This window comes from Nocardia amikacinitolerans NBRC 108937 (assembly GCF_001612615.1).
GTDB lineage: Bacteria > Actinomycetota > Actinomycetes > Mycobacteriales > Mycobacteriaceae > Nocardia > Nocardia amikacinitolerans.
Genome location: NZ_BDAU01000036.1, coordinates 1 through 56,557, shown reverse-complemented (window position 1 = coordinate 56,557; position 56,557 = coordinate 1). Strand labels below are relative to the sequence as shown.

Annotated in this window: 53 protein-coding genes, 1 tRNA gene and 1 riboswitch (1 of these 55 cut by a window edge); of the genes, 17 read left to right on the top strand and 37 right to left on the bottom strand. The window is 69.5% G+C overall.

Features of this window, described 5'->3' with window-relative positions; all coding sequences use genetic code 11:
• From lysS to ftsH, 14 genes are all read right to left on the bottom strand, one after another.
• Positions 1 to 1,115 carry the 5' portion of a lysine--tRNA ligase gene (gene lysS / locus NAM01S_RS26135; protein ID WP_067790102.1) on the bottom strand. It extends 391 nt beyond the left edge of the window, so the window shows 1,115 of its 1,506 coding nt (coding positions 1–1,115); it begins with the start codon at positions 1,113 to 1,115; the stop codon falls past the left edge of the window.
• Between the two features lie 296 nt (positions 1,116 to 1,411).
• Positions 1,412 to 1,834, bottom strand: a complete 423-nt coding sequence (locus NAM01S_RS26130; protein WP_067790101.1) for a rhodanese-like domain-containing protein — start codon at positions 1,832 to 1,834, stop codon at positions 1,412 to 1,414.
• Positions 1,835 to 1,842: 8 nt separating this feature from the next.
• Complete coding sequence (locus NAM01S_RS26125; protein WP_097247747.1) at positions 1,843 to 2,439, bottom strand: cysteine dioxygenase; 597 nt, start codon at positions 2,437 to 2,439, stop codon at positions 1,843 to 1,845.
• A gap of 189 nt (positions 2,440 to 2,628) precedes the next feature.
• Positions 2,629 to 3,423 (bottom strand): type III pantothenate kinase, encoded by a 795-nt coding sequence (locus tag NAM01S_RS26120; protein WP_067790002.1) that lies wholly within the window; start codon positions 3,421 to 3,423, stop codon positions 2,629 to 2,631.
• 29 nt (positions 3,424 to 3,452) lie between these two features.
• Positions 3,453 to 3,914 carry an aspartate 1-decarboxylase gene (gene panD, locus NAM01S_RS26115; RefSeq protein ID WP_067790000.1) on the bottom strand — a complete coding sequence of 154 codons (462 nt, stop codon included), beginning with the start codon at positions 3,912 to 3,914 and terminating at the stop codon, positions 3,453 to 3,455.
• 16 nt (positions 3,915 to 3,930) lie between these two features.
• Positions 3,931 to 4,857 carry a pantoate--beta-alanine ligase gene (panC, locus tag NAM01S_RS26110; protein ID WP_067789997.1) on the bottom strand — a complete coding sequence of 309 codons (927 nt, stop codon included), beginning with the start codon at positions 4,855 to 4,857 and terminating at the stop codon, positions 3,931 to 3,933.
• The gene (locus tag NAM01S_RS26105) at positions 4,857 to 5,789 is read right to left on the bottom strand and encodes a Rossmann-like and DUF2520 domain-containing protein (protein WP_097247744.1); all 933 of its coding nucleotides are present in this window, start codon (positions 5,787 to 5,789) and stop codon (positions 4,857 to 4,859) included. Before NAM01S_RS26105 ends, panC begins: the two co-directional genes overlap by 1 nt.
• A gap of 378 nt (positions 5,790 to 6,167) precedes the next feature.
• Entirely contained in the window at positions 6,168 to 7,211 is a 1,044-nt protein-coding gene (locus NAM01S_RS26100; protein ID WP_067789994.1) for a DUF6779 domain-containing protein, read from the bottom strand.
• A 70-nt stretch (positions 7,212 to 7,281) separates the two neighbouring features.
• A complete protein-coding gene (locus NAM01S_RS26095) occupies positions 7,282 to 7,758 on the bottom strand; it encodes a DUF3180 domain-containing protein (RefSeq protein ID WP_067789991.1) in 477 nt (158 codons plus the stop codon).
• Positions 7,755 to 8,303: a 2-amino-4-hydroxy-6-hydroxymethyldihydropteridine diphosphokinase gene (folK, locus tag NAM01S_RS26090; protein ID WP_067789988.1), complete on the bottom strand. Its 549-nt coding sequence runs from the start codon at positions 8,301 to 8,303 to the stop codon at positions 7,755 to 7,757. The genes NAM01S_RS26095 and folK overlap by 4 nt, the downstream gene beginning before the upstream one ends.
• A complete protein-coding gene (gene folB, locus NAM01S_RS26085; RefSeq protein ID WP_067789985.1) occupies positions 8,300 to 8,737 on the bottom strand; it encodes a dihydroneopterin aldolase in 438 nt (145 codons plus the stop codon). The genes folK and folB overlap by 4 nt, the downstream gene beginning before the upstream one ends.
• A complete protein-coding gene (folP, locus tag NAM01S_RS26080; protein ID WP_067790093.1) occupies positions 8,734 to 9,561 on the bottom strand; it encodes a dihydropteroate synthase in 828 nt (275 codons plus the stop codon). The genes folB and folP overlap by 4 nt, the downstream gene beginning before the upstream one ends.
• A 62-nt stretch (positions 9,562 to 9,623) precedes the next feature.
• Positions 9,624 to 10,238 (bottom strand): GTP cyclohydrolase I FolE, encoded by a 615-nt coding sequence (folE, locus tag NAM01S_RS26075; protein WP_097247890.1) that lies wholly within the window; start codon positions 10,236 to 10,238, stop codon positions 9,624 to 9,626.
• A gap of 143 nt (positions 10,239 to 10,381) precedes the next feature.
• Entirely contained in the window at positions 10,382 to 12,790 is a 2,409-nt protein-coding gene (gene ftsH, locus NAM01S_RS26070; protein ID WP_067789980.1) for an ATP-dependent zinc metalloprotease FtsH, read from the bottom strand.
• A 521-nt stretch (positions 12,791 to 13,311) separates the two neighbouring features.
• Between ftsH and NAM01S_RS26065 the strand changes: the two genes are divergently transcribed.
• Positions 13,312 to 14,265, top strand: a complete 954-nt coding sequence (locus NAM01S_RS26065) for a hypothetical protein (RefSeq protein ID WP_067789977.1) — start codon at positions 13,312 to 13,314, stop codon at positions 14,263 to 14,265.
• A 726-nt stretch (positions 14,266 to 14,991) separates the two neighbouring features.
• Here the strand turns inward: NAM01S_RS26065 and NAM01S_RS26060 are convergent.
• Positions 14,992 to 15,828 carry a DUF1266 domain-containing protein gene (locus NAM01S_RS26060; RefSeq protein WP_067789974.1) on the bottom strand — a complete coding sequence of 279 codons (837 nt, stop codon included), beginning with the start codon at positions 15,826 to 15,828 and terminating at the stop codon, positions 14,992 to 14,994.
• 132 nt (positions 15,829 to 15,960) lie between these two features.
• Here NAM01S_RS26060 and NAM01S_RS26055 point away from each other — a divergent pair, with 132 nt between their 5' ends.
• Positions 15,961 to 16,209: a DUF2277 domain-containing protein gene (locus NAM01S_RS26055; protein ID WP_067789971.1), complete on the top strand. Its 249-nt coding sequence runs from the start codon at positions 15,961 to 15,963 to the stop codon at positions 16,207 to 16,209.
• Positions 16,210 to 16,215: 6 nt separating this feature from the next.
• Here NAM01S_RS26055 and NAM01S_RS26050 read toward each other — a convergent pair whose 3' ends face one another.
• A complete protein-coding gene (locus NAM01S_RS26050; RefSeq protein WP_253799293.1) occupies positions 16,216 to 17,514 on the bottom strand; it encodes a PucR family transcriptional regulator in 1,299 nt (432 codons plus the stop codon).
• A 145-nt stretch (positions 17,515 to 17,659) separates the two neighbouring features.
• On the opposite strand from NAM01S_RS26050, the gene NAM01S_RS26045 reads away from it, so the two are divergent.
• The 3 genes from NAM01S_RS26045 (at position 17,660) to NAM01S_RS26035 (ending at position 21,452) form a co-directional block, all read left to right on the top strand.
• Positions 17,660 to 19,267, top strand: a complete 1,608-nt coding sequence (locus NAM01S_RS26045; protein ID WP_067789968.1) for an aldehyde dehydrogenase family protein — start codon at positions 17,660 to 17,662, stop codon at positions 19,265 to 19,267.
• The gene (locus tag NAM01S_RS26040; protein ID WP_067789965.1) at positions 19,264 to 20,097 is read left to right on the top strand and encodes an SDR family oxidoreductase; all 834 of its coding nucleotides are present in this window, start codon (positions 19,264 to 19,266) and stop codon (positions 20,095 to 20,097) included. The genes NAM01S_RS26045 and NAM01S_RS26040 overlap by 4 nt, the downstream gene beginning before the upstream one ends.
• Positions 20,098 to 20,567: 470 nt before the next feature.
• The gene (locus tag NAM01S_RS26035; RefSeq protein ID WP_067789962.1) at positions 20,568 to 21,452 is read left to right on the top strand and encodes a LysR family transcriptional regulator; all 885 of its coding nucleotides are present in this window, start codon (positions 20,568 to 20,570) and stop codon (positions 21,450 to 21,452) included.
• 18 nt (positions 21,453 to 21,470) lie between these two features.
• On the opposite strand, the gene NAM01S_RS26030 is transcribed toward NAM01S_RS26035, so the two are convergent.
• On the bottom strand, positions 21,471 to 22,856 hold the full coding sequence (locus NAM01S_RS26030) for an amidase (RefSeq protein WP_067790090.1): 1,386 nt from the start codon (positions 22,854 to 22,856) through the stop codon (positions 21,471 to 21,473).
• Between the two features lie 271 nt (positions 22,857 to 23,127).
• On the opposite strand from NAM01S_RS26030, the gene NAM01S_RS26025 reads away from it, so the two are divergent.
• From NAM01S_RS26025 to NAM01S_RS26015, 3 genes are read left to right on the top strand one after another with little or no spacing between them, the layout of a single operon-like run.
• Positions 23,128 to 25,827, top strand: coding sequence for a serine/threonine-protein kinase (locus NAM01S_RS26025; protein ID WP_084483311.1), 2,700 nt, complete (start codon positions 23,128 to 23,130; stop codon positions 25,825 to 25,827).
• On the top strand, positions 25,824 to 27,989 hold the full coding sequence (locus NAM01S_RS26020; RefSeq protein ID WP_067789959.1) for a serine/threonine protein kinase: 2,166 nt from the start codon (positions 25,824 to 25,826) through the stop codon (positions 27,987 to 27,989). The genes NAM01S_RS26025 and NAM01S_RS26020 overlap by 4 nt, the downstream gene beginning before the upstream one ends.
• Positions 27,990 to 28,008: 19 nt before the next feature.
• Complete coding sequence (locus tag NAM01S_RS26015; protein WP_067789956.1) at positions 28,009 to 28,719, top strand: cyclase family protein; 711 nt, start codon at positions 28,009 to 28,011, stop codon at positions 28,717 to 28,719.
• 46 nt (positions 28,720 to 28,765) lie between these two features.
• Here NAM01S_RS26015 and hpt read toward each other — a convergent pair whose 3' ends face one another.
• From hpt to NAM01S_RS25995, 5 genes are all read right to left on the bottom strand, one after another.
• Positions 28,766 to 29,320, bottom strand: coding sequence for a hypoxanthine phosphoribosyltransferase (gene hpt / locus NAM01S_RS26010; RefSeq protein ID WP_040773205.1), 555 nt, complete (start codon positions 29,318 to 29,320; stop codon positions 28,766 to 28,768).
• A 54-nt stretch (positions 29,321 to 29,374) separates the two neighbouring features.
• A complete protein-coding gene (tilS, locus tag NAM01S_RS26005) occupies positions 29,375 to 30,427 on the bottom strand; it encodes a tRNA lysidine(34) synthetase TilS (protein ID WP_067789951.1) in 1,053 nt (350 codons plus the stop codon).
• 241 nt (positions 30,428 to 30,668) lie between these two features.
• Positions 30,669 to 31,064, bottom strand: a complete 396-nt coding sequence (locus NAM01S_RS36230) for a hypothetical protein (RefSeq protein WP_218018468.1) — start codon at positions 31,062 to 31,064, stop codon at positions 30,669 to 30,671.
• A gap of 267 nt (positions 31,065 to 31,331) precedes the next feature.
• Positions 31,332 to 32,447: an Rv3626c family coenzyme F420 biosynthesis-associated protein gene (locus tag NAM01S_RS26000; RefSeq protein ID WP_084483319.1), complete on the bottom strand. Its 1,116-nt coding sequence runs from the start codon at positions 32,445 to 32,447 to the stop codon at positions 31,332 to 31,334.
• Between the two features lie 13 nt (positions 32,448 to 32,460).
• A complete protein-coding gene (locus tag NAM01S_RS25995; protein ID WP_084483310.1) occupies positions 32,461 to 33,867 on the bottom strand; it encodes a D-alanyl-D-alanine carboxypeptidase/D-alanyl-D-alanine-endopeptidase in 1,407 nt (468 codons plus the stop codon).
• A gap of 230 nt (positions 33,868 to 34,097) precedes the next feature.
• Here NAM01S_RS25995 and NAM01S_RS25990 point away from each other — a divergent pair, with 230 nt between their 5' ends.
• Positions 34,098 to 34,589 carry an inorganic diphosphatase gene (locus NAM01S_RS25990; protein WP_067789948.1) on the top strand — a complete coding sequence of 164 codons (492 nt, stop codon included), beginning with the start codon at positions 34,098 to 34,100 and terminating at the stop codon, positions 34,587 to 34,589.
• 155 nt (positions 34,590 to 34,744) lie between these two features.
• Here NAM01S_RS25990 and NAM01S_RS25985 read toward each other — a convergent pair whose 3' ends face one another.
• The 4 genes from NAM01S_RS25985 to NAM01S_RS25970 form a co-directional block, all read right to left on the bottom strand.
• Positions 34,745 to 34,987 carry a hypothetical protein gene (locus NAM01S_RS25985; protein ID WP_067789945.1) on the bottom strand — a complete coding sequence of 81 codons (243 nt, stop codon included), beginning with the start codon at positions 34,985 to 34,987 and terminating at the stop codon, positions 34,745 to 34,747.
• A gap of 294 nt (positions 34,988 to 35,281) precedes the next feature.
• Positions 35,282 to 37,066: an MDR family MFS transporter gene (locus NAM01S_RS25980; protein ID WP_067789942.1), complete on the bottom strand. Its 1,785-nt coding sequence runs from the start codon at positions 37,064 to 37,066 to the stop codon at positions 35,282 to 35,284.
• Positions 37,063 to 37,560, bottom strand: coding sequence for a MarR family winged helix-turn-helix transcriptional regulator (locus tag NAM01S_RS25975; protein WP_067789939.1), 498 nt, complete (start codon positions 37,558 to 37,560; stop codon positions 37,063 to 37,065). Before NAM01S_RS25975 ends, NAM01S_RS25980 begins: the two co-directional genes overlap by 4 nt.
• Positions 37,561 to 37,639: 79 nt before the next feature.
• Entirely contained in the window at positions 37,640 to 38,461 is an 822-nt protein-coding gene (locus NAM01S_RS25970; RefSeq protein ID WP_067789936.1) for a crotonase/enoyl-CoA hydratase family protein, read from the bottom strand.
• A gap of 98 nt (positions 38,462 to 38,559) precedes the next feature.
• On the opposite strand from NAM01S_RS25970, the gene NAM01S_RS25965 reads away from it, so the two are divergent.
• Positions 38,560 to 39,036: a YbaK/EbsC family protein gene (locus NAM01S_RS25965; RefSeq protein ID WP_067790083.1), complete on the top strand. Its 477-nt coding sequence runs from the start codon at positions 38,560 to 38,562 to the stop codon at positions 39,034 to 39,036.
• Between the two features lie 99 nt (positions 39,037 to 39,135).
• On the top strand, positions 39,136 to 39,687 hold the full coding sequence (locus NAM01S_RS25960) for a flavin reductase family protein (RefSeq protein WP_067789933.1): 552 nt from the start codon (positions 39,136 to 39,138) through the stop codon (positions 39,685 to 39,687).
• Positions 39,688 to 39,693: 6 nt separating this feature from the next.
• Here NAM01S_RS25960 and NAM01S_RS25955 read toward each other — a convergent pair whose 3' ends face one another.
• Both NAM01S_RS25955 and NAM01S_RS25950 read right to left on the bottom strand, forming a co-directional pair.
• Positions 39,694 to 40,293 (bottom strand): Uma2 family endonuclease, encoded by a 600-nt coding sequence (locus tag NAM01S_RS25955; RefSeq protein ID WP_067789931.1) that lies wholly within the window; start codon positions 40,291 to 40,293, stop codon positions 39,694 to 39,696.
• Between the two features lie 85 nt (positions 40,294 to 40,378).
• Positions 40,379 to 41,698 (bottom strand): aminotransferase class V-fold PLP-dependent enzyme, encoded by a 1,320-nt coding sequence (locus tag NAM01S_RS25950; protein WP_067789928.1) that lies wholly within the window; start codon positions 41,696 to 41,698, stop codon positions 40,379 to 40,381.
• Between the two features lie 46 nt (positions 41,699 to 41,744).
• Positions 41,745 to 41,858: riboswitch (SAM riboswitch) on the bottom strand.
• 88 nt (positions 41,859 to 41,946) lie between these two features.
• Between NAM01S_RS25950 and NAM01S_RS25945 the strand changes: the two genes are divergently transcribed.
• The 3 genes from NAM01S_RS25945 to NAM01S_RS25935 all read left to right on the top strand — a co-directional run bounded on the left by NAM01S_RS25945 (position 41,947) and on the right by NAM01S_RS25935 (position 48,304).
• Entirely contained in the window at positions 41,947 to 42,579 is a 633-nt protein-coding gene (locus NAM01S_RS25945) for a LysE family translocator (RefSeq protein WP_067789924.1), read from the top strand.
• Between the two features lie 194 nt (positions 42,580 to 42,773).
• Positions 42,774 to 46,955, top strand: a complete 4,182-nt coding sequence (locus NAM01S_RS25940) for a Pls/PosA family non-ribosomal peptide synthetase (RefSeq protein WP_169810904.1) — start codon at positions 42,774 to 42,776, stop codon at positions 46,953 to 46,955.
• Positions 46,955 to 48,304, top strand: a complete 1,350-nt coding sequence (locus NAM01S_RS25935) for a M1 family metallopeptidase (RefSeq protein ID WP_067789922.1) — start codon at positions 46,955 to 46,957, stop codon at positions 48,302 to 48,304. Before NAM01S_RS25940 ends, NAM01S_RS25935 begins: the two co-directional genes overlap by 1 nt.
• 13 nt (positions 48,305 to 48,317) lie before the next feature.
• Here NAM01S_RS25935 and NAM01S_RS25930 read toward each other — a convergent pair whose 3' ends face one another.
• From NAM01S_RS25930 to NAM01S_RS25920, 3 genes are all read right to left on the bottom strand, one after another.
• On the bottom strand, positions 48,318 to 48,503 hold the full coding sequence (locus NAM01S_RS25930; protein WP_067789919.1) for a hypothetical protein: 186 nt from the start codon (positions 48,501 to 48,503) through the stop codon (positions 48,318 to 48,320).
• A 223-nt stretch (positions 48,504 to 48,726) separates the two neighbouring features.
• Positions 48,727 to 49,188, bottom strand: a complete 462-nt coding sequence (locus tag NAM01S_RS25925; RefSeq protein ID WP_084483308.1) for a DUF2752 domain-containing protein — start codon at positions 49,186 to 49,188, stop codon at positions 48,727 to 48,729.
• Positions 49,189 to 49,298: 110 nt separating this feature from the next.
• A complete protein-coding gene (locus NAM01S_RS25920) occupies positions 49,299 to 49,676 on the bottom strand; it encodes a glyoxalase superfamily protein (RefSeq protein ID WP_067789916.1) in 378 nt (125 codons plus the stop codon).
• 404 nt (positions 49,677 to 50,080) lie between these two features.
• Between NAM01S_RS25920 and NAM01S_RS25915 the strand changes: the two genes are divergently transcribed.
• Positions 50,081 to 51,136: an alpha/beta fold hydrolase gene (locus NAM01S_RS25915; protein WP_067789914.1), complete on the top strand. Its 1,056-nt coding sequence runs from the start codon at positions 50,081 to 50,083 to the stop codon at positions 51,134 to 51,136.
• Between the two features lie 51 nt (positions 51,137 to 51,187).
• On the opposite strand, the gene NAM01S_RS25910 is transcribed toward NAM01S_RS25915, so the two are convergent.
• Complete coding sequence (locus NAM01S_RS25910) at positions 51,188 to 52,081, bottom strand: LysR family transcriptional regulator (RefSeq protein ID WP_067789911.1); 894 nt, start codon at positions 52,079 to 52,081, stop codon at positions 51,188 to 51,190.
• Between the two features lie 91 nt (positions 52,082 to 52,172).
• Between NAM01S_RS25910 and NAM01S_RS25905 the strand changes: the two genes are divergently transcribed.
• Complete coding sequence (locus NAM01S_RS25905; protein ID WP_067789908.1) at positions 52,173 to 52,526, top strand: DoxX family protein; 354 nt, start codon at positions 52,173 to 52,175, stop codon at positions 52,524 to 52,526.
• Between the two features lie 87 nt (positions 52,527 to 52,613).
• On the opposite strand, the gene NAM01S_RS25900 is transcribed toward NAM01S_RS25905, so the two are convergent.
• From NAM01S_RS25900 to NAM01S_RS25885, 4 genes are all read right to left on the bottom strand, one after another.
• Entirely contained in the window at positions 52,614 to 52,805 is a 192-nt protein-coding gene (locus tag NAM01S_RS25900) for a hypothetical protein (RefSeq protein WP_157107912.1), read from the bottom strand.
• A gap of 26 nt (positions 52,806 to 52,831) precedes the next feature.
• Positions 52,832 to 53,176 (bottom strand): hypothetical protein, encoded by a 345-nt coding sequence (locus tag NAM01S_RS25895; protein WP_067789904.1) that lies wholly within the window; start codon positions 53,174 to 53,176, stop codon positions 52,832 to 52,834.
• A gap of 765 nt (positions 53,177 to 53,941) precedes the next feature.
• A tRNA-Thr gene (locus NAM01S_RS25890) sits at positions 53,942 to 54,017 on the bottom strand.
• A 72-nt stretch (positions 54,018 to 54,089) separates the two neighbouring features.
• Positions 54,090 to 55,295: a DNA polymerase III subunit delta' gene (locus NAM01S_RS25885; RefSeq protein WP_067789901.1), complete on the bottom strand. Its 1,206-nt coding sequence runs from the start codon at positions 55,293 to 55,295 to the stop codon at positions 54,090 to 54,092.
• Positions 55,296 to 55,466: 171 nt separating this feature from the next.
• Here NAM01S_RS25885 and NAM01S_RS25880 point away from each other — a divergent pair, with 171 nt between their 5' ends.
• Positions 55,467 to 56,012, top strand: a complete 546-nt coding sequence (locus tag NAM01S_RS25880; protein ID WP_067789898.1) for a DJ-1/PfpI family protein — start codon at positions 55,467 to 55,469, stop codon at positions 56,010 to 56,012.
• Between the two features lie 38 nt (positions 56,013 to 56,050).
• Here the strand turns inward: NAM01S_RS25880 and NAM01S_RS25875 are convergent, their stop codons facing one another.
• Positions 56,051 to 56,554, bottom strand: coding sequence for a mycothiol transferase (locus NAM01S_RS25875; protein WP_067790077.1), 504 nt, complete (start codon positions 56,552 to 56,554; stop codon positions 56,051 to 56,053).
• Between the last annotated feature and the right edge of the window lie 3 nt (positions 56,555 to 56,557).

Here is a 56,557-nt window from a genome sequence, read left to right as displayed (position 1 = left end):
AATGTCGGCGCATAGAGCTTGTCACCGTACTCGTGCTCCCATAGTTCTTCGACCAGTTTGCCGTGGCCGTAGCCCTTGCCCTCCGGAATTTCCAGTCCGACCCGATCGGCGAGTGCCAGCAATTCCTCGACCGATGTTTCCGGGGTGACTCGGACACCCAGCGCATCGGACAGCGAAGGGTACATCTCGACGGTCGCCCACTCGCCCCGAAGATCGTATTCGGTACCGTCCGCGAGGGTCACCACCTGGGTGCCGAAAGCCTCTTGCGCGACTTCCTGTACCAATTCCCGGATCATCTTCGCCGAGTCGTCGTACGTGCCATAGGCCTCATACGTTTCCAACATTGCGAACTCGGGCGAATGGGTCGAGTCGGCACCTTCGTTGCGGAAGTTCCTGTTGATCTCGAAGACCTTCTCCAAACCGCCGACCACGCACCGCTTGAGGAACAGTTCCGGCGCGATGCGCAGGTAGAGGTCCATATCGAGGGCATTGGAACGGGTGACGAACGGCCGGGCCGCCGCGCCGCCGTGCAGCGTCTGCAGCATCGGCGTCTCCACCTCGAGGAAACCGCGGCGCTCCAGCGCGGCACGCAGCGCGCGCACCACCGCGACCCTCGTGCGCGCCATTTCCCTGGCCTCGGGACGCACGATCAGGTCGACATAGCGCTGCCGGACCCTCGACTCCTCGTTCATCTCCTTGTGCGCCACCGGCAGCGGCCGCAGCGCCTTGGCGGACATGGACCAGGAATCGGCCATGACGCTCAATTCCCCCGTGCGCGAGGCGATGACCTCACCGTGCACGAAAACGAAGTCACCGAGGTCCACATCGGCCTTCCAGGCCGCCAGCGCGTCTGCTCCGACGCCGTTGAGGCTGATCATGGCCTGCAGCTTGGTGCCGTCGCCCTCCTGGAGCGTGGCGAAACACAGCTTGCCGGTATTGCGCAGGAAAATGACGCGGCCGACGACGCCTGCCAGTTGCCCGGTCTGGGTATCGGCGGGCAGATCGGGAAAGGCGGCCCGAATTTCGGCCAGCGAGTGCGTGCGCGGCACCACAACGGGATACGCCTCGGCGCCCTGCGCGAGCAGCCGCTCACGCTTCTCCCTGCGAATCCGCATCTGCTCCGGGACGTCGTCGACTTCCGGGGCGGGTCGGCGGGATTGCGCCGCAGGAACCGAACCCGCGGAGCGACCGGACGAGGGCGTGTTCGGGGTGCTCACATCGGACAACCCTAGCGTGCACCGGAAATCCTTTTGCGGCCGCCCGGGCTCCGCCCGATAGTAACGAATCGGCATCGATTTCCGGTGCCGACCCCGGGCGCCTTTCCGAGGGCCACCTTCGGAACGAAAGCCGAAGGAATACCGAAACCGATTGCGCTACCTACTATTTCGAGATAGAAGCAACTCGCGCCGAATTACAGCGAGGCGAGCGCGGTGACCTCGCGGGCGAAGTGCGGCGCCCGGCTCGCGATGGTGAGCAGGCCCGCCGCCTTGAGCGCCTGGTAACCGCCGATCAGATCGGTGGCCCGGTGCAGCCCGAGTTGTTGCAGCGAGGCGGCGGCCAGGCTGGAGGTGTAGCCCTCGGAGCAGACGACGATCCATTCCACGTCGTGATCGGCGGCCAGCGCCAAACGCGCCGAACTTGTCGGGTCGAGCCGCCATTCGAGCACATTCCGCTCGATCACCAGGGCGCCGGGCAGCGTGCCCTCCCGCTCGCGCTGCGCCTGCGGGCGGATGTCCACCAGAATGGCGCCCCTGGCGAGCGCGGCGGGCAATTCGAACGCGTAGATCCGGTCGATCTGCTCGCGCGCGTTGTCGAGCATCTGATCGATGGTCAAGGGGGCCATCACATATCACCTTCGGGCTGGTCGGTGAGAACGGTTCGGGTACGCCGCAGGGTGCCGTGGCCGGTCACCTCGTAGTAGGACATCGCGGTCAGCGGCGGGGAATAGGCGTGCACGCTCAACGTCGGATCGAGCGGGCCCGCGGATTCGGCGGCGGCCGGTGCGCGCATCACGTCGTGCACCCAGCCGATGGGAAAGGAAGCCTGATCGCCCGCGGTCAGCGTGCGCCTGCGCAATTCCGTGCCGTTCCAACGGAATTCCGAGAGCGCGCCGCTGAGCACGGTGAGCGCGCCGAGCGATCCGGCGTGGTCGTGCAGCTCGGTGGACTTGCCCGGCGTCCAGCTGATCAGCCAGACGTCGACCTCGTCGTCGGAGAGCAACCGGGCCGCCCAGCGTTCTTCGACGGGCCAGACGCCGCCCGCCGGAAGCAGGTGGTCGTAGCGGCCCGCGAGCACGTCCTCGGCGCCCTCGTCGGTCAGCCGCAGCAGATCGGCGGGACGCAGCCGGGTCGGGAGCGCTGGGGCGACGGCACGGTCGACCGGCGGACGGGCCGACAGGCCGTCACGTGCGGACGAAAGGGAAAGAACAGAGGAACGCATGAGCGAAACTCCAGGAGGTGGGGATCGGTCGAGGGACTCGTGGTCGGCCTCGATCGGTCGAGGCCGGAATCAGCCTCGACAACACTCCTGGGTGCTCACGCGGAAAGACACGTCGGCGAGTCTAGCAGCGCTCTTCGCGGGAGCAACAGACCCACCCGGGGTGATACACGCCCCACCCCGGGCGCGCGGTCAGGATTTGCGGCGCTGCTGGTTGCGTTCGTAGACCAGGCGAAGCCCGGTCAGGGTCAGGTGCGGCTCGTGATGGTCGATGGTCTCCGACTCCGGCACGATCAGCGGCGCGCTGATGCCGGTGGCGACCACCGCGACGTCGTCGCCCGCGAACGCGTCGAACTCGTCGCGGATGCGGTCGATCAGACCGTCGACCAGCCCGGCGAAACCGAACACCGCGCCGGACTGGATCGCCTCGACGGTGTTCTTGCCGACCACCGAACGCGGGCGCGCCAACTCGACGCGGCGCAGCGCCGCTCGCTCGATGAGCGCCTCACTGGAGATGGCGACGCCGGGCGCGATGACGCCGCCGAGGAACTCGCCCTTGGACGAGACGAGGTCCACGGTGGTCGCCGTCCCGAAATCGACGACGATCGCGGCCGAGCCGAAGCGCTGCTGGGCGGCGAGCGCGTTCACGATCCGGTCGGCGCCGATCTCCTTCGGATTGTCGACCAGCAACGGAATGCCGGTCCGCACACCGGGTTCCACCACCACGTGCGGCACGTGCGACCAGTACCGCTCCAGCATGGCGCGCAGCTCGTGCAGCACCGGCGGCACCGTGGACAGGGCCGCGACGCCCATCACCTCGTCCAGCTGGGCCCCGACGAGACCGCGCACCTGCATGGCGAACTCGTCGGCGGTCAGCAGCGGATTGGTGTGCATCCGCCAGTGCCGCACCAGCTTTGCGTGCGAGCCGCTGCCGGAGAACAGGCCGAGCTCGATGCTGGTGTTGCGGACGTCGATGGTCAGCAGCATTGCTCACCCGACTTTCGAAGTTCTGGCCGTCAGGCGAAGACAACGGGGACGGCAGCCGGCGGAGCCGGCGGGGTGGGTGAACGCAGCGAGCGCGGGGAGGTGAGGCCGGAGCCCTCGGGGGCGTGCGCCGGATCGGAGCCGAGCTCGACGGGGCGGTTGCGCTCGTCGACGAAGACGACCTTCGGGTCGTACTCGGCGATCTCCTGCTCGTTCATCATCCCGTAGGCGATCAGGATGACCAGGTCGCCGGGATGCACCAGGTGCGCGGCGGCGCCGTTGATACCGATGACGCCGGAACCGCGTTCACCCGCGATCACGTAGGTCTCCAGGCGGGCGCCGTTGTCGATGTCGACGATGCAGACCTGCTCGCCCTCGAGCAGATCGGCCGCGTCCAGCAGATCCTGGTCCACCGTCACCGACCCGACGTAGTGCAGGTCGGCGTGGGTCACGGTGGCGCGGTGGATCTTGGACTTCATCATGGTGCGCAACATCTTCGTCGTCGCCTTTCTAGAAAGCTGCCGGTGCCGGCTGGGATACGAGGTTCGGGTGGCCGTCGATCGGAGCGCCGAGGGTGACGGCGATGTTGTCGATGAGCCGGGTGGCGCCGACCTTCGCGGCGACAAGCAACCGGGCGTTGCCGGAGGCCGGGGCCGGGCCGAGGGTCGAGGAGCGCAGTTCGAGGTAGTCGACGTCGACGCCGGTCGCGGCATCGAGAACGGCGCGGGCGGCGGCGAGCACGCCGTCGGCGCCGAGGCCGCCCGCGTGCCTGCCCGCCGACAGCGCCGCGGAAAGGGCCAGCGCGGCTTCGCGCTGCGCCGGATCGAGGTAGCGGTTGCGCGAGGAGAGCGCGAGGCCGTCCTGCTCGCGCACGGTCGGGACCGCGACGATCTTCACGTCGAAGTTCAGGTCGCGCACCATCTGCCGGATCAGCGTGAGCTGCTGGTAGTCCTTCTCGCCGAAGAACGCCTCGCTCGGACGGGCGATCTGGAGCAGCTTGGCCACCACCGTGAGCATGCCCGCGAAATGCGTCGGACGGCTCGCGCCCTCCAGCTCCGCGCCGATCGGGCCGGGATGCACCGTGGTGCGCGGGCCGTCGGGGTACATATCGGACACGCTCGGGGCGAACACCAGGTCGACGCCCTCGGCGCGCAGCAGTTCGACGTCGGCGTCCAAGGTGCGCGGGTACTTGTCCAGATCCTCGTTCGCGCCGAATTGCAGCGGGTTGACGAAGATCGAGACGATCACCACCTGATTGGTCCGCTTCGCGCGGCGCACGATCTCGAGGTGACCCTCGTGCAGCGCGCCCATGGTCGGCACCAAACCGATGCTGCGGCCGACGCCGCGCAAGGCCTTCGCCACGGCGGCGACCATGGCGGGATCGTGGTGCACGGTAAGTTCGCCCGGCTTGTAGGCGCCGCGCAATTTCGGATCCATCAACGGCGTCCTTCCAGGAGCTCGATCAGGGCGGGGTTGGTCTTGGCGCGCTCGGCGGTGCGCAGCGACATGGCGCGGTAGCCTGCGGCGAGCCGCTCGTCGGTGGCCTCGAGCGCCGCGAGATGCGTCGCGACGGCGTCCGCGTCACCGCGGGCGACGGGGCCGGTCAGCGCGGACTGACCGCGGCGCAGCGCGTTGTCCAGCGCGGCCGACGCGAGCGGGGCGAGCAGACGCTCGGCGAGTCCGTTGGGCTGGTCGTCCACGATCTGCTGACCTAGCAGACCCGGACCGGCCAGCGCCTCGCGCAACGCTTCCACCGCGTCCAGCACCACGGTTACCAGATGGTTGCTCCCGTGCGCGAGCGCCGCGTGGTACAGCGCGCGGTTCTCCTCGGAGACCCGCACCGGCTCGCCGCCCATCTCGATGACAAGCGACTGCGCGATCGCGTAGCCGATGTCGTCGGCGGCGGTGATGCCGAAGCAGGCGTTGCCCAACCTGGTGACGTCCTCGTCGTGGCCGGTGAAGGTCATCGCGGGGTGGATGGCCAACGGCAGCGCGCCGATCTCGGCCAGCGGCGCGAGCACACCGACGCCGTTGGCGCCCGACGTGTGCGCCACGATGGTGCCCGGCCGGACCACACCCGAGCTCGCCAATCCGCGCACCAGCCCGGGCAGCTCGGTATCGGGCACCGCGAGCAGCAACAATTCGCTGCGCGCCGCCACCTCTTCGATCGGCAGGATCTCGGATTCGGGCAGCCGCAGCCGAGCCCGGTGCTTGGAGGCGTCGGAAATGGCGGAGACGCCGAACACCACGTGCCCGGCTCGCTCGAGCGCTGCGCCGAGTGCGGAACCCACGCGTCCCGCCGAGACGATTCCCACCGTCAGGCGTGCGGGCGCAGGGTCGAAGCCCGAAGCCGCGTTGTCAGAAGTCACGCTTCTCGAGGTCAACACTGTCCTCTCGATGTCGTTCCAGTCCCGCACCGCGGGTACCAGACGTTACGAGGTCGAGGATATCGGCCCGAAGTTTGCCGATGCCATGGCCCCCGGACGTGATTTGAAAGACAGTGCTTGTTGGCGCGCTGGCGCGCGCGTGTTCGCGGCCTTTATGTCTCGCTGCCCAGCGGTCGAGACTCGCGACTTCGTCGCATGCGCTTCGACCGCTGGGCAGCGAGACGGCCGCGAACGGTCGCTCGTCGGGCTCGCTCCGGGGCTGGTCGGCAGAGTGCGGATGGTGCGTCGGGGATCGTTGCGGGCCGAGTTCATGCATGCGCTTCGACCTGCTGGGCAGCGAGACGGCCGGCAGGGGCAGGGTTAGCCGCTGCCTTTTTGTTCGGATTGCAGGTTCGCCATGATTTCCGCGACCGAGAGGCGGCGGGAGGCGTTGCCCGAGTCGGCGTCCGGGTCGACGCGGCGGCGTCGGCGGGAGCTGGCGGTGCCGACCGTCGGGGTGGGGTGCGGGGTGGCCAGGGGCGGGATGGTCGGGTGCGGGGCGGCGTCCTCGTCCAGTGGTGGAAGGCGGAGCGGGGCGGACGGCTCGGCTTGCGGTTCCTCGCGTTCGGCCTGCGCTTCTTCCCGCTCGACCGGGGTGAAGGCGTCGGACCAGGCCGTGGGTCTGCCGAGCGGGCCCGTCGTGTGGACGAGGTCGGCCGCGTCTTCCGAGTACCCGGCGGCGTAGTCGTCGTAGCCCTCGTCCGGGTAGTCGTCGGGCGAGACGACCGCGGTCTCCGCGGTGACCGGCTCGTCGAACGGGCTCGCGAAGACCGGCGGCTCCGGATGATCCGGGACGAAGACCGGCGTGACCGCGCTGCGCGGTTGCTGTCCCAGCGGGCCGACCCACCCGTCGGCATTCGCGGAGCTATCGTTCGCCGGATCGCCGTACGCGCTCGGCAACTCCTGGATTCGGGTGGCGTCGGCGCGCAGCGCGGGCCGGTCCATCGGCAGATCGCCGTCGAAGAGGCGTTGCAGACTCTGCCGCAACACCGTCAGCTCGGCACGCAGCGCGGCCAGTTCCGCGGCGTCCGCGCCGACCTCCTCGCGCACCCTCGCCTCGACGCCGAGCTCGTATTCGCGGCGCGCGGTGATCTCCCGCTCGAGCTGAAGTTCGTAGACCGTCTGCAGGTCACGCACCTTCGCCTTGTCCACATCGGCGTCTTTGCGGTACTTGGTCGCGGCGAGCGCGCCGATCGCGGCGGCCCACAGTGCGGCGATCAGACCGATCCTGATGAACTGCAGGCTGTTGCTGAAGACCAGGAAAACACTGGCAATCAGACCGAGCAGAATCAAAGCGCCGACGAACAATTTTCCCGCCTGATCCCGCTGTGGACGGGAAGTGCTGCTACGGGAGGGTGAAACCATGCACGCCAGGGTAGCGGGGTTGGCGCGGCACGCCCAGAAACTGGTCTTTCGCTTCCGATCAGAAGAATTGCTACGTAGTTGCTGATTCGTCCGGCGGCTCGTCAGGAGCCCGGCAGCAATACTCGAGCCACAGCGCGGCGGCGACCAGCGCCACCCCCGCGAACATGCCGACGACCGCGCCCGGCGAATCGGCGGCAGCCGCCCGGAGGGTGCCGCGCTGCGGAAAGACCCAGCACAGGAAGCCGAGCCAGACACCGGCGGCGATCGAACCGACTTGCAGCGAGGCCTTCGCCAACGCGACGGCGCGCGCGGCGGTGATCGGATGCAACTGGTCCCTGCCGTCCCCGATCTGGTGGTCGCTGACCCTGGCGCGGATGACGAAGGCGAGCACGACCTCGATGGCGGCCACCGGATACAGCGAGGCCCCCGCGTAGATCGAGATCGGCGGGAAATTCGCGTAGGCGACCCTGGTGGCGATCCACGCGACGATCGCCGCGATCAGCACGTTGGCGCCCAGGTCGAGCACCCTGGTCGGTTTGAGCTTCACGATGCGGCTCCCCCCGCGGTCCGGTGCAGCGACAGCTCGGTCCGGTGCACACCGGCCCGCTCGTCGGCGTCGAGCGCGGCGAGCCATTCCCGGACCGGCCGGTCGACCCCAGCGACGGACAGCCGCGCCTCGGGTTCCACGTCCAGCCACGGGATCAGCACGAAGGCCCGGTTGTGCGCCTGCGGGTGCGGCAGGGTCAGCTCCGGATCGGCGCTGACGCACGGCACCGGCCCCGACGGACCGGATTCGGCGCACCACACCACGTCCACGTCGAGAGTTCGCGCGCCCCAGCGCACTTCGCGGACCCGGTGCGCGGCCCGCTCGAATTCCTGGCCCCTGCGCAACCAGCCGAGGCAATCCAGCTCCGGATCGTCCACCAGCACAACGGCATTGAGGAAATCGTCCTGATCCACACCGCCCCACGGCGCGGTCGAGTACACCGCCGACACCGCGACGACCCGCTGCGCGAGCCCATCCACAACGCTGCGCAGGTGCGCTAAGCGGTCCCCCATGTTCGAGCCGATCGACAGGACGGCGCGACTCATTCGGCGCCCTCGCGCACGCGGGAGGTCACCACGCGGACATCGGCGAAGGTGTGCGGAATCGGGGCGGACGGCTTGTGCACCACCACTTCGACGGCGCGAATGCGCGGGTCGGTCATCACGTCGTCGGCGATCTCGGAGACCACCGTCTCGATCAGATTGCGCGGCGGGCCCTGCACGATCCGCACCGCGCGTTCGGCCAGCGCGCCGTAGTCCACCGTGGCGGCCAAGTCGTCGGAGGCGGCGGCCGCCGCGAAATCCACCCACACGGTCAGGTCGACGACGAACTCCTGTCCGTCGCGGCGCTCGTGCTCGAAGACCCCGTGGTTACCGAAGGCGCGCAGCCCGCGCAGTTCGATCCGGTCGGGACCGGACGGCAGGCCGCCGCGCTCCCCCGGTCGGCCCTCGTGGGTCACCGGTGCCGTGGACGAGTTCATTCCTGCGCTCCTCGCGGAATCGGCCGGGCGGCGCGCTGCCAGGCGTCGGTGACGGCGATCGCGTCCAGGGAGGCTCGCACGTCGTGCACGCGGACTCCCCAGGCGCCGTGCATGGCGGCCAGCGCGGAGACCGTCGCGGTGGCGACCTCCCTGCCGTCCGGCGGCCGCGGACCGTCGGCGTCGGCGAGCAGGGCGCCGAGGAAGCGTTTGCGCGAGGCGCCGATCAGCACCGGAAGGCCGTCGGCGACGAAGTCGGGCAGCGCGCCGAGCAGCGCCCAGTTGTGGTCGGCGTTCTTGGCGAAGCCGAGGCCGGGATCCAGGATCAGCCGGGACGGGTCGACGCCCGCGGCGACGGCGAGCTCGACCTGCGCGTTCAACTCGGCGCGCACCTCGGCGACGACATCGTCGTAGTGATCGGCCGGACCGGTGTGCCGATAGTCGGCACCCGCCCGCCAGTGCATGAGAATCCACGGAACTTCCGCAGCGGCAACGACTTTCACCATCTCGGGATCGGCGCGCCCGCCGGAGACGTCGTTGATCACCGACACACCGGCGCCGAGCGCCGCCTCGGCGACGCTCGCCCGCATGGTGTCCACGCTGGTCGGCACGCCCGCCGCGACCAGCCCGCGGATGACCGGCGCGACCCTGGCCGCCTCGGTTTCCGGATCGACGCGGTCCGCGCCGGGCCTGGTCGATTCGCCGCCGACGTCGATGATGTCGGCGCCTGCCCGGTACAGCTCGACGCCGTGCGCGATGGCGAGTTCGGGATCGAGGTAGCGGCCGCCGTCGGAGAACGAATCGCTGGTGACGTTCACGACGCCCATCACCACGCAGCGGCGGCCGCCGCGCGCGACGACGTTCGTGCGACCGGGCACCGTGTCCTCCCTCACCGGCGCAGGATCAGTTCGAGTGCCTCGGCGCGCGAGGCGGCGTTGGTCTGCAACAGGCCGCGCACGGCCGAGGTGGTGGTGCTCGCGCCCGGCTTGCGGATGCCGCGCATCGCCATGCACAGGTGCTCGGCCTCCACCACGACGATCGCGCCGCGCGGCTCCAGCTTGCGCATGATGGCGTCGACGATCTGGCTGGTCAGTCGCTCCTGCACCTGCGGGCGCTTGGCGTAGAGGTCGACCAGCCTCGCGAGCTTGGACAACCCGGTGACCCGGCCGTGTTCGCCCGGGATGTAGCCGACGTGGGCGACGCCGTGGAAGGACACCAGATGGTGTTCGCAGGTGGAGTACATCGGGATGTCGCGCACCAGCACGAGTTCCTGGTGGCCTTCGTCGAACGTGGTATTCAGCACCGCGTCCGGCTCCTGGTAGAGCCCGGCGAAGGTTTCCCGGTAGGCGCGGGCCACCCGGGCGGGCGTCTCGATCAGGCCGGGGCGGTCCGGGTCCTCGCCGATCGCGATCAGCAACTCCCGAACCGCGGCTTCGGCCCGGTCCTGGTCGAACGGCCGCCCGGTCTCCAGTGCGACCAGTTCAGGCAGGGTCGACGCGGGCATGGCACCGTTGCGCTCGACCTCGTCGCGACCGTTGAGCGCCGAGCCGACGGCATGATGATTGGCCGACAATCGAGGACACCTCCAAAATCTCAGGCGCCGGCAATCACTCGGCACCCCGATGGTCGAGCGTAATCGGCGCCCGCTCAGCGCCGTCCGTTCGGTCCATCCCACTCGTGGTTCTCGCCCTCGGCGCGCTGGCTCGGACGACCCGGCTCCTCGTAGCCGTCGTTGTCGTAGCCGCCGTGCTCCTGGCCGGAACCACCCTGCTGCGGATTGCTCCACGGCTGGTAGCCGTGCCTGGCCTCGCCTTGGCCGCCCCAGCCGCCGCCGTAACCCGGCTGCCCGGCCGGCTGCTGCGGTTCCTCCCTCGGCGGCCAGCCCGGCGCCGACCAACCGGCCGGAGCGCCGTAGTCCGGACGGGAGCCGTGCGTGCCGCCCTGGCGCGGGTACGCCTGGGTCGGCGCGTGCGGACTCGGGTAGCCACCGGTCGCGGGCTGGCTCGGGTAGCCGTACTGCGGCTCCGGCTGACGGTCACCCTGTTGCGGATAACCGTTGGCGGGCACGGCTTCTCGCTTGGCGGCGGCCAGCGACGGCTGCACCGGCTCCGGCGGCCAGGACTCGCCGCGCTCGGCGGCCAGCTCACCCGGCGTCTTCACCGGCGGCTTGTCCGAGGGGACGCGCTCGCCGAAGTCGTTGAACGCGGTGATCCTCGGGCGCTTCTCCACCGCGGCAAGCAGTTCCTCGAGATCCTTGCGGTGCAGGGTCTCGCGCTCCAGCAGCGCGGTGGCCAGTACGTCGAGCACGTCGCGGTACTCGTTCAGAATCGCCCACGCCTCGGTGTGCGCGGCCTCGATGAGGTTGCGCACCTCCTCATCGATCTCGCGGGCGACCTCGTGCGAATAGTCCGAGCCCATGCCCATGGACCGGCCGAGGAACGGGTCGCCCTGCTCCTGGCCGTAGCGGACTGCGCCGAGGCGCGCGCTCATGCCGTACTCGGTGACCATCGCGCGAGCGATCTTGGTGGCCTGGTCGATATCGGAGGACGCGCCGGTGGTCGGCTCATGGAACACCAGCTCCTCGGCCGCGCGACCGCCCATCGCCATGACGAGGCGGGCGATCATCTCCGAGCGGGTCATCAGGCCCTTGTCGTCCTCGGGCACCGTCATGGCATGGCCGCCGGTGCGACCGCGCGCCAGGATGGTGACCTTGTAGACCGGCTCGATGTCGGGCATCGCCCATGCCGCGAGGGTGTGGCCGCCCTCGTGGTAGGCAGTGATCTTCTTCTCGTGCTCGCTGATGATGCGGCTCTTGCGGCGCGGGCCGCCGATCACGCGATCGACCGACTCCTCCAGCGCCTCGCCGGTGATGACCGCGCCGTTCTCCCGCGCGGTGAGCAGCGCGGCCTCGTTGATGACGTTCGCCAGATCCGCGCCGGACATGCCGACGGTCCGCTTGGCGAGACCGTCCAGGTCGGCCTCGGTGGAGATCGGCTTGCCCTGCGAGTGCACCCGCAGGATCGCGCGACGGCCGGCCAGGTCGGGGTTGCCGACCGGGATCTGCCGGTCGAAGCGGCCGGGGCGCAGCAGCGCGGGATCGAGGATGTCGGGGCGGTTGGTCGCGGCGATCAGGATGATGCCGGTGCGGTCGCCGAAGCCGTCCATCTCGACGAGCAGCTGGTTCAGCGTCTGCTCGCGCTCGTCGTGACCGCCGCCGAGGCCCGCGCCGCGCTGGCGGCCGACCGCGTCGATCTCGTCGACGAAGATGATGCACGGGCTGTTCTGCTTGGCCTGCTCGAACAGGTCGCGCACGCGGGAGGCGCCGACGCCGACGAACATCTCGACGAAGTCCGAGCCGGAAATGGTGAAGAAGGGCACGCCCGCCTCACCCGCGACGGCACGCGCGAGCAGCGTCTTACCGGTGCCGGGCGGACCGTAGAGCAGAACGCCCTTGGGGATCTTCGCGCCCAGCGTCTGGTACCGCACCGGGTTCTGCAGGAAGTCCTTGATCTCGTAGAGCTCTTCGACGGCCTCGTCGGCGCCCGCGACGTCCGCGAACGTGGTCTTGGGCATGTCCTTGGACAGCTGCTTGGCCTTCGATTTACCGAAGCCCATCATGCCGCCGCGGCCACCGCCCTGCATCCGGGCCATCACGAAGATGAACAGGCCGAGCAGGATCACCATCGGCAGCACGAACAGCAGGATCTGGGTGAACCAGCTCTCCTGCTTGACCACGGTGTTGTACGGAGCGCCCGACTTCTGCACGGCGTCGAAGATCTGCGCCGAGGTCTCGCTGCCGCCCGGGAACTTGGCGATGATCTTGTTCTGGCCGTCGGTCGCGTCGTTACCGTTGTTCAGCTCGATCCGCAGCTGCTGCTCGCGGTCGTCGATCTGGACGTTCTTGACGTTGCCCTTGTCGTTCAGCTGGCTCAACGCCACCGAGGTGTCGACGCTCTTCCAGCCGCGCGTGTCATTGCCGAAATAGCTGAACGCATAGATCACGAGCAGGATGCCCGAGACTATGGCCAGGGTGCGGAACACTGTCTTGCGGTTCATAGAGCGTAGGCCGGGCGGCCAGTCCTTTCCGGTGTCTCCGGTTCTGCCTAGCGAAACGTCGGGCGCGTCGTGATGCATTCCGCCCGGTCCTACCCGATTCCGGGAGGGTTCGGATGCGGACAAGCCACGTTACCGCGTACGGTCTACTCGATACATCGCGCAGTTCGGCAGTTGGTGCAGTTCGACAAGTAAACGGTCGGAGGACGACGGTGGTTCCCGATTCCTCGCTCCGGTTTACCTCGAGTGGTCACAATCATGGCATGTTCGGCCTATCGTGAGCGACGACACAACATCCGGCGTGAGCGGGCGGCCGCGGAGGCGAGCCCTCGGGAGCACTGGACAACTGAACAAGACAACGCGAGCCGACAGGCAACGAGGCAGTGGCTCGCGTCACCATGAGACGAAAGCGGCGCGCGAGCTCACGGCACGGAGGTGACGGCTCGCCGAACCAAGAAAGACCCTGGGAAAGCCGCACATCGAACCCCGCGGGGAACCCGCGAATCGGACAGAGCGCAGGGGGTATGGACATAGTCGAGCTACGGACACCCACAGCGATTGTGCGCCACGGTCGCGGACGGCTGATCGTCCTGCGGCCGGGCAGCGAGGGCGAGCGCGTCCTCGACGTGCCGGTCACCGATCTGCTCAAAGTCCGGCTGAGCAGGCGCGCGGACGACGCCGTCGTCATCGAGATCTACCTGCGCTACCCCACCCCGGTGCTCACCGGCGTGCCCGCCGACCGCACCCCGCTTCCGGTGCTGATCGCCGAGCACGACGTACCCGCGGCGAGCGAGATCGTGGAGCGGATCAACGACCAGATCATGGCGGCCCAGCGCATCGATGTCGCGGCGCCCGATCTGACCCCACCCGCGCCGACCTGGACGAAAACCGGCCCGACGCGCGCGGACGTGGATCGCGCGGTGCGCAGGATGGCGCCGCGCCGCGAGGCCAGGCCCGCGATAGCCGCCCTGCATCGTTACGTGACGGCTGACGAGTACGTCCTGGAGACCGCGGTCGCCGTGGCGCACCCGCCCGCGGGCACCGGGCCCGGCCTGCTCGCCGTCACCACCGGGCGGCTGCTGTTCATCTCGATCGGTCCCGGTGAGCGGTACGCGCACGAGCTGCCGATCCCCGCGGTGCTGTGGGCCAGGTCCACCGAGGGCGCGCCGTCCGCGCCCGGTGAGATCGGCGCGCGCGGCGAGACCGGCGTGGAGGTGCACGACGGCAACATCACCCTGCGTTTCACCGGCACCGACCGCGCCGACACCGAGCGGGTCGCCTGCGCGGTGAACTTCGCGGTCCGCCGCGATTCCGCGGACGGCGCCGCCGGACCCGCGGATCCCGGTGTGGCGCAGCTGTATTCGGAATGGGAGTTGCTCGTCGAGCGGCATTCGCTCGGCATGGTCGACGACGGCCAGTTCCAGCGCTACGGACGCGGAATCCTGCGCTCGCTGCCGGATTCCGTCGCGACCCCTTAGCCTCGCGCAGCGGCACAGCAGCGGCCTCGGGCGCGGAGGCTGGATGTCCTGTGCACAGGATGTCCTCTGCACAGCGACCGGATGCATGTGCGCAGCGACCGGATGCATGTGCGCAACGTCGAGCGGCACGCGCGGCCGAGGCCAGACGATATGTGCGCAGCGGCCGGGAAGCACATGCGCCGCGACCAGGAAGCCTCACGCCACGACCAGGGAGGCTCGCGGCCGGAGCCACGCGCGCGGCCACAAAGCACACGCACCACGACCAGGAAGCCACGCGGCCGGAGCCACGCGCGCGGCCACAAAGCACACTCGCCGCGCCAGGAAGCCTCGCGCTGCGGCCAGGAAGCACACGCGCAGCGGCCGGATGCCCCGTGCACGACGACCGGATGCCCGCGCCCAGCGGCGAGCGGCACGCGCGGCCGAGGCCAGGCGATATGTGCGCGGCGGCAGGGAGGCACACCCGCGGCGACCAGGAAGCCACCCGCCGCGACCAGGAAGCCACGCGGCCGGGAGCCGGCCACTTGCGTGGCGGCCGCGAAGCACCGGCGCCGCGACCAGCGAGCCACGCGCACCGACCAGGAAGCCACGGCCGACCAGGAACCCTCGCGCGCCGCGACCAGGAAGTCTCGCGCTTCGGCAGTCTCGCGCGCTGGCTCGGATGCTCGTGGCCGGCGGAATTGGGCGCGCCGCGCATGTGGGCTCCGTGCTGCGCGCACGCCAGAGGCGTCAGCTCTGATCCGGGCTCTTGTCGTTCAGCGCGATGCGGCGCCACGGGCTGGTGGGGCGGGTCCAGAGGCGGAGCAGTTCCATGCGACGGTCGACGCCGCCGTTCTTGAGTTCGGCGAGGTCTTCGCACGCCTGCCAGTAGGTCCAGCCGGTGAGGTAGGCGTCGCCGAACTGGCGCCAGTTGCGGTATTTGCGCTGGGCCAGTGGCAGCGCCCGCATCAGATAACCCCAGGCCACGTCGGCTTCCAAATAACCGGCCGTGAACGCCATCCTGGCGACCGCGACGACGCGGGCCAGATCCCAGGCGTGGATGTCGCTGGGCAGCGGGCGCGCCAGATGGTCGGTGAAGCCGATCTTGATGGCCTGCGACCAGATGTCGTAGTCGCGGACGAGCGCCTCCGGGTTGTCCATGCCGCGGAACGCGCCGACCTGGCGCAGGAACGCGCGGTGCCGGTCGGCGCGCTCGCCGAAGCGGTCGCGCTCGCTGGCGTTGATCGAGGCCATCACGAGCGGATGCACCATCGCGTAAAGGGGGGCGTGCATGCCGTCCAGCAACTGCTCCATCGAGGCCTGCGCCTCGGTGCCGTCGGTGATGCCCCACGCGCCGGTCAGTGTGTCGATGGCCAGCTCCCTGCGGTCGCCGAGCGGATGCTCCCGCTCTGGTCCGAGCAGCAGGGCGTCGTGGAAAGCGTCCCAGCGGGCCGAGTAGAAGCCGCCGAGCGCGAGGGCGCGCAGCTCGTCGTCGGATATCGCGGTCCCTGACCAGTGGTCCTCTTCCCGCTTGTCGAGCTCTTCGTAGGGGAAGGTCGTCAACGTTGGTATACCGCGGGCTGGCATGTTTCCGATTGTTCCCCATGGAGCGACTCGCGGCCGTGCTTATCGCCGACGCGTCCACGACTTCACGGGCGATTTTCAGATCCCTCGTTTCTTGGCCTGCCGCATCGGCGGGTGGAGAGCTAATGTGCACGCATGTGTAAGAGCATCACCGTCCTGCGTGGCCTGGAGCCTGCCGCTACCGAGCAGGAAATCTATGCTGCCGCACTGCAGTACGTGCGCAAGGTCGGTGGCGTGTCCGGCCTCAGCAGCACGACCAAAGCGGCCGTCGACAAGGCCGTGGCGACCATCGCGGCGGCGACGACAACCCTGCTCGACGAGCTGCCGGACACCACGATCGCGCCGTCCACCGAACCGCCGGTGCGGCGAGCCGAGGTGGACTGAGCGGATTCAGACCCCGTAGGCGTCGACGCAGGCGAGCGCCACCTCCAGCGGCAGACTGCGCTGCTCGATCGGATGGCCGAGCAGTTCCTCGATCCGCTGGATCCGGTAGCGGACGGTGTTCTTGTGCACGCCGAGCAGCTTCGCCGTGGCCTCCGGGCTGCGGTGACTGGCCAGGTAGGCGTGCAAAGTCCGGCGTAATCGGACGGCGTTGGCGTCGGAGCCTGCCAGCTCGCGCAGTTCGCGGCGGATCAGGCCGCGCATGGCCGCCTCGTCGGTTCCGGCGAGATAGGCGATCTCGACATCGCGATAGACGGTGACGCGCGAACCGTCGCCGGGTGCGAGCTCCGCTACGTGCCGGGCCGCGACCGCCTCGCGGTGGCTCGCGCGGAAGCCGCCAGCCCGCGCCGCTGGCACCCCGAAAGCGACCCGCACCGGCGCGTCGACGCGCCCGGCGAGCAGTCGCGCGAGCCTGCCCGGCGCGGCGAGGTCGGCGGCGTGCGCCGCGTCCTCGAGGCCGATCCAGGCCCACATCCCGCTGGCACCGGACGGCACGGTGAGCAGCTTGGCGCTGCCGAGTTCGCCTGCCACCCGCGCGGCCGCACGGTCGAGCAGTCCGGTCGACTCGCCGTCGCCGCCGGGTTCGGACGCGTCGGTCCACAGCACGAAGGCGAGGTGCTGCTGCGCGAGCCGGTAGCCGAGCCGGATCGAGGCCTGGTCGCCGTCCATCTCCTCACCGGACAGCAGCGCGTGCACCGTCTCGGTGCGGCGGTTCAATGCCGCGCGCAGCACCCGCTCGCGCTCCTCCATATAGGTCTCGGTGAGGAGTTCGACCGACATGCTGACCCACTTCGTCGACCGATCGAACAGCCGGAGCATGACGGCGCGCTCGATCTCCTGCGGCACGTCGCGCTGCTCGACGGCGTCGGTCATGTAGTCGAGCACCGCCTCCATGCCCACGTGGTAGGTGCGCAGCAGCAGGCGCAGGTCGAAGCCGCGGCGCGCGATGGTACGCGCGAAAGCGTGCGCCTCCTCGGGGATCGCCAATTCGAAGGTGTCGCTGGTCAATCCGCTCAGCATGGTCCTGGCGTGGGCGCGGGTGCTGGCGGCGAGATCGCGGCTCATGTCGCGATCGGCCAACTCGGGGACGCGCGCGACGATGGCGCTGTCGAGGCGGTCCACCACCTGCTCCAGCGTCTCGGTGCGCATCGTCTCGTAGACGTAGTCGGCCAGCCAGTCGCGCACCACCGCGCTGTTCGGCCCGATGCGGCCCGCCGATACGCCCGCACTGCTTTGTACTTTCGACACAATCAGGCCCGATCCGGTTGACAAAATGAGCCAAGAAACTCCCCGGTCATTGTGTCACGATCATAGTTCAGTGAGCTGATTCACAGCGTCGGAGCGGCTCGACACCGAGCACCGCGGCGCACACAACGTCAGTGGGAGAACAGCAGTGACCAACACCGAGTCCGCGCCGAGCGCGGCGAAGAAGGCGTCCACGCGTAAACCGGCCGCCAAGAAGGACGCGCCTGCCGTCATCGAGGTGCGCAATCCCGGCACCGGCCAGATCGTCGGCACGGTGCCGACGCAGAGCGCCGACGAGGTCGCGGCCACGGTGCGCGAGCTGCGGCTCTACCAGCCGGAGTGGGAGGCCATCGGCCCCGACGGCCGCAAGGAATGGCTGCTGAAGCTGCAGGACTGGCTGATCGACAACACCGAGCACCTCGCCGACGTGCTCCAGTCGGAGACCTCGAAGCCGCGCGCCGACGCCCTCATCGACCCGGCCTTCGGCGCCGACCTGATCGGTTACTACGCCCGTCGCGCCGCGAAGTTCCTCGCCGACGATCACCCGTCGCCGCACAGCCCGCTGGCCAGGGTCAAGAAGCTCACCACCGCCTACCGCCCGTACCCGGTGGTCGGCGTGATCACCCCGTGGAACTTCCCGCTGGCCATGCCGGTGATGGACGTGATCCCGGCGCTGGCCGCGGGCGCGGCGGTGGTGCTCAAGCCGTCCGAGGTGACCCCGCTGTCCGCGCTCGAATTGGCAAGGGGCTGGCGGGAAATCGGCGCGCCGCCGGTGTTCGAGGTGGTGACCGGCGCTGGCGAGACCGGCGCTGCGGTGGTCGGCAATGTCGATTACCTCCAGTTCACCGGGTCGACCGCCACCGGCCGCAAGATCGCGGCGGCCTGCGTGGAGCGGATGATTCCGTACAGCCTCGAGCTCGGCGGCAAGGATCCGGCCATCGTGCTCGCCGACGCCGACCTCGATCGCGCGGCGCACGGCATCGCCTTCGGCGGCATGTTCAACGCGGGCCAGGTCTGCATCTCGGTGGAGCGCGTGTACGTCGAGGCGCCGGTCTACGACGAGTTCGTCGCCAAGCTCACCGCCAACGTCAAGGCGCTGCGCCAGGGCATCGACGGTCGCGAGCTGAAGCACGACGTGGGCGCGCTGGCCAACGAGAACCAGGTGAACATCGTGCAGCGCCACGTCGAGGAGGCGGTCGCGGCGGGCGCCAAGGTGCTCACCGGCGGCAAGCGCACCGGCCAGGGCACGTTCTTCGAGCCGACGGTGCTCGTCGACGTGGACCACAGCATGTCGTGCGTGGCCGAGGAGACCTTCGGGCCGACGCTGCCGGTGATGAAAGTGGCCGACGAGGCCGAGGCGATCCGGCTGGCCAACGACTCCGTCTACGGCCTGTCGGCCTCGGTGTGGACCGGCGACAAGGACCGCGGCGAGCGCATCGCCCGCCAGCTGAACGCGGGCGCGGTCAATATCAACGACGTCTTCGCCAACCTGTTCAGCTACGCGCTGCCGATGGGCGGCTGGGGCCTCTCCGGCGTCGGCGCGCGCTGGGGCGGTGCGAACGGCGTGCGCAAGTACTGCCGCCAGCAGGCGATCACCAAGCCGATCCTGCCGACCCAGCAGAAGGAACTGTTCTGGTACCCGTACCAGGTCCCCAAGCTGCTCACCGCGCTCGGCGCCATGCGCGCCGCGGGCGCGCGCGGACTGCGCCGCATCGACATTCCCGCACTGCTGAAACTCAAGGGAGACAACAAGTGACCGACCCGGCGAAGATCCGAGGCAAAGTCGTCGTCATCACCGGCGGCGCCCGCGGCATCGGCCTGGCCACCGCCACCGCGTTGCATGCGCTCGGCGCCAAGATCGCGATCGGCGACGTCGACGAGACCACCGTCAAGGAGTCCGGATCCGCGCGCGACTTCGAGCTGTACGGCAAGCTCGACGTCACCGACGCGACCTCGTTCGGGTCCTTCCTCGACGAGGTCGAGCGCACCATCGGTCCGATCGACGTGCTGATCAACAACGCCGGCATCATGCCGACCGGCAGGCTGGTCGACGAGCCGGATCAGATCACCCGCCGGATCCTCGACATCAACGTCTACGGCGTGATCCTGGGCTCCAAGCTGGCACTGGCAAGGATGCTGCCGCGCCGCAGCGGGCACGTCATCAACATCGCCTCGCTCGCCGGCGAGACGCACATCCCCGGTCTGGCCACCTACAACGCGAGCAAGCACGCGGTCCTCGGCTTCACCGACACGCTGCGCGAGGAGTACCGCGAGTCCGGCGTGCGCTTCTCCTCGGTGCTGCCGACGCTGACCAACACCGAGCTCGGCTCCGGCGTGACCGCGCCGAAGCTGCTGCGTCCCGCCGAGCCGGAGGAGATCGCCGACGCGATCGTCGGGCTTATCGAGTCGCCGCGGTCGAAGGTCAGGGTCACCGCGGTGGCCGGGATCGTCTCCCAGGTCGTCGGCCTGCTTCCGCAGGCGGTCGGCGACGGCATCGCGCGGGCGCTCGGCGCGAGCCACGCGTTCCTCGACGACGTCGACGCGGAGAAGCGCAAGGCCTACGAGGAGCGCGCCAGGAGCGTGTAAGGAGTACCCCGGGCGGGTCAGAGGCGCTGTGATCGCGGTTTGCCGCCGATCACAGCGCCTCCGTCGTATGTGCCGGATGTCGCATCCCGGCGGACACCTGGTGGCGGATGCCGTCACTCGGCCTGCACCGCTATCCAATCAATTTGTGACTAATATCACTCTTTTCCGTCGTAACAAGCTCCCGCCGCTCAGCGAAGGGTTTCTGTTCGGTCACTGCGTTTGCGAATCAACCCGGCGAACCCGACCGCAGATCACGGGCAGGTAACATAAGCGCTGGTCAAGCGACCAAGGAATGCGGCCAGCGGCAAAGCCGCGGCGGGTGCCGGAAATTCGCCGAGCCGATGATGCAGATGACCATGCCAAGCAATATGCTGTCCCTAACAAACCTGCCGACTGTTTCGGTGCCCGTATCCAAACTTTTCGGCCTGATAAGGCTGGAAATTGAGGACTGATTCTGATAGCAAGGGGCTATGGACCCGCATTTGCGCGACCTGCGGTATTTCGTCGCCGTCGCTGAGGAACTGCATTTCACCAACGCCGCTCAGCGGCTGCACATCGCACAACCCACCCTGTCGCGTCAGATCCGTCAGCTGGAACGCCAGCTCGACGTGGTCCTGTTCGACCGCAACCAGCGCAGCGTCGCGCTGACCGTCGCGGGCAAGGAGCTGCTCGAAGGCGCCCGCAAGATCCTGGAGCTCTGGGAGGTCACCAACGTCTCCCTGCAGGAGGCGGGCGAGGTGCTGCGCGTCGGCATTCAGTCCGCGCTCGGCCGCGGACTGCTCAACGATCTGGAGAGCGCGAGCGGCCATCGCTTGGCACTGCACGCCGCTTCGTGGACCGACCCGTCAAGCGGTCTCGCGGGCAGGCAGGCCGATCTGGCCCTGGTCTGGCTGCCGCTACCCGACCCGAACCGGTACCGCTGGGAGGTCCTGCGCACCGAGCCGCGCTGGGTGCTGCTTCCGGAGAACCATCCGCTCGCCGATCAGGACAGCATCGACTTCGCCGACCTGCTCGACGAGCCGTTCATCGCGCTGCCCTCGGAAGCGGGCGCGGTGCGCGACTTCTGGCTCGGCAACGACGCGCGCAACGGCCGTCAGCCCAAGATCGGCGCGGAGGCGGCGACGCCCGAGGACAAGCTCGAGGCCGTGAGCCTCGGCCTCGGTGTCTGCCTGCTCGCCGAGAACAACGTGCCGATGTACCGCTGGCCGGGTCTCACCGCGCGGCCGCTGACCGGACTCGCGCCGTGCGAGCTCGCCGTCGCGTGGCGGGCCGACGACACCCGCCCGACCATCCTGGAGTTCGCGGCACGCGCCGTCGAGGGTGGCTTCTCCACCCAGCAGCCGCTGGCCAGCTGAGCGGTTCCCGGCGCACCGTCAGCGAACGGTGCGCCGCCAGGGGTGCAGCTGTTCGAGTTGCGCGGAAAGCCGGAGCACGGTGGTTTCGCTGCCGGGCGGACCGGCCAGCTGGGCGGCGACGGGGGTGTCCGAGTAGGGATGCGTGCCCATCGGCACGGAGGCGGCGGGCCAGCCGACCAGATTCCAGATCGGCGTGAACGGCGAGAAGCGGAAGCCGGTGAGCACATTGGCGAGCCAGCCTTTGCGATGCCAGGCCCGCGCTCGCGGCGGCGCGGTGGCCAACGTGGGAGTGATCACCACGTCGTAGTCTTCGAAGAATTCGAGCAACCGGGCTTCGATCCGGTCGACCTGCGCGGCACGTACCAGTCCGAGCCGCTGGACGAAGCGGCCGATCGCCAGGTGACGGCGGGTGCGCGGTTGCAAACGTTCGGGATGAGCGAGGGTGGCGGCTTCGGGCAACGCCACCGTCAACCAGCGGAGCAGCAACGCGAGCACGGCGTTGCCGTACGGCAGCGCTGTCGTCTCCACCTGGTGTCCCGCGGCGGCGGCGACGGCCGCGGCCTTGTGCGCTGCGGCGGCCCAGTGCGGGTCGACGCGGGCGAAACGGGAGGGTGGGGTGACGACAAGCGCGATGCGTAGTCGGCCCGGTGGATCCAGCTCGGCTAGGTCCGGACGGGCGGCCATCACCGAGAGCGCGAGCGCGGCGTCACCGACGGTCGTCGCGAGCACGCCGTTCTCCACCATGCCGCCCCAGGAGTCCACCCCGACATCCGACGGCACGGTGTGCCTGCCCGGTTTGATGCCGTAGACACCGCAGGCGGCCGCCGGAATGCGTATCGAGCCGAGTCCGTCGTTGCCGTGCGCCACCGGAACCAACCCGGCCGCGACGGCAGCGGCCGCGCCGCCAGAGGAGCCGCCCACGCCGCGCTTGACGTTCCACGGGTTCCTTGTGACGCGGTGCTGGTCGTCGGTCATCGCCCAGAGGGCCAGCTCGGGCACGGTGGTGAGCCCGACGACGACCGCGCCCGCGGCGCGCAGCCTGCGCACCACCGGGTGGTCGGCCGTGGCCGGGCCGGTGTCGGTCGCCGCCGACCCGCACAGCACGGTCTCGCCGGTCACCGGGATGTTGTGTTTGACGGCCACCGGAACGCCCGCCATCGGCAGCACGTCCAGATCCGCCCGCTGTTCCAGCGCGATGGCCTCGCCGACGGCGCGCTTGGCGCGCACCACGCTGAACGCGTTGGTCGTTCCGTCCTCGGCGGCGATGAGTTCGATGGTCGCGTCGACGACCTCGGTCGGCGTCAGCGAGCCCTCGTGCACGCCGGCGACGATGGTCACCGCGGGACCGCGCGGCGCCTCAGCTTGCCCGTCGGCGTACGGCCCCCCTCGCTCACTCTCGCCCATGGGCGCCTCCCGGGCGGACAATGGTTCGGTGCTCGTGGTTTCGGTGATCGCGGCCAAGCCTTCCGCCACCGCCGTAGCCTTGTTGTGCATGTGCTGATTCGCCCCCGTCGCATCGTTGTCGAAATCGGGTGATCCGCTGTTGTGGCGCAAGTTATCATTCCCGATACTGCTCGGGGGACGATGACGTCGGGTGTGGCGGATTTTATCCGGTGCAGCCACCGACCGACCAGTGCGGATTTCCCGAACTCCGCCACAGCTAGTAGGTCCGAGAATGAGTGCCGACTCCGATAGAAATACCCGCCCGGACGCGGGTTCCGACTCCGAGTCCGGCGGCCAGTCGCTCAGATCCGAGCTCGTCGCGGTGGAGGCCTTCGCCGCGGCGTGGGCCGCCGCGATCAACATCGCCCCAGATGAGGGCCCCGGACCGCTACCGGAGATCACCGCGTTCCTGCCCGACGCGCGCACCCTGCGCCGTGAGGCGCTGATCGAACTGATCCGGGTGGATATGCGGCACCGATGGCTGCGCAGGCCCGCGCTCGGAGCGCGCCGCCAGGAAACGCCTCCGCCCACCCTTCGGCGCAAACGATTGACCGAATACTGCGCCGAATTCCCCGAGCTCGAACGCGAGAACATACCGGCCAGTTTGGTGTACGAGGAATTCGTCGTCCGGCGCCAGAGCGGCGAGCGCGTCGACCCGCGGGAATGCCTGCGCGAATATCCGAACCAAGCGGCCGAGTTACGCGGTCTGCTGAATGCCGACGACGTCGATCAGAGCACCCGACGAACCCCGCCCGAGGCCCCCGACGACTCCACCCGGCCCTCGATCGACGGGACGAACACGGCCGCGATCGACGAGACGCGCGAGTCCGCGACCGATGACTCCACCCGCGCCGCGTTCGACGGAACCATGCCCGCGACCGGCACCGACCAGACCTCCGCGCTGAACCGAACCACCGCACCCGTTCGTGGTACCGAGGTGAACCACACGGCGGAGGCTACGAGGGCCGCCGATCTGGGCGGAACCGAAACCGCGATCGGCACCACGATGGATACCGGACCGGGTCGTCTCGACCCGCTGGACCGCATCGAGATCGGTCAGCGCGTCGACGACTTCGACCTGCTGACCGGTCTGGGCAGCGGCGCCTTCGCCAGGGTCTTCCTGGCCAGGCAGCGATCCATGCAGCGGCTGGTCGCGGTGAAGATCTCCGCCGACCACGGCACCGAGCCGCAGACCCTGGCCCAGCTGGATCACGACTACATCGTGCGAGTCTTCGATCAGCGCCTGCTCGACGCGGGCGAGGCGGACGGAACCGCGCGTCGGTTGCGCCTGCTCTACATGCAGTTCCTGCCCGGCGGCACGCTGCTCGGCGTGCTGCGCTGGGTGCGCGCCACCCCGCCGGAGGAACGCAGCGGCCAGCTGCTGCTCGACGCGGTGGACGCGGCGATGGAGGAGAAGGGCGAGATCCGGCCGACCGATTCCAGCGTGCGCGCCGAGATCGCCGCGCTGAGCTGGCCGGAGACCGTTGCGTGGCTGGGCCGCAGGCTGGCCGAGGCGCTGGACTACGCCTCAGCGCACGGCGTGCTGCACCGCGACGTGAAACCGGCCAACGTGCTGCTCACCGCCGAGGCCGTGCCGAAGCTGGCCGATTTCAACATCAGCTTCAGCCGCAATGTGGAGGGAACGAGCCCGGTCGCCTACTTCGGCGGCTCGCTTGCCTACATGTCGCCAGAACAGCTGGAGGCCTGCCACCCCGGCCGCGCCCGGTCCGCCGCCGATCTGGACACCCGCTCGGACATCTTCTCGCTCGGCGTGGTGCTGTGGGAGTTGCTCACCGGCGCGAAGCCCTACGACGACAGCACCGCGGGCGCGGGCCAGCGCGGCGACGACACCACGCTGGAAGCCATGCTGGAGCGGCGCTGCGTCGGCGTCGACGCCGCGGCGCTGGCCCGGATACCGAAGGACTGTCCCGCCGCGCTGCGCCGCGTGCTGCTGACCTGCCTGCAACCGGAGCGAAGCGAGCGCTGGTCCAACGGCGCGACGCTGGCCAAACAGCTCGACCTCTGCCTCGACGAACGAGCGCGCGGCCTCGTCGACCCGAAACCGGGCAGCTGGCGAGAGCGGCTACAGCCCTACATCCTGCCGGTGATGGTCGTCGCCATCGCCGTGCCGAACATGCTCGCCTCGCTCTACAACATCCAGCACAACCAGAACCTCATCGTCGAACGAATGCCGGAGGACGCGCAGCGCACCTTCCTGATCATCACCGGATTGGTGAACGCGGTGTTCTTCCCGATCGGGTTCATCACCATCATCTACTCGATGCGCTACATGCTCCGGGTGACCAAGGGGCTGCGCCACGGCAAACGCTACGACCCGGACACGCTGCGCCGCGCCAGAACCGACACGCTGCTGCTCGGCGAACGGGCGGTGGCCATCCCGTTCCTGCTGTGGGTGCTCGCGGCGCTCACCTTCCCCGTCGCGATGGAGCTCTCCACGGGCGACGTCACAGGGCGCGACGTCGTGCACTTCATGGCCTCGCTGGTGGTCTGCGGCGCCATCGCGGCGTCGTATCCATTCTTCCTCGCGACCTTCTACCTGATCCGCTGCATCTATCCGATCTTCCTGCGGCACGGGAACATCAGTCCGGAGGACGCGGGCAGATTGCGCGCGCTCGACCGCCGCTGCAACCTGTACCTCGCGATCGCGGCCTCGGTGCCGCTGCTCGCGGTGGCCGGGGTGACCTTCCTGCCGCCAGAGGACATCCCCATGGTGATCGTCGCGGTGCGCGTGCTCTGCGCGGGCGCCATCATCGCGTTCATCGGGTCGTACCTGCTGTTCCGCGCGCTCGAGGCCGACCTGCGCGCGCTGGAGCGGGTAGTCGCGCCGAGCGGGGAGCCCGGCGCACCCGCAGCGCAGAGCGGCTCGGCCCGATACGACGACCGGCCGCGCGCGGCCGCGGAGCGTCCATGACCGTCACGCACGTCGATCCGGTCGCCCGCTTCACCGCCGCTTGGCGACACTGCCTGCACGCCGCACGGGAAAGCCCGCCGCACCTCGCCGACTACGTGCCCGACGGCACCGAGGTCCGCACCGCCGTGCTCGCCGACCTGGTCCGCATCGACCTGCGGCACCGATGGAGCGGACGCGGACCGATCAAGCGGATCGCGGAGTATCGGGCGGAGTTTCCGGAGGTCGACGCCAGCCCGGAGCTGGCCGATCTGGTCTGCGAGGAGTTCGCCGCCCGGCGCGGACGCGGCCCGCTGCCGCTGGAGGACTTCCTCGCGGAGTATCCCGAAGTGGCAGACGCGGTGCGTGCCCGGCTCACCGGCGAGCAGGGCCACGCCGGGGTGGTGCGGGTCGACCGCGATCCCGCCGACCTAGTACCCGGTCAGCGGATCGACGATTTCGACCTGCGGACCGAACTCGGCAACGGCCGTGCCGGGCGGGTCTTCCTGGCCAAGCAGCTGTCCATGCAGCGGGTGGTCGCGGTCCGGATCGCGGCGGCGGGCGGCGTGGACCCGCAACCCATGGTGCAGCTCGATCACCCGAACATCGTCCGCGTCTTCGATCAGCGGATGCTCGCCTTCGACGGCGAGATCGGCAGGCTTGTCTACATGCAGTACCTGCCGGGCGGCACCGCGGCGGAGGTGCTGGCTCGGCGCCGCGTCGTGGACGAGGGTATGGGCGGCGCGCTCTTGCTCGGCGCGCTGGACGCCGCGATCGAGGCGAAGGGCGAGATCCGGCCCGCGGACTCCCCGGTGCGCGCCGAGCTCGCCGAGCTGAGCTGGCCGGAGACGGTGGCGTGGATCGGTCGCCGCCTCGCCGACGCACTCGGGTACGCGGATCGCCACGGCATCGCCCACCACGCCATCGCCCCCGCCAACGTGTTGTTCACCAGCGAGGGCACACCCAAGCTGGCCGACTTCGCGCCCGGCGACGGCACCGCCACGCCACCCGATTCACCTGCGGCGCTTCGTGATTGGCTCGCCTACCGCTCCCCCGAACAGCTCGCCGCCGCACTCGACCCCGATGCCCCGGCGCCGGACGGCCGCAGCGATCTGTACGCGCTCGGCGTCCTGCTGTGGGAATTGCTGACCGGGACACGGCCTTTCGCCGACGACCCACCCACCGTCGAGGCGGCGCTGCGGGCCCGCCGAGCCGGCATGCCCGCGGCAGCGCTCGCGACGCTGCCCGCCGACTGTCCGCCCGCGCTGCGCCGGGTCCTGTTGACCTGCCTCGAGCCCGACCCGCGGCGGCGCTGGCGCAACGGCGCGGTGCTCGCCGAGCAGTTGGACCTGTGCCTGGACGCGCGCGCCCGCGACTTGGTCGACCCGCCCGAGCACAGCTGGCGGGTGCGGCTGCGCCCGTGGCGGGTGGTGCTGATCGCCCTTGCCATCGGCGTGCCCAACATCCTGGCCTCGATCTACAACATCGACCACAACAACATGCTGATGCACCACAGGCAGTCCGCGCAGACCCAGCGGCAGTTCGAGATCTACTCGGTGATCGTCAACGGCTTCGGCTTCGCGATCGGAACGGTGCTGCTGGTCTACCTGGCCAGATACCTGATCACGGTGCCGCACGGTTTGGCAGCGGGCGTCCGCTACGACGAAGCCGTGCTGCACAAGGCGCGCGCCTCGGCCGTGCGGCTCGGCGACTGGGCCGCGCTGATCATCTTCACCATGTGGCTGATCTCCGGCCTGGTCTATCCGCTCGCGTTGCGCGGCACCCCCGACGTGGTATCCGCCAGCGACTACACGCATTTCATGATCCTGCACACCATCTCGGGCGTCATCGCGATGACGTATCCGTTCCTGCTGACCAACTTCTACATCATCCGATGCGTGTACCCGATGTTCTTGGGGCAGGGCGGAATCGAGCGCTCCGAGGCGGACGATCTGCGCGCGCTGCGCCGCCGCAGCGGCGTGTATCTGGTGCTCGCCGCGTCCATTCCGCTCATCGCGGTGGCGGGATCGACTCTGTTGCATCCCCCGGACCTGGCCAAAATCATCGTCGCACTGCGGATAATGTGCATCGCGAGCATCGTCGCCTTCGTCGTGGTCTACCTGCTGTTCCGTGCCATGGAACAGGATCTGTACGCGCTTCGGCGGGTCACGGTGCCGGGTTTGTGAGCACCAACCCAGGAGCGCGATGAAACCACCGTTCGGCAGGTTGGTCAGCCTGTCGCATGTGCACGATCCGGCGACGACGCCGATCTTCCCAGGCGACCCGGAGTTCCGCACCGACATCGTCGCCACCGTCGCCAACGACGGCTACTACCTGCGGTACATCCAGCAGGGCGAGCACACCGGAACGCATTGGGGCGCACCGATCCACTTCCACGCCGACGGGCTGGCGGCCGACGAACTCGATCTGGCCGATCTGCTGCTGCCCGCGGTGAAGGTCGACGTGCGCGAGCGGTGCGCGGCGGACCGCGATTACGCCGTCACCGTGGACGATCTGCGGCGCTGGGAATCGCGGCACGGCCGCATCCCGGACGGAGCGGCCGTCGTCGCGTGGACGGGGTGGGACGCCAAGTGGGGCGGCCCGGATTTCATCGGCGTCGACGAATCGTCCGGTCGCCAGCCCGGATTCGCGGTCGAGACGGTGGAGTGGCTGCTGCGGACGGGACGACTGGGCAGGCGCGGCGCGCTCGGCATCGACACCTTCGGCCCCGATGTGGGCGCCGACGACGCGTACACGGTGTCCAAGCTGCTCTACCGCGAGCACCGGATCAGCCTGGAATGCCTGGCGAACCTGGCCGAACTCCCCGCGACCGGTGCCTGGATCCTGGTCGGCAGCCCCCTCTACCGCGGCGGGTCCGGCTCCCCCGCAACCATTTTCGCGCTACTACCCGACTGAAGGCGCCCATCGGCCGTTCGGCACGATGAAGGTGACCTTCGGTCGGCTACCCGCCGTACACCTTCGGATCGAGCGTGCCGATGTAGGGCAGGTCGCGGTAGCGCTCGGCGTAGTCGAGGCCGTAGCCGACGACGAACTCGTTCGGGATGTCGAAGCCCACGTGGGCCACGTCGACGTGGGTGCGCAGCGCGTCCGGCTTGCGCAGCAGGGTGACCACCTCGAGCGAGGCCGGGTTGCGGGTGGACAGGTTGCGCTTGAGCCACGAGAGCGTCAGGCCGGAGTCGATGATGTCCTCGACGATCAGCACATTGCGGCCCGCGATGTCCTTGTCCAGGTCCTTCATGATCCGCACCACGCCCGAGGACGAGGTCGACGAGCCGTAGGAGGAGACGGCCATGAATTCCATCTGGGTCGGGATGGGCAGCGCCTTGGCCAGATCGGTCATGAAGAAGATCGCGCCCTTGAGCACACCGACCAGCAGCAGGTCGCCCTCGGGTGCGTCGGCCGGGTAGCGCTTGGCGATCAGCTCGGCAAGCTCCTGGGTCTTGGCGGCGATCTGTTCCTCGGTGATCAGCACCGACGCGATGTCGTCCCCGTACACGTCAGTTGGTTTCCCTTCCTGTGCGCCGCTGGTTTCGATCGATCCCGCTCGGCATCAGTCACTGCGCAGACATCGGTCGTGTTCGCGCAGTGTCAGCCTGCCATGTTCGCGCGCGGCAACCAACCTCGTGTCCGGTGTACCGCCGCCGACGGCCACCCCTCCCTGCCCGCGCCACGTCGTGACCAGGGCGTCCACCGCCCGTAAATGCTTGTCGGTCAGGGCTTTCGCCCCGCCCTGCAGCAGCCAGGAGCGGATCGCCCTGCGGCGCAGCGCGGCGGGCGCAGTGGCGAGCATCTCGATCGACAGCGCCACCTCATCATCGACGCCGCTGGGACCGTCGGCGACAGGGCCGGGCACCTTCGCGGCCTCCAGCAACTCGTCGGCAAGCACGTCGAGCAGCGCGCCGTCCTCGCGCAGTTGCTCGGCGGTGCGGGCGAGCGCGGCCGCGACGCCGCCGCCGAGTACGTCCTCGAGCAGCGGCAACGCCTCGGTGCGCAGCCGGACCCTGGTGAATTCGGGCGACAGGTTGTGCGGGTCCTCGTGCGGTGCGCGGCCGAGGTCGGCGCACATCTGGCGGGTCGTGGCCCGCCGGACGCCGAGCAGGGGCCTGCCCCACGGTTCGGCGTAGGCCGCCATGCCTTGGATCGAGCGTCCGCCGGAACCGCGGGCGAGTCCGAGCAGCACGGTCTCGGCCTGATCGTCGAGGGTGTGGCCGAGCAGGACGGGTGCGCCGTGGCGGGCGGCGTCCAGCGCCGCGTACCTGGCCGTGCGCGCCGCCGCCTCCAAGCCGCCTTCGCTGCCGACGTCCACCGCGAGCACGTGGGCCGATCGGCAGCCGAGCGCGAGGGCAGCCGCGGCCGCGTCCGCCGCCACCTGCCCCGAGCCTTCTTGCAGGCGATGGTCGACGATCAGCGCGTCGACGTGTCCGAGCTCTACGACCGCCGCGGCCGTCAGAGCCAGTGAGTCCGCTCCGCCGGAGAGGCCTACCGCGACCGACGCACCCTGCGCCAAGTACTCCCCCGCCCACGCACGCACCGCGCGCCGGACCTCGAGCACCGCCGCGGTCTCCGGCAACCTGCGCGGTCCACCCGAACCAGCGCTGCCCATACCGGAACCAGCGCTGCCCACGCCCGAACCAGCGCTGCCCGCGCCGCCCGAACCAGCGCTGCCCACGCCCGAACCAGCGCTGCCCACGCCCGAACCAGCGTTGCCCGCGCCGCCCGAACCAGCGCTGCCCACGCCCGGACCAGCGTTGCCCGCGCCGCCCGAACCAGCGCTGCCCGCGGTAGGCCCGGTCGCCTCACGCTGCCCGGGCGTCGCTCGTACCGCACGGCCCATGGGGAGGACACTACCGATGTCTCGCCGCCTCCGATGCGGTGATGGCGCCCGGGAATCGTGGACTAGACGCACCGCTCGGCGAGCCGACGACGACCGTGCTCAGCCGCGCCGAGCAGGCGGTGCCCGTTGCCGTCTGCGGCGACAACGACTGCCTCCACCTGAACGGCACAGGAGCGCCGAGCGGACGCAGCGCACCGCTCGGCGAGCCGACGACGACCGCGCTCAGCCGCGCCGAACAGCGGTCCACGCTGCCCGCGAGGTCTGCGGCGACGACATCTACCTCCACCTGGACGGCACGGGAGCGCCGAGCGGACGCGGCACACCGCTCGGCGAGCGGACGACCATGCTCAGCCGCGCCGAGCAGGCGGTGCCCGTTGCCGTCTGCAGCGACAACGTCTGCCTCCATCTGGACGGCACGGGAGCGCCGAATGGATCTGTCTGCCAACCGAGAGCTGGTGCCGCGTCCAGGATGGTCGGCGCGGTAACCGACCGAAGGCCGCCTTCATCCCGCCAGACCGACTGGACGTGACCTTCATTCACCCGACCTGCGTGCACCGGTGGGCCGATCAAGGGTGACCTTCGGTCGGCTTTGCTTGTCCAACCTTTGCGGACGGGCATCGGTACCTCCGCACGGCACTGGATCGGCCGTACCGACGTGGGCCCGGAAGTTCGCTCAGCCCAGTACGCGGGCGATCCAGCGGTCCGGGTTCTCGATCTCGTCGGGCCGGGGCAGCGTCTCGGGATTCGACCACACGACGTTGAACCGCTCCATGCCGACGCGACCCACGACGTGGTCGACGAACGCCTTGCCGCGGACGTACTGCGCGACCTTCGCGTCGACGCCGAGCAGGGCACGCAGGATGCGCTGGATCGGGTTGGTCGGGCGCTTGCGGCGCTTGTCGAACGCCGCGCGGATCTGCTCGACCGACGGGATGACCGTGGGACCGACGGCGTCCATCACGTGGTCGGCGTGGCCTTCGAGCAGGGTGCCGAGCATGAGCAGCCGGTCGAGGGCCTCGCGCTGCGGCGGCGCCTGGGTGGCGCGCAGCAAGCCGACGACGCCGCGGGTGGCCGGATCGTCGTTGGCGGTACCGCGGCGGCGGTCGCGTAGTTCCTCGACCAAGCGGGTCAGCATGTCGGTCAGCGGTTCGTCACCGACCTCGGAGAGGACGTCGACGTTGTTGCGCATGTACTCGGCCAGCCAGGGCGCGGAGGAGAACTGCACCCGGTGGGTCACCTCGTGCAGGCACACCCAGAACCGGAAGTCGGCTGCCGGGACCCCGAGCGCGCGCTCGACGGCCATGATGTTCGGCGCGACGAGCAGCAGCGTGCCGTCCGGCCCGGTGAACGGGTCGTACTGGCCGAGGATGGCGGTGGAGAGGAACGCGAGCATGGCGCCCGCCTGCACGCCTGCGGGCTTGCCCGCGAAGCCGCCGCGACCCCGTGTATCGCCGCCGGTGCCGGTGAGCTGGGCCATGGAGTCGGCGGCCGCGCCGATCCAACCGGGCCGGTCGACGATGCGCGCCGCGGGCACGGGCTGATCGTCGAGCAGTCCGCTCACCTCGCGAACCGGTCTTTCGGCCCGCACCGACGCCTCGGCCAGCTCGGCGACGACCTGCTCGGCCGAGTAGCGCGAGGTGCGCGGCCCCGGCGGCACAAGGGCCGATCCGGTGCGCGCGGCCAACCGCCAGTCGACGGCGCCGGACAGGCCGGAGCGACGTCGCGCCTTGCCGTCCGATGCCGAATCGGCGACGGCGGATTCGCGTGTCTTGTCAGCGCCTTCGATCATGGTCAACCACCCGTCACGAGCATCCACAGTTGCGCAGCGTGCCTGCGATGGCGTCCAACGCGGGCCTGCTCACCTCCGGCGGCCGGTCGTTCGACATCAACGCGAAGGTCAGCACCCGGCCATCCCGGTCGAGCACATACCCGACCAACGTGCTGGCCACCGAGAGAGTTCCGGTCTTGGCGCGCACCCATCCTGCGCCGCCGCGGTTCTGGGTGACATATCGGCTGGCCAGCGAGCCCGTCGCGCCCGCGACAGGCAGATCGTCCAGCATCGGCGCGAGGGTCGCCGCGAGCTTCTCGCCTGCGGGCCTGGCCTTCGTGCCGGTCGGCCGGGTCAGCGCGTCACCGGCCGACTGGGCGGCGGTGGCGACGATCTTGTCCAGCAGACGCGCGGGGACGCGGTCGTCGGTGGAGAGTCCGCTGGTGTCGTGCATCACCACCCCGTTCAGATCGAAGCCGGCCTTCTCCAGTGTGGCGGCCACGGCGGCGACCGCGCCGCCGAACGACGGTTCGTGTCCGGTCGCCACCGCGATCTCCCGGCCGATGGTCTCGGCGAGCACGTTGTCGGAGTAGACCATCATGTCGCGCAGCCGGTCGCGCAGCGGCGCGGACTGCACGCTCGCCACCTCGGCCGCGCCCGGCGCCGCCTTGCCCGCACGCACCCGAGACGGGTCGAGACCGAGTTCGGTGGCCAGCCTGCGTCCGGCGTCCAGCGCGGGGGTCGAGGTGCGCGGGGAGTATTCGACCAGCGGTTCGATGCGGCCGCCGTCGATCATCACCGCTTCGATCGGGGCGATCGAGCCGCCGGGGATGTCGGAGTCCTCCCAGCCCTTCGCCATGGTCGGCCCGGCGAAGGCGGTGGTGTCGACCACGATGGTGTCCGCCGTGCTTCCGGCGAGCTTGATCTGCGCGACCAGGTCGGCGAGGCGCGGGCCCTTCGGGTAGTAACCCTTGCCGTCGGCCTGCGCGGTCAGCGTCGGATCGCCGCCGCCGACCAGCACCAGTTCGTTCGGCGCCGTCCCGGCGACCACTTTGGTGGTGACCCGCTGGTCCGGCGGCAGGGCGAGCAGTGCGGCCGCGGTGGTGAGGATCTTGGCGGTGGACGACGGAATCATCGGCGTGCCCGGATCCTGGCTCCAGAGCGTGGTCCCGCTGTCGGCGTCGGTGACGACACCGGCGAACGTGCCGAGATCCGGATTGGCCAGCGCGCCACCGAGCGCCGCAGCCACACCGGCCGGGCTCGGCGCGGGCGCGTTCGACGGCGCGGGAGCCACTTGCGGAAACGGCTTCACCGGCGGAGGCGGCGCGGCGATGGTCAGCCCGCCGTGCCGGAACTCCGGGGTCCACGGCTGGACGACGACCAACGCACCGGCGGCCGCGATCAGCAGCACGCTGAAGGTAGCCCCGAATCCGATCCACATTCTGCGGCGGCGCCGTGCGGCCAAGTCACCGATATTTCTCTTGTTCCCGCCAACCACGTACCCGTCGTCTCCCTGACTCGGCTGCCGCGCCACCCGGCGCACCCATGCCCTTCAAAACCTCGGCCCCACCGATCACACTATCCTCGTTTCGCTACCGTTCCCCCGAACAACCTGGCGAGTCGGCGGTCGTGCCCGCTCGAGCCACCGGATGCAGCACAGAAGGAGATGGCGTGGAGTTCGACGTCACCATCGAGATCCCCAAGGGTTCCCGCAACAAGTACGAGGTCGATCACGAGACCGGCCGTGTTCGGCTCGACCGGTTCCTCTACACCTCCATGGCCTACCCGGCCGACTACGGCTTCATCGAGAACTCGCTCGGCGAGGACGGTGACCCGCTGGACGCGCTGGTCCTGCTGCCCGACTCGGTGTTCCCCGGCGTGATCGTCGAGGCGCGCCCTGTCGCGATGTACAAGATGGAGGACGAGGCGGGCGGCGACGCCAAGGTGCTGTGCGTGCCCGCGGGCGACCCGCGCTGGGACCACATCCAGGACCTGGCCGACGTGCCGGAGTTCGAGCTCGCCGCGATCAAGCACTTCTTCGAGCGCTACAAGGACCTGGAGCCGGGCAAGTACGTGAAGGGCTCGGAGTGGGTCGGTCGCGCCGAGGCCGAGGCCGAGGTGGAAGCCTCCTTCAAGCGTCTGCAGGAGAAGGGCGGCCACTGAGCCGCACGACGAAGGCGGGAGGTCCGTACGGACCTCCCGCCTTTTCGTTGTCCCCGAAGGGTTCTCCGTTACGCGAAAGGGACGCCCGGCGCGCCGGACGTCCCTGGGGAACCGATCACGGTGCTCCGAGCACCGATTACGGGTGGTTTCGCGGGTCAGTAGTAGATGTAGAGGTCCCAGCCGTCCCAGGCCTCGACGCACTCCCAGTAGTAGCCGCCGGTGCTCGGCGAGACGCCGTCGGCGCGGCAGGCCTCGAAGGTGGCGTAGGTGCCGATGTAGGTGGCGCCGTAGCCGGTCGCCTGGTAGGTCGGCGCGGCGTTCGCCGTGGCAGCCGTCGACACCCCGGCGACGGCTGCGGTGGCAAGAAGGCCAGCGGCGAGGAAGGACTTGATTCGCATTTCACTGCTCCTGGAAAGCGAGGTTGATGTTGACCTCTCTCAAGGTAGGGAGCGAAACCCCGCCGAACAGCCACCCCTAGGGCTCGAACCCCCACCCCCTCAGGAGAATCCACCTTCCCCACCCTGCACGGGGATTCACCCCGCACACTCGCAATCCGCAGGACTCGCCCGCACCTCCCCAACCGCTTCGACCATTTCCGACGCCACGCGGCCGCGGCGGCTTCCCCGGCAGCGAAACCGCCATGGCCGCAACATTTCCCGCTTGCGAGCGTGCGTCGTGCAGCCGGCCGTCGGTCACGAATCCGGACCGTCCACACCGCGCCGCGCGCTCTCGCGGCCCGCGCTCTGGTCCAGCGGCGGCTCCACGGTCGCACCGCCGGGCAGCGGCAGGCCGGTCTGTTCGAGGAGCCGCGTCTCGGTGTCCACCACGTTGTCGTTTGCCGCCTGGATGCCGCCGACCATGCGCAGCGGCACTTCCTTCCAGAACAGCACGAGGATCAGCGCGAGCAGCGAGAGGACGGTGACGGCGAGGAACACCGTCGACATGGAGTCGGCGAAACCGACCTGGAAGGGTCTGGCCAGCTCCGGGCTGAGCTGCTGGATGATCGAGCTGTCCTTCAGCACCTCGCCCGCGGCCGAAGTGTCCTGGGCGAGCAGGCCTTTGGCCAGCGCGGCGTCGGCGGGGTTGCCGCTCTGCGCACCGGCGAGGACGGCCCGCGCGAACTCCGGGTCGCTTGCGGCGGAGTGCAGTTCGTCGGTGATGTTCGGTGTCATCCGCGCGAACAGGATGGACAGGAACACCGCGACGCCCAGCGTGCCGCCGATCTGCCGGAAGAAGGTGGCGGCCGCGGTGGAGACGCCCATGTCCTTGGGCGGCAACGCGTTCTGCAAGGCGAGGGTGAGCGGCTGCATGAGGTTGCCGAGGCCGAAACCGGTGCAGGCCATGAAGAGCATGGCCAACCACAGCGGGCTGTCGGCGTCGAGGAAGTGCAGCAGGAACAGACCGAGCGTCAGCGTGGTCGCGCCGATGATCGGGAAGATCCGGTAGCGGCCGGTCCGCGAGATCAACTGGCCGGACAGGATCGAACCGAGCATCAGACCAAGCACCATCGGCAGCATTTGCAGACCGGCCAGTGTCGGGCTCGCGCCGCGCACCACCTGGAGGTACTGCGGCAGTAGCGAGATACCGCCGAACATGGCCGCACCGACCACGAACGAGATGACGACACCCAGCGCGAAGGTGCGGTTGCCGAAGATTCGCAACGGGATCAGCGCCGCGTCCTTCAGCCCCTTCTCGACCACGACGAACCCGACGACGCCGAACGCGCCGATCACATAGCAAGTCACCGAAGCGACGCTGCCCCAACCCCATTCGCGCCCTTGCTCGGCGACGATGAGCAACGGCACCAGTCCGACGGCAAGCACGAGCACGCCCCACCAGTCGACCCGATCGGTGGAGTGCGGCTTCTTCGGCAAGCGCAGCACTCGCGAAACCACCGCCAGCGCAACGAGTCCCACCGGCACGTTGACCAGGAACACCCAGCGCCAGCCGCTGACGCCGAGGATGGTGTCCTGCCCGGCTAGGACGCCGCCGAGCACCGGGCCGATCACGCTGGACGTGCCGAAAACCGCGAGGAAATAGCCCTGGTAGCGGGCTCTTTCGCGCGGACCGACGATGTCGCCGAGGATGGCGAGCGCCAGCGACATCAGCCCGCCCGCGCCCATGCCCTGCACGGCGCGGAAGGCGGCCAGCTGGTACATCGACTGCGCGAGCGTGCACAGCAGCGAGCCGACGACGAAGATGCTGATGGCCGCCATGAAGAAGGGCTTGCGGCCGAACATGTCCGACAACTTGCCGTACAGCGGCGTGGTGAGGGTGGCGGTGATCAAGTAGGCGGTGGTGGCCCAGGCCTGGAGCGCGTAGCCGTCGAGATCGTCGGCGATGGTGCGGATCGCCGTCGAGACGATGGTCTGGTCCAGCGAGGAGAGCAGCATGCCAAGCATGAGCCCGCTGAGGATGGTCAGGATCTGCCGGTGGGTGAATCCCGCCTGCGACGTCACGGTGGTCGGAGTGGTCACGAATTCCGCTCCGCTTCATCCGGATTCGTCAGCCGCCGCCCGGCGACCATCATGGGTCGCGCGCGTTCGAAATCGTCGACGAACTGGCGCAGCAGGTCCGCGAAGAGCGCGCGGTTGTCCGGCGTCCATTCGGCCATCACCCGGGTGAGGTTGTCGTGGCGGCGCCTGCGGATCCGCTCGGCCACCTCCCGTCCGCGCTCGGTCACCTCGAGCACCGTCGCGCGTCCGTCGGCGGGGTCGGCCGTGCGCCGGACCAGCTCGCGCTCGACAAGTTGGGCGACCTGACGGCTGACCGTCGACGCGTCGGAGTACACCGCCTCGGCCAGCGCGCCCGAGCGCATCGGACCGTCGCACAGCAACCGGAACAGCACGGCGAACACGGCCGGGTCGACGCGGTCCTCGGTGCGGATCTGCAAGGCGGTCCGGTCGCGGATGCGCTGGAGCCGGGTCAGTTGCACCGCGATGGTGTCGATCGAGAGGTCGTCCGCGTCCACGCACCGCCACCTTTACTTGCGCCAATCAATTAGTTGCCTACCGCAAGTATGTCGGCGCGTGGACGCTCGACGCAAACGTTCATCGACCCTTGAACTGCGGCTCCCGCTTCTCGAACACGGCCTGGATGGCCTCGGTCAGGTCCTCCGACGGCAGGAAGGCGGCGTTCCACGCCGAGACGTAGCGCAGGCCCTCGGCCACCTCCGACGCGCGCTTCTGGTCCAGCACGTCCTTCACGCCCTGCACCACGAGCGGCGGGTTCGCGGCGATCTCGCGCGCCATCGCGTGCGCCGCGTCCAGCACCGCCTCTTGGTCCGGGTACACGTCGTTGATCAGGCCGATCTTCTCGGCGCGCGCGGCGTCGATGTCCTTGCCGGTGTAGGCGAGCTCGCGCAGGTGGCCCTCGCCGATGATGCCGGGCAGCCGGTGCAGCGAACCGATGTCGGCGACGATCGCGACCTTGGCCTCGCGCAGGCTGAACTTGGCGTCCGCACTCGCCAGCCGGACGTCGACGGCCGCGATCAGGTCGAGGCCGCCGCCGATGCACCAGCCGGAGATGGCCGCGATCACCGGCTTGACGCACTCGGCCACCGCGGTGACCGAGTCCTGCATCCGCCGGATCTCCTTGAGGAAGTCGGTGCGCGGCGCGGCGAGCGCCTTGTCGGCGAGCAGCGGACCGAAGGTGCCCGCCATGGCCGGGAGGTCGAGGCCGTAGGAGAAGTGCTTGCCCGAGCCGGTGAGCACGATGGCGCGTACCTCGGGATCGGCGTCGAGGCCGCGGAAGATCTCGGGGAGTTCCCGCCAGAAGTCCGGGCCCATCGCGTTGCCCTTACCGGGGCCGGTCAACGTCACCTGCGCGACGTGGTCCTTTGTCTCGACGGTGAAAGCCTGCCAGTCAGTCATTTGTACAGCGTATACGCCTCTTCCGCGGGCCGTCCGGGGGAATGCGGCGCGTCTTTCGTCGACAGGAGCAAATGCGCAGCCGCACTTACCCTGAATTCATGAGCAGGGCCCAGCTACCTCCGGTCGCCTGCCGGGTCGCCGACACGCTGATCGCGCGCGGCCATCACGGCGTCATCCTCCGCCAACCGACACCCACCCGAACCGCGGCCGACGCGGCGCGCGTCCTCGGCGTCGAGGTGGGCGCGATCACCAAATCGCTGGTGTTCCTGCTGGACGAGGATCCGGTGCTGCTGCTCGTCTCCGGGGCGCACGAGGTGGACCTGACCCAGACCGGTGCGCGGCTCGAAGGCACGCTCACCCGCGCGCCCGCGGCGTTGGTGCGGGAGGTGACCGGTCAGCCGATCGGCGGGGTCGCGCCGGTCGGGCATCCCACCAACCTGCCGACCTGGGTGGACAACGCGTTGGCCAGACACCAGGAGCTGTGGGCGGCGGGCGGGCATCCGAACACGCTGTTCCGTACGTCGTTCCGTGAGTTGGTGCGGATCACCGCCGGGCTTCCGATCGATGTGGACTGAATCTCACACTGCCGCGTGAGCTGCGAGTTTCCCCGGCGAACGGCAATCGAACAACAATCGCGCGAGCCGAATTCGGCGAATCGGGCGTACTTTCGTCATGTGACCGAAGCACCGCAGCCGCGCACCGGCGTCCGGATTCCCGACGACCTGAGCGGCATCACCGCCGAGCAGTACCGCGCGTCCATGCGTCACTATCCGGCCGGCGTCACCGTGGTCACGCTCTCCTGCCCGAAGGGACCGGTCGGCTTCACCGCGACCTCCTTCGCCTCGCTCTCGCTGGAACCGCCGCTGGTGTCGTTCAACATCGCGCACACCTCGTCCAGCATGGCCGCGATGCTCGACGCCGATTCCGTGGTCATCCACTTCCTCGGCGAACACCAGCAGCACATCGCCAAGCGCTTCTCCCGCTCCGCCGAGGAACGCTTCACCGACCGCTCCCTGTGGACCACCCTGGACACCGGCGAACCCGTCCTGCACGGCACCCCCATCTGGGTCCGCGCCGTCGTCCAGCAACTCATCCCCATCGGCGACCACACCTTCGTCGTCGGCCTGGTCACCCGCGTCCACGACAACACCGACGAAAAGCCCGCCGCCGCACCGCTGTTGTACTACAACGGCCGCTACCACCGCCCGTCCTCGCTGGAGGACTGAGTGGGCTCAGGAGCCGTCCAGCTCCTTGAACGCGACCTCCATCGGGAACGGGCCGGTCAATCGCAGCGCGTCCTGATGGGTTTCAGCGAGCCGATAGGTCCGGCTCGCGCAGTCCAGGCGGTATTCCTGAACGATCTTCACGCGGCGCTCGGCATCGAGGTGCACCACGAGGTAGATCGGGATGCCCTCGTGCGCGTATTCCGCCCGCTTGTCGACGGTGTCGGTGTACTCCGATCCGGGTGAGACGACCTCGACGACCAGCAGCGCGTCGGCGGTGGTGAGCTTGCGGTCCTCCTCGACACACCGGTGCAGCACCACATCGGGCCTGCGGAAGGAGAACCCTGGACTGCCCGGCCTGCCTTTGACGTAGTGCATCTCGAAGTCGGTGACGACGCCGGTGCACGGTTCGGCAGGGCGTGCCTGCTCCAGAGCGTTGGCCAGCCGCCTGGCCACATTGTTGTGCTGGAAACTCCCGCTGCGACAGAAGATGACGTGACCGTCGACCACCTCGATCTGCCGCTGCACGTCCTCGGGCAGTGCGTCGTAACCCGCCTCGGTGATGAGCAGCGCCCCCGGATCGGTCGCCCACGCGGGCAGAATGCTCATCGGTCCACCTCAGGGTCGGGAACGGTCTCGCCGATAGTATCCCGCCGACACCGCTCCCAACGCGCCGCGAAACCGCGGCCGAGGATCAGGCGATGAGGCAGGGGGTGGCGCCGGTGGTGGGGGTGGCGGTGAAGGGGCGGGTTTCGGGGGTGGGGTTCCAGAGGCCGTCGGTTTCGGCGTAGTTCCAGGAGGGGCCGCGGTGGACAAGGGTGGCGACGGCGTCGACGAGGCGGTCGATGTCGGTGGACGTGGTGCCGAGGCCGATGCTGGCGCGCAGTGCGCCGTCGAGGCCGAGGCGGGCGAGCAGCGGGTGGGCGCAGAAGCGGCCGTCGCGCACGCCGATGGCGTGTTCGGCGGAAAGGTAGGCGGCGACGTGGCCGGGTGCGAAGCCCGCGACGGTGAACGCGACGATGCCGACGGAATCGGGACTGTCGGACCAGATGCGCAGCGTCTCGACGCCCGGGATGGCGCACAGTCCGTCGCGCAGGCGGTCGGCGAGGAGGCGTTCGTGCGCGGCCAACGCCGCGGGGTCGATGGCGGCGAGCGCGTCGCAGGCGGCGGCGATCGCGGCAGCGCCGAGCACGTTCGGCGAACCCGCCTCGTGCCGCTGCGGCGCGGGCGCCCATTCGGTGTGCTCGGCGCTCACCGCGCGGACCGCACCGCCGCCCGCGAGATGCGGCTCGGCCCGATCCAGCCAGTCACGGCGGCCGACCAGCACACCGGCGCCGAACGGCGCGTACAGCTTGTGCCCCGAGAAGGCGAGGTAGTCGATACCCTTCTCCCGCAGACTGATTCGCCGGTGCGGCGCGAGCTGGGCCGCGTCGACCAAAATGCGCGCCCCGCACTGGTGCGCGATGTCGGCGAGCCGCTCCAACGGCAGCACCTCGCCGGTGACATTCGACGCCCCCGTGACCGCGAGCAGCGCGGCGGGCTTGCTGCACAGCTCCGCCACCAGCAATCGGATGGTCTCGGCGACGGTGTCGGCGGCGCGCACCACCCGGCGTCCGTGCCGCGTCCACGGCAGGAAATTGGCGTGATGTTCGATGTCGAGCACCACGGTGTCGCCCGGCACGCAGGACGCGAGCAGGTTCAGCGAGTCGGTCGTGTTGCGGGTGAACACCACCACCTGGTCGTCGTCGGCGTCGAGGAAACGGGCGACCGAACCGCGCGCCGCCTCGTAGCACTCGGTGGAGATGCGCGAGGCGTAGCCCGCGCCGCGGTGCACGCTGGCGTAGTACGGCAACAACCGCTGGATCCGGTCGGTGACCTGGGCCAGCGCGGGCGCGCTCGCGGCGTAGTCGAAGTTGGCGTAGGTGCGGGTTCCGCCCTGCACGAGCGGCACCGGCAGATCGTCACCCGAGACGCGGGCGAAGGCGGCGCAGGTCTGGTCCACAACAGAAGTCATCACGTAATCCCGTCGGCTATGGGACTCGCAATCGAGAGATTCGTCGAGTCCGCGCTTGCCGCACCCGGTCGGGCGGCGGCCCGGTCGTCACCCGGAGCACCCCACCGCGGAGGAGGGTTGCCGACCAGCTAGCCGGGGCTTAGCGCTGGTACTCATGACCAGTTCCGAGGTTGGCAGACCGCACGCGGCTCTGTCAACCTCCGGATTATTCGGTTGCGTCGACGACAGAACTGCGCTGCACTCGGTGGATGACGCCCTCCCTGCTGCTGAGCTTCGTCGGATTGTGCGTCCTGCTTTCCCTCACTCCGGGGCCGGATTCGTTTCTGGTGCTGCGCTTTTCGATCGTGGACGCCCGTCCCGGCATCGCCGCGGCGGTCGGTTCCGCGCTCGGCGGGCTGGTGTGGGCGGTGGTAGTTGCCGCGGGCGTCGCCGCGCTCCTGGAGCAATCCGCCACCGCGTATCGCGCGCTGAAGATCGTCGGCGGAATCTATTTGGTGTACTTGGGAATTCGCACGCTCATCGAATTGCGCAGGCGGCGGGCACCGGCCGATCCCGAATTCGATTCCAGCGGCGGGAAAACCGCGCCCTCGGTTCGCTCGGCGTTCACGGCGGGCGTGGTCTCGTGTCTGTTCAACCCGAAGGTCGGCCTGTTCTACCTGGCCGTGCTGCCCCAGTTCCTGACCGAGGTCACTTTTCTCAACACCCTCGCGCTCGGCGCGATCGAATGCACCGTCGCGGCCGTCGAAATGGTCCTGCTCGCCCTGCTCGCCGCCCGCGCGGTGGCGTTTCTGCGCAGTCCGAAGGTCCGCGATCGGCTCGAACAGGCCAGCGCCGGAATCCTCACCGCGCTGGGACTCGGCACCGCGGCCTCGGCGACCTGACGGACCGAATCCGGCCCACCAGCCATTTCGCGCAGCGGGTTCGCCGCTCGACATCACACCGCGGCCCCGGCGATTTCACCGATACCGCGGGTACCTTGGTCTGTTGGTCACCGTGGCGTTTGCCAATCGGTAACCCTCATGTGAGACAACCAACGGCGACGCAAGGCAGGTCTATGAGAGGTGGGTCGGACGTGATGCTCCAGCCGCAGGTAGACACCGCGGCGGGCGAGGGCCCGACCGGGCGAGCGCTGTCCGATCCGCTCCGGCGCGGGGTCGCCGCGCCTCCCGTGCGAACCCTGGTCGACATTCTTTCGGCGACCGCCGAAGCCCATCCGGACGCGCACGCCATCGATGACGGCGAGATCCTGCTCACGTATCGCGAGCTGCTCGCCGCGATCCAGCACCGAGTGGGCGAGCTCACGGCGGCGGGCGTGCGGGCGGGTGACCGGGTCGGCGTCCGGATGCCTTCCGGCGGCCATGATCTCTACGTCACGATCCTCGCCGTGCTGTGGGCGGGCGCCGCGTACGTCCCGGTCGACGCCGACGACCCGGACGAGCGCGCCCGACTGGTGTTCGGCGAGGCCCGGGTCAGCGCCATCGCCGAGGTCGACGGAATCCGTCCCGTCATCGAACGCGACAGCACGCCAACCCGACCCACAGCCGCGACAACCTCGTCGGACGGCGAGATCGACACCGCGCCAACCCGGCCCCCAGCCGAAGCAAACCCGCTCGACAGCGAAACCGACGCCGCGCCAACCGGACTCCCCGCCAAGACGATCCAACACGACGGCGAAAGCGACCCCGCGCCAACGGAACTCATAGCCGACGGAACCCGGTCCGACGACAAAGCCGATACCGCACAAACCCGAGCCAGTGTCGAGGCAGCCGCACCCGATGGCGAAGCATCCACGGCGGCAACGCAATCCGATCACGCTCTCCCAAACCCCGACGACGACGCCTGGATCATCTTCACCTCCGGCTCCACCGGCACCCCCAAGGGCGTCGCGGTCACCCACCGCAACGCCGCCGCCTTCGTCGACGCCGAGGCGCGACTCTTCCTGCGGGACGCGCCCATCGGCCCCGGCGACCGTGTCCTCGCCGGTCTCTCGGTCGCCTTCGACGCCTCCTGCGAGGAGATGTGGCTGGCCTGGCGGCACGGCGCCTGCCTGGTGCCCGCGCCACGCGCACTGGTGCGCACCGGCGCCGACCTCGGGCCTTGGCTGGTTCGTCGGGAAATCAGCATCGTCTCGACCGTGCCGACGCTGGCCGCGACCTGGCCCGCCGAGGCGCTGGAACCGGTCCGGCTGCTGATCTTCGGCGGCGAGGCCGTGCCACCGGAACTCGCCGAACGCCTTGCGGGCGACGAGGATTCGGGCCGCGAGGTGTGGAACACCTACGGCCCCACCGAGGCCACCGTCGTGGCGTGCGCGGCCCTGCTCACCGGAGAGCCGCCGATTCGCATCGGATTGCCGTTGGACGGCTGGGATCTGGCGGTGGTCGACGCGCAGGGCAACCCGGTCGGTGAGGGCGAATCGGGCGAACTCGTCATCGGCGGCGTCGGACTCGGCCGCTACCTGGATCCCGCCAAGGACGCCGAGAAGTACGCACCGCTGCCCGCGCTCGGCTGGGAACGCGCTTACCGCAGCGGCGATCTGGTCCGCAACGAGAGCGCCGGACTCGTCTTCCTCGGCCGCGCCGACGATCAGATCAAGCTCGGCGGCCGCCGTATCGAACTGGGCGAGATCGACAACGCGCTCCAGCATCTGCCCGGCGTCACCGGAGCGGCCGCCGCGATCCGAACGACCAAGGCGGGCAACAAGATCCTGGTCGGCTACCTCACCGGCCCGGACGCCGACTTCGACGTGCACGCCGCCCGCGAACTGCTCGCCGGACAGCTGCCCGCACCGCTGGTGCCGCGCCTGGCGGTGGTCGGCGAACTGCCGACCCGCACCTCGGGCAAGGTCGACCGCGACGCTTTGCCTTGGCCGCTGCCCAAGACCAAGCCCGCCGACGCCGACATGTCCCCCACCGCACGCTGGGTCGCCGGACTCTGGGACGCCATCTTCGGCGCCGAGGCGACCGGCCCCGACGCCGACTTCTTCGACCTCGGCGGCGGCTCGCTCGCCGCCGCCCAGCTGGTCACCGCGCTGCGCGAACGCTATCCGCGGGTCGCCGTCGCCGATCTCTACGACCATCCGCGCCTCGGCGCGCTCGCCGACTGGCTCGACGCCAGCGCCCCCACCGCCGCGGTCGTGGAACGCACCGTGCGCCCGACCCCGCGCGCCGCGCAGTGGGTGCAGGTGCTCGCCACGGTGCCGCTGACCACCCTGACCGGATTGCAGTGGCTCACTTGGCTGGCCATCGTCGGCAATATCGCGGCGTGGTCGGGATCGCTGCCCTGGCTGCCTCGACTGTCCTGGTGGTGGGCGCTGATCGCGTTCCTGCTCTTCATCTCCCCGCCAGGCCGGATGGCGCTGTGCGTTGCCGGGTCGCGCGTGCTGTTGCGCGGTATGGAGCCGGGCAGCTATCCGCGCGGCGGCTCGGTGCACCTGCGTCTGTGGGCCGCGGTGCGGCTGTCCGAGGCGAGCGGCGCCGAGAACCTTTCCGGCGCACCGTGGATGGTGCCGTTCGCGCGTGCGCTCGGCGCGCGCATCGGCAAGGGTGTCGACCTGCACACGTTGCCGCCGGTCACCGGGATGCTCGAACTGGGCGACGGGTGCAGCGTGGAACCCGAGGTCGACCTCTCCGGCTACTGGATCGACGGCGACCTCGTGCACATCGGACCGATCACCATCGGCCCCGGCGCGGTGGTCGGCGCGCGCTCGATCCTGCTGCCGGGCACGCGGATCGGCAAGAACGCCGAGATCGCGCCGGGTTCCGCGGTCTCGGGCAAGGTCAAGGCCGAACAGGAATGGGCGGGCTCCCCTGCCGTGAAGGTCGGCCGCGCCCGGCACCGCTGGCCCGCGCACACGCCACCGCGTGCCCGGCACTGGGTCCCGATCTTCGGCATCACCTCGATGGCGCTCGCCGCGCTCCCGATCCTCGGCCTCGGCACAGGTGGCGCGTTCCTGGCCTGGTGGGTCCGCGACACCACGACGCTCACCGCCGCGCTCGGCCGCGCCTTCGCCGTACTGCCGGTGGCCGTCCTACTCGTGCTCGGCGTCTACGCCGCGGCGACCGTCGTCCTGGTGCGTCTGTTCGCCATCGGACTGACCGAGGGTCACCATCCGGTGCGCAGCCGCGTCGGCTGGCAGGCCTGGTCCACCGAACGGCTGCTCGACTCCGCGCGCACCTTCCTGTTCCCGCTCTACGCCAGCCTGCTGACGCCGCTGTGGCTGCGCATGCTCGGCGCGAAGGTCGGCAAGCACGTCGAGGCATCGACCGTGCTGCTGCTGCCCAAGTTCACCACCGTCGCCGACGGCGCGTTCCTTGCCGACGACACCATGGTCGCCGGTTACGAACTCGGCGGCGGCTGGCTACGCATCGGCGAGGCCAAGGTCGGCAAGCGCGCCTTCCTCGGCAACTCGGGCATGACCGCGCCCGGCCGCCGGGTACCGAAGAACGGGCTGGTCGCCGTGCTCTCGGCCGCGCCGTCCAAGGCCAAGGCGGGGTCCTCGTGGCTCGGCAGCCCGCCGGTGCGCCTGCGCCGCGCCTCCGAAACCGCCGACGCCCGCCGCACTTTCGATCCGCCGCGGCGGCTGCGCGTCGCGCGGGCGATCGTCGAGACGTGCAGGCTGATCCCGGTGCTCATCACCTTCGCCATCGGCCTCGGCGTGCTCTTCGCGCTGGCCTGGCTGGCCCAGCGGATCGGTCACCTGCCGACCGCGCTGCTCAGCGGCGTCGTGCTGTTGGTCGCGGGCGCTGTCGCGTGCGGTAGCGCGGTGGCCGCGAAGTGGTTGCTGGTGGGTCGGATTCGGGCCGAGGAGCATCCGCTGTGGAGCTCGTTCGTCTGGCGCAACGAGGTCTCGGACACGTTCGTCGAGACCGTCGCCGCGCCCTGGTTCGCCCGCGCCGCGACCGGAACGCCGGTACTGAATCTGTGGCTTCGCGCGCTCGGCGCGCGCATCGGCCGCGGGGTATGGTGCGAGTCCTACTGGCTACCGGAGGCGGATCTGGTGACACTCGGCGACGGCGCGACCGTGGAGCGAGGCTGCGTGGTGCAGACCCATCTGTTCCACGATCGGATCATGGCCATGGACACCGTCACCCTCGGCGCGGGCGCCACCCTCGGCCCGCACTGCGTCGCCCTGCCCGCGGCGGGTCTGGGCGCGGGCGCGACCGTCGGCCCCGCCTCGCTCGTGATGCGCGGCGACACCGTGCCGCCGTCGACCAGGTGGTGGGGCAACCCCATCGCACCGTGGCACGAGGAGGGCTGATGGGTGAGAAGTTCTACGAGAAGCCCATCGACGACTACCTGCCGCAGAACGGCAATCGTGGCTATCGGGTCTCGCGGTACGAGCTCGATCTGGTCTACCGGGTGGCGAGCAACCGGCTGAGCGGGCGCGCGGAGATCACCGCGGTCACCACCGCCGTCCAGCCCCGGTTCAGCCTCGACCTCGGGCAGGCGTTGACGGTGTCGAAGGTGTTCGTGAACGGCGCCAAGGCCGCGAAATACGGTCACCAGCACGGCAAATTGGTCGTCACGCCGCAGCAGAAGATCCCGGCGGGCGGCGTGCTCTCGGTGGTGATCCAGTACGCGGGCGTGCCGAAGCCGGTGCGCGGGCCGTGGGGCGAGGTCGGCTGGGAGGAGCTGTCCGAGGGCGCACTCGTCGCCAGCCAGCCCAACGGGGCCGCGTCCTGGTTTCCCTGCGACGACCACCCGAGTTCCAAAGCGAGCTACCGGATTTCGATCACCACCGACAGCCCGTACTACGCCGTCGCCAACGGCACGCTGGTGCGCAAGCAGACGAAGGCCAGCCAGACCACCTGGGTCTACGAGCAGCCGGAGCCGATGTCGAGCTACCTGGCCACCATCCAGATCGGGCACTACCGCAAGCACCGCGTCGGCCCGGCGCACGGACCGGTGCCCATGCAGGCGGTCGTGCCGCCACGGCTGCGCGCCGAGTTCGAACACGACTTCGCGCGTCAACCGCGGATGATGGAGGTCTTCACCGAACGGTTCGGCCCCTATCCGTTCGGCGGCTACACGGTGGTGATCACCGACGACGACCTGGAGATTCCCATCGAGGCCCAGGGCATCTCGGTGTTCGGCGCCAACCATTGCGACGGCCGCCGCGGCTCCGAACGGCTCGTCGCGCACGAACTCGCGCACCAATGGTTCGGCAACAGCCTGACCCTGCGGCAATGGCGCGACATCTGGCTGCACGAGGGCTTCGCCTGCTACGCCGAATGGATCTGGTCCGAGGCCTCCGGCGGGCCGACGGCCGACCAGCTGGCTCGCGCCGCCCGACACAACCTGGCGCGGCAGCCGCAGGACATCGTCATCGGGGACCCCGGTCCCAGGCGCATGTTCGACGATCGGGTGTACAAACGCGGCGCGCTCACCCTGCACGCGCTGCGCCTCGAGCTCGGCGAGCCCGGCTTCTTCGACCTGCTACGGGAATGGGTGCTGCGCTACCGGCATTCCTCGGTGAGCACCGAGGAGTTCACCGATCTGGCCGGGCACTACAGCCTGGTGCCGCTACGTCCGCTGTGGGAAAGCTGGCTGCGCAGCGAGGCGCTGCCGCAGCTGCCGCCGCACGGCGGGCAGGTCGGAGCGCGCTGAGTTTCGCCGGGGCTCAGAACACGAGGTAGCGGGCGGCGAGTTCTTCGACGATCGGGTCGTCCTCGGCGACGCTGTCCAGTGTGTCCAGGTCGGCCGCCACCGAGATCTGCCTCGGGTCGTCGTGTTCGTTGTCGGACGCGTCCTCGGCCAGCTGACGCAGCAGCTTTTCGCGTACCCGCGCCTTGAGTGAATTCTTCATACCGAGGGCTTGCCCGGTTCGGGGCGCGGGAATCTCGCGGGGAGTACCGGGTTGCTCGGTGGCGCGCCGCGTTCCGGACCGCGGCCGTCCTAGGCGCACGGGGGACGACACCGGCAGGATGCCGCAGACCCCCGCTGGATGCCGGCAAGGAGGGCACAGTCAGTCCGGCCGCCTGTTTGGCGATCGGCGCCGCCAGTTCGAGCGCGTGCGGTTGGAGGTGCGGCTAGACGGGAGCCAGCCATGTCCCCCACGGCGTGTTGCGCAGTACCGAGTACACGACGAACAGCGCGAGCACCGTCCACATGAACGGGCGCGGCAGGTCCGGGACGCGGGGGCGTTCACCGCGCCAGGCGCGCATCGCCCAATCGCCGAGGAAGACCGCGAAGGCCAAGAGCAGCGGAATCGCGAGCAGGTTGCTGTGCAGCGAGTCCAGCAGGCGGCCGTCGGTGAGGTTGTGCACGGCGCGCATCCCGCCGCAGCCGGGGCAGTACAACCCGGTCAGGCCGTAGATCGGGCAGATGCCGTACGAGCCCTCCACGTGCGGGTCACGGAAGTGCAGCAGAACCACGGCCCCCACCGCCGCGCCCGCCGCAAGCGCGGGCAGACCGAGAGCACGCCACCCTGTGCGCCGCACCCGCTGCGGCGGCGGGAACGGGTGCTGGGCTGCGACGTGCGTGGTGTCCACGAGAAACCACGGTAGCGGGATCGCGCGGGTCGGCGCTACAGCCACCGAGCGCGTCGAAAAGGAGACCGTCGGCCGTGCTGCTCGGAGTGCGAAAGTTTTTGCGGACCGCGCTACTCCGGCTGCGCGAGGCGCAATACGTTGCCCGAGGGATCGGTCAGGTCGAACCCGGGACCGCCGGGTCCGTCCTCGGGGCAGCCCGGCTCGGCATACCGGTAGTCCTTGGCGGCGAGCTCGGCGTGCAGCGCGTGGATGTCGCCCACCGCGATCCACAGCACCGAGCCGGGTGTGCCGTCACCGTGGTGCTCGCTGAGGTGCAGTTTCGCGTCCGACCGGGACACCTGCGCGTAGAGCGGGAAGTTCGCTCCGAACCGGTGCTCCCAGTCGACGGTGAAACCCAAGTAATCGCAATAGAATTCGTAGGCTTTCGCGGTGTCGAACATACGCAGCACCGGAATCGGCGCGGCAAACCGAATGCCCTCGGAGGTCATCGCCCGATCATCGCACCACCCACCGACAGCCCGCGGCCTCTGCACGCGACGACGCCTCCCACACAGCGTTCACACGCCTCACATAGGCACTGGCTGTGTGGGGCGTGCACAGGGTGTGTGGGACGAGGTGGGTTGGGGCGGGGCACCGCTGGGGGCTGGGTAACGATCGGGTACCGGTGATAGCGGCGCGGGCTCGGCGGGCGATGTACCGGATGTGACTGTTCTGGCCGTGGGCACTCCCGGGAGACATCGCTCGTGCGCGATGTTTCTCCTTCCGGGCAGAGTTCACCGGACCGAATATTGGGTATCCACAGATATGCGCCAGGATTTCCGCCGTCGAGCGCTTGCACTTGCAAGCACTTTGCTTGCATCGTAGTGTGGCGGATGACACAAAGGAGTGCACAATGCTGGTGACGTCGATGAAGACACTGGCGGGGGTGCGCGGCGCCGAGCCGCTCACCGCGGCTTACCGTGCCGGACTGCGGTCCCGCACTTTCGCGACAGCTTCGCTGAACAAGCCGACCGCACCCTGCGAGATCATCCCGGTCACCACCGTCGACGGTGCCAAGCTCCGAGTCCACGCGTACGGACCTGCCGACGGTGACGTCATCGTGCTCATCCACGGCTGGAGCTGCTGCATCGAGTACTGGAACCCGCAGATCAACGCACTCGCGGACCGCTACCGCGTGATCGCGTACGACCAGCGCGGACACGGCGAGAGCACCCTGGGTCGGACCGCCCCGAGCGGCGACACCCTCGCCGACGACCTGGCCACCGTCCTGGACGCCACCCTGCCGCGCGGCAAGCGCGCCACCCTCGTCGGCCACAGCATGGGCGGCATCACCTTGCAGGCGTGGGCCGCCCGCTACCCGGAGCAGGTGCCCGCCCGCGCCAACGCGGTGGTGCTCGCGAACACCGCCTCCCGCGAGATCCGCCACGAGACCGATCTCCTCCCGCTGCTGAACAAGCCGCTGATGATGGCGCAGCGTCCGGTCACCCTCTTCGGGGCGGGCCTGCGCATGCCGCTGGTGTTCGCCGAGACGCTGCTGAGCGCACCGGTTCCGCTGCCAGGCGGCCCGCTGGCGACGGCCATCATCAAAGCCAGGCTGATGACGAAGAACGCGACCGCCGACGAGGTCGCCTTCTCGCTCGGCATCGTCCGCTCCTGCCGCCCGCTCACCCGCGGCCTGCACGCCGCGGCGCTCGCCGTCCTCGACCTTGGCGACGCGGCCAAGAACCTGACCGTCCCCACCACCGTCATCGCGGGCGAGTACGACTACCTGCTGCCAGCGAGGATGAACCGTCCGATCGTCGACGCGCTCGACGCCGCGGGCTCGCTCGCCGACTACCAGGTCTGGCCGACCGGCCACCTCGGCAATATCGAGGCCGCCGACCGCTTCAACGCCGAAATCGATCGGATCGCCCAAGGCGCGAGCAACCAGCGCGCCACCGCGGTCTGACCCGGATCGTTCTCCCGGGCCGGTCGACGAGGCCCGGCCCGGGAGCGACGTTCACGGTTGCTCGAAGCGCAGGCAGCTGCGAACGAAGTCCTGGACCGGCGCGTTGTCGTCATCGATCGGATTCCACGCGACACCGACCTGGCTGGCGGCGATTCCGGCCACCGACCGGAAAACGATGCCGGGCCGCTGATAAAAGCGAGCCGCGGACTCCGGCGCCAAGGCGATGCCGTACCCGTTCGCGATCGCGTTGAGCCAGTCGTCCGGGTGCTGGGTGACGGCGCCGATGCGCGGTGGAACGCCGCTGCGCTCGTCGACGGCCAACCAATAGTCGCGCCACGGTCCGGTCGCCTGCGGAGCGGCGACGAACGGCTCGTCCAGCAACTCATCGAACGGGATCTCGTCGCGATCGGCGAACCGGTGCGTACTCGGCAGAACGACGCAGCGCGGCTCGGTGAGCAGCACCTCCACGCGCCATTTCTCCTGGTCGGGGATCGGCAGCCGCAGTATCGCGACGTCGACCCGGCCGTCGGCCAATCCCGCGGTCGGATCCGACCAGGCACTCTGGCGCATATCCACTCGCCAGCCCGGCCTGCGAGCCGTGAATTCGGCGATGATCTCCGTGGTGGCCTCGTTGGCGGCGCTGGCGAGGAAACCCACCCGCAGGACGCGAGTCTCCCGCGCGGCCGCGACGTTGGTTTCGGACACCGCGCGACTCCAGTCGTCCAGCAGAGCGGGCACCCGCCGCGCCAGCGCGCGCCCCGCCTCGGTGAGCGCCATTCCCGCCCGCGAACGCGTGAAAAGCGTTGCCCCCAACAAGGTTTCGAGCTGCTTGAGCTGCTTCGTGAGCGCCGGTTGCGAGACGTACAACCGTTCGGCCGCGCGGGTCAGATTCCCCTCCTCGGCCACGGCCGCGAAGTAGCGCAGCAGCCGAGTGTCGACATCCATGCCCCCAGGTTATGGATACAGGTATTGGTGCCACAACGACCGCCGAATCGAGACTGGGTGGGCAACCCCGTCTCCGTCGGAAGGCTCCGTCGTGTTCGCCCTCTACGTCACCCTGACCACCCTCACCGCGCTGGCCGCCGCGACCGGCGCGTGGATGAACTTCGTCCGCCACCCCATCCCCGTAGCCGCGGCGAAGGAGGTGCGCGTCCCACAGACCTGGATGCTCCCGCTGGGATCCCTGCTCGCCGCCGGCGCCCTCGGCCTCGTCGCCGGTTTCGCTATCCCGCTCGTCGGCATCGCCGCCGCCACGGGTCTGGTCCTCTATTTCATCGGAGCGGTCATCGCCCACTTACGAGTCGCGGACTTCCACCTCGGCCGCGTATCCACAGCCCTCGCCCTCACCGTAGCCACCCTCACCGTCACCCTGCTCCACCAAATAGGCTGAGCCACGGAGGTTTTCACGCCTCCGTGACGCTGTACGCCATCCGAGTTCAGTAGCGGGATCCGCCCTGCGCCGTCCTCGGACCAGTGCCTACGCCGACTGGCTGATCAAGCACCACAAGCCGATAGCGGGGTGGGCATCACAAAGCCCCCCGGCGACGGGCTCGGTCGGCGCCGGAGTGAACGTTTCGAGCGGCAGGGGCTCGGCCGTGGCGGTGCCGCTACCGACAAGGGCCGCGGCGCCGATCAGAGCGCCGACGACGATTCCACGCAGTGCAACCATTTGATACTCCATTGGGTGGTAGCGATTTATATTGCGACGCAAGCGGATCCGAGGTCGATACCGGTACCGACATCGACCACCTGCCTCGCCTGAGCCGAAGCGTTCGGCTGGAAGGCGTAGATGTAGTTGATGTTCGTCCTGGACGGGATCCATGTCGCCTTGGCAACGCCGCCGGACGGCATCACCTCCGCGAATCCACTGGGGCCCTGACCTTCCTCGAAGAAGAAGACCGGCTGGCTGTCGTCGTCCACCGTCACGGATACGGTGTAGGAGCACGTCGTTCCGTAGCGGTGCGTGCCGAGGGCGAACGCGGGCTGAATTCCGATGCTGGTGACCGTCGCCGAAGCCGGCGGCGCGACCAAAACGGTCACGCCCGCAGCGAGTGCGGCAGCGCCCGCAGAGATTCGAATCGCTTTGGGCGACCAGGCAGTTCGTGTCATGGTGTCTGAATTTCCTCCAGTACGCGTCCGGGATCCCTTCCCCCGGACGCCGAGCGGATCGATTCACGGCCTCGACCCATCAGATGTCCTGATCTGCCGTCGGGGATGGCGGCTCGTAGTGTTGCATACTTGACCGATCGGTAGCAATAGCCGTAGCGTCTCGAAATATGTTGCGCGGCAAGTGCTCTGACATCGAGCACCTGCTGTACACCATCGGCGACATCGTCGTACGAACTGACGCCGCCGAACCGCCGCACGCCAACTGCTGCGCGGCCTCCGCGCCAGTCGAGATCCGAGCAGTCAGGCCAGTCGACCCGGTTGTCGCACGTCCCGGCTTGCAGGACACGGCAGGACATTCACCGACCGTAACGTGGATTGCCGACACAGACCGAGTCGCAGCAGACCCTGCCGATCTGGCGGAGCGATCGCGCCGGAGTCCGCCGTATCCCCCTGAAGACGCTACGGAACACCTCCGCGTCCCTCATGCTCGACTGGGCACCCGGTGCACATCGTCGTGGCGGGGCGCGGCCACAACCCTGAGGTTCCGCATTCCATCTACAGCGACGCGCGCCCCGAGGACTTGAAGGCGGCGGGGGCCGCGCTCTTCGGCTGAATCCGCAATCCGCGTCTTGGCAAGTTCTTGGCAAGTTGAGACGCAGAAGGCCCTCCCCGGCGAACCGGAAAGGGCCTCTGACTTGGAGCCGCCTGGGGGAATCGAACCCCCGACCTTTTCATTACGAGTGAAGCGCTCTACCGACTGAGCTAAGGCGGCGTGCCTTTCGGCCACGCGAGTCTATCGTCTCCGCCCCCGGATCGCGAAAACGGGTGGTCCCGCGGGGTGCGGTCAGGCGGATTGGGCGGCCATGATGGCCGCGACCATGGCGGCGAGGGCGAAGCGGGGCTTGACGTTGAGGTCGAGGGCTTCGCGGCAGTCGAGCACGGCCTCGATGGAGCGCAGCAGGCCTTCGGGGCGCACGCGATCGGCGAGGTCGTGGATCTGGTCGGACATGTCGGGGTGCGTGAGGGTGACGCCCGAGCCGTTGCGCGCCGCGCCGAAGCGGACGGCCAGCGCGTCGCGATACACCCCGGCCACGTCGATCAACGCGCGGTCGAGTGCGTCGCGGCCGGTGCGGGTAGCGCGGGATTTCTGGCGGCGCTCGAGATCCTTCAGCACGCCCGCGGAGCCGCGGGTCGCACTGGCCGCACCCTTGCCGGTGCCGCCCGCTCCGAGCGCGGTGGCCAGCTCCTCGCGTTCGCGTTCGTCGCGGGCCGCGCTCATCTGCTTGGCCTCGTCGTCGGCGGCCTTCACCAGTTCGTCGGCGGCGGCGTAGGCCGCGCCGGGCCGCCCAACGGCCGCCACCATCGCAAGCGCCCGCTGCCGACGCGCCCTCGCCTCTTCGTCGGTGGCCAGCCGCCGGGCCCGTCCGACGTGGCCGCCGCTGACCGAGGCCGCCCAGTTCGCGGTCTTCTCGTCGAGTCGGTCGCGCTCCTTCAGTACCTTGGCGATGGCGGGCACCGACGGGGTCACCAGGTGCACGTGCCTGCACCGCGAGCGCAGCGTGATCGAGATGTCCTCCGGGTCAACCGACGGCGCGCACAGCAGGAACACCGTGCGGTCCGGCGGCTCTTCGACCACCTTGAGCAGCACGTTGCCCGCCGCCTCCGTCAAACGGTCGGCGTCCTCGATGACCACCACCTGCCAGCGCCCGGTGCTCGGACGGCGCGCCGCGATCTGGACGATCTCGCGCATCTCCTTGGTGCTGATGCTCAGCCCCTCGGGCACCACCCGCCGCACGTCGCCGTGGGTGCCCGCCATGGTCGTGGTGCAGGCGTGGCACTTTCCGCAGCCGGGCACGCCGGGATCCGTGCACTGCAACGCCGCCGCGAAGCACAGCGCCGCAATGGATCTCCCCGATCCGGGCGGGCCGGTGAACAACCAGGAGTGCGTCATCGCGCCCTCGACCGCTCCGGCGCGGGCCGCGATCGCGGCAGCCGTCAGCTCGGACTCGACCGCATCCTGGCCGACCAACCGATCGAAGACTCCCGCCACGGCCTACACCCTAGTGGTGCCGTCCGACAAAGTCCGCAGCCCGGGCGGCGGGAGGTCGGCCTTACCGCCACCGGCTCTCGGCCTGTCCCCGCGCGACACGCGGGCGCTGCCGAGCAATCGTTGACCCAGCTCATCGCACAGGCGGATCCTCGATGCGGAGGTGGAATCATCGTGAGAATCCTGTTGATCGCCGGGGACGCCGCCGAAGACCTCGAGGTCTTCTACCCCTACCAGCGCCTGCTCGAAGAGGGCCACGCGGTGGACATCGCGGCGCCGACCGTCAAGAAGCTCCAGTTCGTCGTCCACGACTTCGCGGACGGCTACGACACCTACACTGAGAAACTCGGCCACAGCTGGCCCGCCGACATCGCGCTGGCCGACGTCGTGCCGGACGACTACGGCGCGCTCGTTGTCCCGGGCGGACGCGCGCCGGAGTACCTGCGCAACAACCCGGACTGCCAGCGCGTCGTCCAGCATTTCGCCGAGGAACGCAAGCCCATCGCCGCCCTGTGCCACGGCCCGCTCATCCTCGCCGCCGCCGGCGTGCTCACCGGCCGCTCGTGCAGCGCCTACCCCGCCCTCGCCCCCGATATCGAGGCCGCGGGCGGCAAGTTCGTGGACAGCGAGGCGCACGTCGAGGACAACATCGTCACCGGTCGCGCCTGGCCCGACCACCCCGCGTGGATGCGCGAATTCCTCCGGCTGCTGCGCGAGTGAGCACGACGCCGCGCCGCGCGCCAACTACGGGCAGCGATTCATGACACCCTGGAATAGGTGCTGTTCTGTCCGTCCAGTGCCTCGCGGATGATATCGGCGTGTCCGCAGTGGTGCGCGATCTCCCGCAGGATGTGCAAGATCGTGAAACGCACGGTCTGCCAAACCCTTTCGGGCGTCCACGGGGCGGTCGGGGTGGGGATGGAGGTGTCAAGGCTGTCCACGGTCCAGATCAGCTCGGCCGTTTCGGCGGCCACCTCGTCCCAGGTGTCCAGCAGGCCTTGCACCGTCTCGTCCGGCGCCATGACGTACTCGCCCGCGAACTTGGAGACGTCCAGCTCGGCGTGCTCGTCACGGGCGACGATCACCGAGGTCCAGTGCCGCTCGCAGCTGATCAGATGATGCAGTAGGCCACCGAGGGTCAACTCGCTGACAGTGGTGCGCTTGCGCGCCTGCTCGTCATCGATGCCGCGAACGGTGATTCGGAACAGCTCGCGCTGATCCGCCAGCATCGCGATCAGATCCTCGCGCTCCCGATCGGCCATGGT

Bases quoted from the DNA above. Each gene is read 5' to 3' on its own strand.
- NAM01S_RS26125 (WP_097247747.1), bottom strand. From the start codon at position 2,439: ATGCGTTCCTCTGTTCTTTCCCTTTCGTCCGCACGTGACGGCCTGTCG.
- NAM01S_RS26120 (WP_067790002.1), bottom strand. From the start codon at position 3,423: ATGCTGCTGACCATCGACGTCCGCAACACCAGCATCGAGCTCGGCCTG.
- panD (WP_067790000.1), bottom strand. From the start codon at position 3,914: ATGTTGCGCACCATGATGAAGTCCAAGATCCACCGCGCCACCGTGACC.
- panC (WP_067789997.1), bottom strand. From the start codon at position 4,857: ATGGATCCGAAATTGCGCGGCGCCTACAAGCCGGGCGAACTTACCGTG.
- NAM01S_RS26100 (WP_067789994.1), bottom strand. From the start codon at position 7,211: ATGGTTTCACCCTCCCGTAGCAGCACTTCCCGTCCACAGCGGGATCAG.
- folK (WP_067789988.1), bottom strand. From the start codon at position 8,303: ATGAGTCGCGCCGTCCTGTCGATCGGCTCGAACATGGGGGACCGCTTA.
- folB (WP_067789985.1), bottom strand. From the start codon at position 8,737: ATGAACTCGTCCACGGCACCGGTGACCCACGAGGGCCGACCGGGGGAG.
- folP (WP_067790093.1), bottom strand. From the start codon at position 9,561: ATGGGCGTCGTGAACGTCACCAGCGATTCGTTCTCCGACGGCGGCCGC.
- folE (WP_097247890.1), bottom strand. From the start codon at position 10,238: ATGCCCGCGTCGACCCTGCCTGAACTGGTCGCACTGGAGACCGGGCGG.
- ftsH (WP_067789980.1), bottom strand. From the start codon at position 12,790: ATGAACCGCAAGACAGTGTTCCGCACCCTGGCCATAGTCTCGGGCATC.
- NAM01S_RS26065 (WP_067789977.1), top strand. From the start codon at position 13,312: ATGGACATAGTCGAGCTACGGACACCCACAGCGATTGTGCGCCACGGT.
- NAM01S_RS26060 (WP_067789974.1), bottom strand. From the start codon at position 15,828: ATGCCAGCCCGCGGTATACCAACGTTGACGACCTTCCCCTACGAAGAG.
- NAM01S_RS26055 (WP_067789971.1), top strand. From the start codon at position 15,961: ATGTGTAAGAGCATCACCGTCCTGCGTGGCCTGGAGCCTGCCGCTACC.
- NAM01S_RS26035 (WP_067789962.1), top strand. From the start codon at position 20,568: ATGGACCCGCATTTGCGCGACCTGCGGTATTTCGTCGCCGTCGCTGAG.
- NAM01S_RS26030 (WP_067790090.1), bottom strand. From the start codon at position 22,856: ATGGGCGAGAGTGAGCGAGGGGGGCCGTACGCCGACGGGCAAGCTGAG.
- NAM01S_RS26025 (WP_084483311.1), top strand. From the start codon at position 23,128: ATGAGTGCCGACTCCGATAGAAATACCCGCCCGGACGCGGGTTCCGAC.
- NAM01S_RS26020 (WP_067789959.1), top strand. From the start codon at position 25,824: ATGACCGTCACGCACGTCGATCCGGTCGCCCGCTTCACCGCCGCTTGG.
- NAM01S_RS26015 (WP_067789956.1), top strand. From the start codon at position 28,009: ATGAAACCACCGTTCGGCAGGTTGGTCAGCCTGTCGCATGTGCACGAT.
- tilS (WP_067789951.1), bottom strand. From the start codon at position 30,427: ATGGGCAGCGCTGGTTCGGGTGGACCGCGCAGGTTGCCGGAGACCGCG.
- NAM01S_RS36230 (WP_218018468.1), bottom strand. From the start codon at position 31,064: ATGGAGGCAGACGTTGTCGCTGCAGACGGCAACGGGCACCGCCTGCTC.
- NAM01S_RS26000 (WP_084483319.1), bottom strand. From the start codon at position 32,447: ATGATCGAAGGCGCTGACAAGACACGCGAATCCGCCGTCGCCGATTCG.
- NAM01S_RS25995 (WP_084483310.1), bottom strand. From the start codon at position 33,867: ATGTGGATCGGATTCGGGGCTACCTTCAGCGTGCTGCTGATCGCGGCC.
- NAM01S_RS25985 (WP_067789945.1), bottom strand. From the start codon at position 34,987: ATGCGAATCAAGTCCTTCCTCGCCGCTGGCCTTCTTGCCACCGCAGCC.
- NAM01S_RS25970 (WP_067789936.1), bottom strand. From the start codon at position 38,461: ATGACTGACTGGCAGGCTTTCACCGTCGAGACAAAGGACCACGTCGCG.
- NAM01S_RS25965 (WP_067790083.1), top strand. From the start codon at position 38,560: ATGAGCAGGGCCCAGCTACCTCCGGTCGCCTGCCGGGTCGCCGACACG.
- NAM01S_RS25955 (WP_067789931.1), bottom strand. From the start codon at position 40,293: ATGAGCATTCTGCCCGCGTGGGCGACCGATCCGGGGGCGCTGCTCATC.
- NAM01S_RS25950 (WP_067789928.1), bottom strand. From the start codon at position 41,698: ATGACTTCTGTTGTGGACCAGACCTGCGCCGCCTTCGCCCGCGTCTCG.
- NAM01S_RS25945 (WP_067789924.1), top strand. From the start codon at position 41,947: ATGACGCCCTCCCTGCTGCTGAGCTTCGTCGGATTGTGCGTCCTGCTT.
- NAM01S_RS25940 (WP_169810904.1), top strand. From the start codon at position 42,774: ATGCTCCAGCCGCAGGTAGACACCGCGGCGGGCGAGGGCCCGACCGGG.
- NAM01S_RS25935 (WP_067789922.1), top strand. From the start codon at position 46,955: ATGGGTGAGAAGTTCTACGAGAAGCCCATCGACGACTACCTGCCGCAG.
- NAM01S_RS25930 (WP_067789919.1), bottom strand. From the start codon at position 48,503: ATGAAGAATTCACTCAAGGCGCGGGTACGCGAAAAGCTGCTGCGTCAG.
- NAM01S_RS25920 (WP_067789916.1), bottom strand. From the start codon at position 49,676: ATGACCTCCGAGGGCATTCGGTTTGCCGCGCCGATTCCGGTGCTGCGT.
- NAM01S_RS25915 (WP_067789914.1), top strand. From the start codon at position 50,081: ATGCTGGTGACGTCGATGAAGACACTGGCGGGGGTGCGCGGCGCCGAG.
- NAM01S_RS25910 (WP_067789911.1), bottom strand. From the start codon at position 52,081: ATGGATGTCGACACTCGGCTGCTGCGCTACTTCGCGGCCGTGGCCGAG.
- NAM01S_RS25900 (WP_157107912.1), bottom strand. From the start codon at position 52,805: ATGGTTGCACTGCGTGGAATCGTCGTCGGCGCTCTGATCGGCGCCGCG.
- NAM01S_RS25875 (WP_067790077.1), bottom strand. From the start codon at position 56,554: ATGGCCGATCGGGAGCGCGAGGATCTGATCGCGATGCTGGCGGATCAG.